The sequence below is a fragment of the Paenibacillus sp. FSL L8-0494 genome, assembly GCF_038003695.1.
In the GTDB taxonomy this organism is placed as follows: Bacteria; Bacillota; Bacilli; order Paenibacillales; family Paenibacillaceae; genus Paenibacillus_AQ; species Paenibacillus_AQ odorifer.
This window is the reverse complement of record NZ_JBBOPQ010000001.1, coordinates 4841579-4899249: the sequence shown is the minus strand read 5'-3', so window position 1 is coordinate 4899249 and position 57671 is coordinate 4841579. Positions and strand designations below refer to the sequence as shown.

The 57671-nt window shown below is 43.8% G+C and carries 53 protein-coding genes (2 of these 53 running past the window's edge); 41 read left to right on the top strand and 12 right to left on the bottom strand.

What is annotated here, in order from left to right; genetic code table 11:
• Window positions 1–1120, bottom strand: the 5' portion of a protein-coding gene (locus tag NYE35_RS22260) for an ABC-F family ATP-binding cassette domain-containing protein (protein WP_076302720.1). Its footprint begins 623 nt before the window's first position; 1120 of the gene's 1743 nt are visible here — the first part of the coding sequence; its start codon is at window positions 1118–1120; its stop codon lies beyond the left edge, outside the window.
• Window positions 1121–1494: 374 nt separating this feature from the next.
• On the opposite strand from NYE35_RS22260, the gene NYE35_RS22255 reads away from it, so the two are divergent.
• The 8 genes from NYE35_RS22255 (at window position 1495) to NYE35_RS22220 (ending at window position 8942) form a co-directional block, all read left to right on the top strand.
• Window positions 1495–1968: a hypothetical protein gene (locus tag NYE35_RS22255; protein ID WP_076278393.1), complete on the top strand. Its 474-nt coding sequence runs from the start codon at window positions 1495–1497 to the stop codon at window positions 1966–1968.
• 322 nt (window positions 1969–2290) lie between these two features.
• Window positions 2291–3067: an RNA ligase family protein gene (locus NYE35_RS22250; RefSeq protein ID WP_341122064.1), complete on the top strand. Its 777-nt coding sequence runs from the start codon at window positions 2291–2293 to the stop codon at window positions 3065–3067.
• A 408-nt stretch (window positions 3068–3475) separates the two neighbouring features.
• Window positions 3476–4252, top strand: a complete 777-nt coding sequence (locus tag NYE35_RS22245) for an ABC transporter ATP-binding protein (protein ID WP_076129471.1) — start codon at window positions 3476–3478, stop codon at window positions 4250–4252.
• 42 nt (window positions 4253–4294) lie between these two features.
• Window positions 4295–5305 carry an aliphatic sulfonate ABC transporter substrate-binding protein gene (locus NYE35_RS22240; RefSeq protein WP_340397013.1) on the top strand — a complete coding sequence of 337 codons (1011 nt, stop codon included), beginning with the start codon at window positions 4295–4297 and terminating at the stop codon, window positions 5303–5305.
• A gap of 37 nt (window positions 5306–5342) precedes the next feature.
• Window positions 5343–6194, top strand: coding sequence for an ABC transporter permease (locus NYE35_RS22235; RefSeq protein WP_076129473.1), 852 nt, complete (start codon window positions 5343–5345; stop codon window positions 6192–6194).
• Window positions 6191–7003 carry an ABC transporter permease gene (locus NYE35_RS22230; protein ID WP_076129474.1) on the top strand — a complete coding sequence of 271 codons (813 nt, stop codon included), beginning with the start codon at window positions 6191–6193 and terminating at the stop codon, window positions 7001–7003. The genes NYE35_RS22235 and NYE35_RS22230 overlap by 4 nt, the downstream gene beginning before the upstream one ends.
• A 31-nt stretch (window positions 7004–7034) precedes the next feature.
• On the top strand, window positions 7035–8393 hold the full coding sequence (locus tag NYE35_RS22225) for an LLM class flavin-dependent oxidoreductase (protein WP_341122063.1): 1359 nt from the start codon (window positions 7035–7037) through the stop codon (window positions 8391–8393).
• A gap of 258 nt (window positions 8394–8651) precedes the next feature.
• A complete protein-coding gene (locus NYE35_RS22220) occupies window positions 8652–8942 on the top strand; it encodes a MazG nucleotide pyrophosphohydrolase domain-containing protein (protein WP_036676004.1) in 291 nt (96 codons plus the stop codon).
• A gap of 78 nt (window positions 8943–9020) precedes the next feature.
• Here the strand turns inward: NYE35_RS22220 and NYE35_RS22215 are convergent, their stop codons facing one another.
• Entirely contained in the window at window positions 9021–9770 is a 750-nt protein-coding gene (locus tag NYE35_RS22215; RefSeq protein ID WP_341122061.1) for an SDR family NAD(P)-dependent oxidoreductase, read from the bottom strand.
• A gap of 164 nt (window positions 9771–9934) precedes the next feature.
• Here NYE35_RS22215 and NYE35_RS22210 point away from each other — a divergent pair, with 164 nt between their 5' ends.
• The 4 genes from NYE35_RS22210 to NYE35_RS22195 all read left to right on the top strand — a co-directional run bounded on the left by NYE35_RS22210 (window position 9935) and on the right by NYE35_RS22195 (window position 19495).
• Window positions 9935–10852, top strand: coding sequence for a LysR family transcriptional regulator (locus NYE35_RS22210; RefSeq protein WP_341122059.1), 918 nt, complete (start codon window positions 9935–9937; stop codon window positions 10850–10852).
• A 117-nt stretch (window positions 10853–10969) separates the two neighbouring features.
• Window positions 10970–17467: a phosphodiester glycosidase family protein gene (locus NYE35_RS22205; protein ID WP_341122058.1), complete on the top strand. Its 6498-nt coding sequence runs from the start codon at window positions 10970–10972 to the stop codon at window positions 17465–17467.
• 937 nt (window positions 17468–18404) lie between these two features.
• The gene (locus NYE35_RS22200; RefSeq protein WP_036676012.1) at window positions 18405–19064 is read left to right on the top strand and encodes a helix-turn-helix domain-containing protein; all 660 of its coding nucleotides are present in this window, start codon (window positions 18405–18407) and stop codon (window positions 19062–19064) included.
• 122 nt (window positions 19065–19186) lie between these two features.
• Window positions 19187–19495 carry a hypothetical protein gene (locus NYE35_RS22195; RefSeq protein ID WP_036676014.1) on the top strand — a complete coding sequence of 103 codons (309 nt, stop codon included), beginning with the start codon at window positions 19187–19189 and terminating at the stop codon, window positions 19493–19495.
• Window positions 19496–19676: 181 nt separating this feature from the next.
• On the opposite strand, the gene sda is transcribed toward NYE35_RS22195, so the two are convergent.
• From sda to NYE35_RS22180, 5 genes are all read right to left on the bottom strand, one after another.
• Entirely contained in the window at window positions 19677–19850 is a 174-nt protein-coding gene (gene sda / locus NYE35_RS31490; RefSeq protein WP_081383395.1) for a sporulation histidine kinase inhibitor Sda, read from the bottom strand.
• Between the two features lie 222 nt (window positions 19851–20072).
• Window positions 20073–20408, bottom strand: a complete 336-nt coding sequence (locus tag NYE35_RS22190; protein WP_036676016.1) for a LytTR family DNA-binding domain-containing protein — start codon at window positions 20406–20408, stop codon at window positions 20073–20075.
• 21 nt (window positions 20409–20429) lie between these two features.
• Complete coding sequence (locus NYE35_RS22185) at window positions 20430–20549, bottom strand: cyclic lactone autoinducer peptide (protein WP_139329854.1); 120 nt, start codon at window positions 20547–20549, stop codon at window positions 20430–20432.
• Window positions 20546–21073: an accessory gene regulator ArgB-like protein gene (locus NYE35_RS31485; RefSeq protein ID WP_175617304.1), complete on the bottom strand. Its 528-nt coding sequence runs from the start codon at window positions 21071–21073 to the stop codon at window positions 20546–20548. The genes NYE35_RS22185 and NYE35_RS31485 overlap by 4 nt, the downstream gene beginning before the upstream one ends.
• The gene (locus tag NYE35_RS22180; RefSeq protein ID WP_139332061.1) at window positions 21054–21719 is read right to left on the bottom strand and encodes a hypothetical protein; all 666 of its coding nucleotides are present in this window, start codon (window positions 21717–21719) and stop codon (window positions 21054–21056) included. The genes NYE35_RS31485 and NYE35_RS22180 overlap by 20 nt, the downstream gene beginning before the upstream one ends.
• Before the next feature lie 137 nt (window positions 21720–21856).
• Here NYE35_RS22180 and NYE35_RS22175 point away from each other — a divergent pair, with 137 nt between their 5' ends.
• Window positions 21857–22375 (top strand): DinB family protein, encoded by a 519-nt coding sequence (locus NYE35_RS22175; RefSeq protein ID WP_076184145.1) that lies wholly within the window; start codon window positions 21857–21859, stop codon window positions 22373–22375.
• 64 nt (window positions 22376–22439) lie between these two features.
• On the opposite strand, the gene NYE35_RS22170 is transcribed toward NYE35_RS22175, so the two are convergent.
• Complete coding sequence (locus NYE35_RS22170) at window positions 22440–23009, bottom strand: thymidine kinase (RefSeq protein WP_036676019.1); 570 nt, start codon at window positions 23007–23009, stop codon at window positions 22440–22442.
• A gap of 137 nt (window positions 23010–23146) precedes the next feature.
• Between NYE35_RS22170 and NYE35_RS22165 the strand changes: the two genes are divergently transcribed.
• Genes NYE35_RS22165 through NYE35_RS22155 form a run of 3 tightly spaced genes read left to right on the top strand, consistent with a single transcriptional unit; the run spans window position 23147 to window position 26968 of the window.
• Window positions 23147–23377, top strand: coding sequence for a hypothetical protein (locus NYE35_RS22165; protein ID WP_036676022.1), 231 nt, complete (start codon window positions 23147–23149; stop codon window positions 23375–23377).
• Between the two features lie 17 nt (window positions 23378–23394).
• Entirely contained in the window at window positions 23395–25128 is a 1734-nt protein-coding gene (locus NYE35_RS22160; RefSeq protein ID WP_312149845.1) for an ABC transporter ATP-binding protein, read from the top strand.
• Window positions 25109–26968, top strand: a complete 1860-nt coding sequence (locus NYE35_RS22155; protein WP_341122057.1) for an ABC transporter ATP-binding protein — start codon at window positions 25109–25111, stop codon at window positions 26966–26968. The genes NYE35_RS22160 and NYE35_RS22155 overlap by 20 nt, the downstream gene beginning before the upstream one ends.
• A gap of 241 nt (window positions 26969–27209) precedes the next feature.
• Here the strand turns inward: NYE35_RS22155 and NYE35_RS22150 are convergent, their stop codons facing one another.
• The gene (locus NYE35_RS22150) at window positions 27210–27515 is read right to left on the bottom strand and encodes a DUF2627 domain-containing protein (protein WP_076129486.1); all 306 of its coding nucleotides are present in this window, start codon (window positions 27513–27515) and stop codon (window positions 27210–27212) included.
• Window positions 27516–27682: 167 nt separating this feature from the next.
• Between NYE35_RS22150 and lpdA the strand changes: the two genes are divergently transcribed.
• The 5 genes from lpdA (at window position 27683) to lipB (ending at window position 33557) form a co-directional block, all read left to right on the top strand.
• Complete coding sequence (gene lpdA / locus NYE35_RS22145; protein ID WP_340392448.1) at window positions 27683–29104, top strand: dihydrolipoyl dehydrogenase; 1422 nt, start codon at window positions 27683–27685, stop codon at window positions 29102–29104.
• 141 nt (window positions 29105–29245) lie between these two features.
• A complete protein-coding gene (locus tag NYE35_RS22140; protein ID WP_036676031.1) occupies window positions 29246–30277 on the top strand; it encodes a thiamine pyrophosphate-dependent dehydrogenase E1 component subunit alpha in 1032 nt (343 codons plus the stop codon).
• Window positions 30278–30280: 3 nt separating this feature from the next.
• On the top strand, window positions 30281–31267 hold the full coding sequence (locus NYE35_RS22135) for an alpha-ketoacid dehydrogenase subunit beta (protein ID WP_036676034.1): 987 nt from the start codon (window positions 30281–30283) through the stop codon (window positions 31265–31267).
• A 145-nt stretch (window positions 31268–31412) separates the two neighbouring features.
• Complete coding sequence (locus NYE35_RS22130) at window positions 31413–32783, top strand: dihydrolipoamide acetyltransferase family protein (protein ID WP_341122056.1); 1371 nt, start codon at window positions 31413–31415, stop codon at window positions 32781–32783.
• Window positions 32784–32837: 54 nt separating this feature from the next.
• Window positions 32838–33557 carry a lipoyl(octanoyl) transferase LipB gene (gene lipB / locus NYE35_RS22125; RefSeq protein ID WP_036676046.1) on the top strand — a complete coding sequence of 240 codons (720 nt, stop codon included), beginning with the start codon at window positions 32838–32840 and terminating at the stop codon, window positions 33555–33557.
• A gap of 70 nt (window positions 33558–33627) precedes the next feature.
• On the opposite strand, the gene prli42 is transcribed toward lipB, so the two are convergent.
• The gene (prli42, locus tag NYE35_RS22120; protein ID WP_094872112.1) at window positions 33628–33729 is read right to left on the bottom strand and encodes a stressosome-associated protein Prli42; all 102 of its coding nucleotides are present in this window, start codon (window positions 33727–33729) and stop codon (window positions 33628–33630) included.
• Window positions 33730–33823: 94 nt separating this feature from the next.
• On the opposite strand from prli42, the gene NYE35_RS22115 reads away from it, so the two are divergent.
• Window positions 33824–34951, top strand: coding sequence for a tripeptidase T (locus tag NYE35_RS22115; RefSeq protein ID WP_341122055.1), 1128 nt, complete (start codon window positions 33824–33826; stop codon window positions 34949–34951).
• A gap of 899 nt (window positions 34952–35850) precedes the next feature.
• Here the strand turns inward: NYE35_RS22115 and NYE35_RS22110 are convergent.
• Window positions 35851–36024: a hypothetical protein gene (locus tag NYE35_RS22110; protein ID WP_155288161.1), complete on the bottom strand. Its 174-nt coding sequence runs from the start codon at window positions 36022–36024 to the stop codon at window positions 35851–35853.
• A 77-nt stretch (window positions 36025–36101) separates the two neighbouring features.
• Here NYE35_RS22110 and NYE35_RS22105 point away from each other — a divergent pair, with 77 nt between their 5' ends.
• From NYE35_RS22105 to NYE35_RS22065, 9 genes are all read left to right on the top strand, one after another.
• Window positions 36102–36674 carry an NUDIX hydrolase gene (locus NYE35_RS22105; RefSeq protein WP_036676048.1) on the top strand — a complete coding sequence of 191 codons (573 nt, stop codon included), beginning with the start codon at window positions 36102–36104 and terminating at the stop codon, window positions 36672–36674.
• Window positions 36665–37864 (top strand): endonuclease Q family protein, encoded by a 1200-nt coding sequence (locus tag NYE35_RS22100; RefSeq protein ID WP_038572481.1) that lies wholly within the window; start codon window positions 36665–36667, stop codon window positions 37862–37864. The genes NYE35_RS22105 and NYE35_RS22100 overlap by 10 nt, the downstream gene beginning before the upstream one ends.
• 82 nt (window positions 37865–37946) lie before the next feature.
• Window positions 37947–38597 carry a stage II sporulation protein M gene (gene spoIIM / locus NYE35_RS22095; RefSeq protein ID WP_036676050.1) on the top strand — a complete coding sequence of 217 codons (651 nt, stop codon included), beginning with the start codon at window positions 37947–37949 and terminating at the stop codon, window positions 38595–38597.
• 90 nt (window positions 38598–38687) lie between these two features.
• On the top strand, window positions 38688–39152 hold the full coding sequence (gene fur, locus NYE35_RS22090; RefSeq protein ID WP_036676051.1) for a ferric iron uptake transcriptional regulator: 465 nt from the start codon (window positions 38688–38690) through the stop codon (window positions 39150–39152).
• Between the two features lie 162 nt (window positions 39153–39314).
• The gene (locus tag NYE35_RS22085) at window positions 39315–39548 is read left to right on the top strand and encodes a DUF4227 family protein (RefSeq protein WP_036676052.1); all 234 of its coding nucleotides are present in this window, start codon (window positions 39315–39317) and stop codon (window positions 39546–39548) included.
• A 159-nt stretch (window positions 39549–39707) separates the two neighbouring features.
• Window positions 39708–40601, top strand: coding sequence for a site-specific tyrosine recombinase XerD (gene xerD / locus NYE35_RS22080; RefSeq protein WP_341122054.1), 894 nt, complete (start codon window positions 39708–39710; stop codon window positions 40599–40601).
• A gap of 242 nt (window positions 40602–40843) precedes the next feature.
• Window positions 40844–42022 carry a phosphopentomutase gene (deoB, locus tag NYE35_RS22075; RefSeq protein WP_036676054.1) on the top strand — a complete coding sequence of 393 codons (1179 nt, stop codon included), beginning with the start codon at window positions 40844–40846 and terminating at the stop codon, window positions 42020–42022.
• A 49-nt stretch (window positions 42023–42071) separates the two neighbouring features.
• Window positions 42072–42890, top strand: a complete 819-nt coding sequence (locus tag NYE35_RS22070; protein WP_036676055.1) for a purine-nucleoside phosphorylase — start codon at window positions 42072–42074, stop codon at window positions 42888–42890.
• 161 nt (window positions 42891–43051) lie between these two features.
• On the top strand, window positions 43052–44383 hold the full coding sequence (locus NYE35_RS22065) for a pyrimidine-nucleoside phosphorylase (RefSeq protein ID WP_036676056.1): 1332 nt from the start codon (window positions 43052–43054) through the stop codon (window positions 44381–44383).
• Between the two features lie 110 nt (window positions 44384–44493).
• On the opposite strand, the gene NYE35_RS22060 is transcribed toward NYE35_RS22065, so the two are convergent.
• Window positions 44494–45507, bottom strand: a complete 1014-nt coding sequence (locus tag NYE35_RS22060; protein ID WP_341122053.1) for a serine hydrolase domain-containing protein — start codon at window positions 45505–45507, stop codon at window positions 44494–44496.
• Window positions 45508–45871: 364 nt separating this feature from the next.
• On the opposite strand from NYE35_RS22060, the gene NYE35_RS22055 reads away from it, so the two are divergent.
• From NYE35_RS22055 to NYE35_RS22010, 10 genes are all read left to right on the top strand, one after another.
• Entirely contained in the window at window positions 45872–47008 is a 1137-nt protein-coding gene (locus NYE35_RS22055; protein ID WP_235219379.1) for a D-alanyl-D-alanine carboxypeptidase family protein, read from the top strand.
• 175 nt (window positions 47009–47183) lie between these two features.
• Window positions 47184–47537 carry an anti-sigma F factor antagonist gene (spoIIAA, locus tag NYE35_RS22050; RefSeq protein WP_036676057.1) on the top strand — a complete coding sequence of 118 codons (354 nt, stop codon included), beginning with the start codon at window positions 47184–47186 and terminating at the stop codon, window positions 47535–47537.
• Window positions 47534–47989: an anti-sigma F factor gene (gene spoIIAB, locus NYE35_RS22045; protein WP_036676058.1), complete on the top strand. Its 456-nt coding sequence runs from the start codon at window positions 47534–47536 to the stop codon at window positions 47987–47989. The genes spoIIAA and spoIIAB overlap by 4 nt, the downstream gene beginning before the upstream one ends.
• An 11-nt stretch (window positions 47990–48000) precedes the next feature.
• Window positions 48001–48756 (top strand): RNA polymerase sporulation sigma factor SigF, encoded by a 756-nt coding sequence (gene sigF / locus NYE35_RS22040; protein WP_036676059.1) that lies wholly within the window; start codon window positions 48001–48003, stop codon window positions 48754–48756.
• 96 nt (window positions 48757–48852) lie between these two features.
• Entirely contained in the window at window positions 48853–51783 is a 2931-nt protein-coding gene (locus NYE35_RS22035; protein WP_076274162.1) for a sensor histidine kinase, read from the top strand.
• A gap of 37 nt (window positions 51784–51820) precedes the next feature.
• Window positions 51821–52483 (top strand): response regulator transcription factor, encoded by a 663-nt coding sequence (locus NYE35_RS22030; RefSeq protein ID WP_341122051.1) that lies wholly within the window; start codon window positions 51821–51823, stop codon window positions 52481–52483.
• 208 nt (window positions 52484–52691) lie between these two features.
• The gene (locus NYE35_RS22025) at window positions 52692–54290 is read left to right on the top strand and encodes a methyl-accepting chemotaxis protein (RefSeq protein WP_038572471.1); all 1599 of its coding nucleotides are present in this window, start codon (window positions 52692–52694) and stop codon (window positions 54288–54290) included.
• Between the two features lie 41 nt (window positions 54291–54331).
• Complete coding sequence (cheB, locus tag NYE35_RS22020; protein WP_038572469.1) at window positions 54332–55435, top strand: chemotaxis-specific protein-glutamate methyltransferase CheB; 1104 nt, start codon at window positions 54332–54334, stop codon at window positions 55433–55435.
• 165 nt (window positions 55436–55600) lie between these two features.
• Window positions 55601–56605, top strand: coding sequence for an AraC family transcriptional regulator (locus NYE35_RS22015; RefSeq protein ID WP_076129500.1), 1005 nt, complete (start codon window positions 55601–55603; stop codon window positions 56603–56605).
• Between the two features lie 199 nt (window positions 56606–56804).
• Window positions 56805–57671, top strand: partial view of an MFS transporter gene (locus NYE35_RS22010; RefSeq protein ID WP_341122049.1) — the 5' portion only. 549 nt of this gene lie beyond the right edge of the window; 867 of the gene's 1416 nt are visible here — the first part of the coding sequence; the start codon lies at window positions 56805–56807; its stop codon lies off the right edge, out of view.

The following is a 57671-nucleotide window of genomic DNA, read 5'->3' as shown; positions in this document are numbered from 1 at the left end:
GGAGTAAAGTCGTTTTCCCGGTACCGTTTGGACCGATAAGGGCTACTTTATCTGTAGGTTTCATCTCAAAGTTAACATTTTCTAAAATCAACTCATCAAAGGAAACACTATAATTATTCACATTTAAAACAGTGATGTCTTCTTCAATTTCATTGTCCACACCAAAACTGATTTTTGGTTGCTTAATATCAACGAATGGCGCTTTAATTTTTCGCGCTTCCAATCTTTCTTGAAACTTAACCCGAGCTTTTAACGCTCTCCCTCTAGATGCTTCTGAATTATAGGTTGCGATCGCTCTAAGATTATCAATAATGTTATCGTATCTCTCTATTTCTTCTTGTTCAGCGACTGCGATTTCTTGTAACTCAATTTTCGTCTGAAGTAATGAGAAGTTATACTCAATATATCGCCCATCGAACTCTTGGATCTCCATGTTTTCAAGGTGTATGATTTTGTTAAAACAATGATTTAATAGATAACGGTTATGCGTAACAACTAGCAATATTCCTTTGTGAGCATTAATCAGATTTTTAAGTGCATTTAGGTTTTCAAAATCTAAAAATACATCGGGCTCATCCATAATCATTAAGTCTGGACTAGTCAGCATTTCCTTCATCACTTGAATAAGCTTGAATTCCCCACCACTTAGATCGGATACCCTAACATCTTTTAGCTTCAAGAGGTTGGCTAAATTTAGTTTCTTATTAATATTGCTTTCAAAATCATTTCCATCCATTAAATCAAAGGCATCTAGAGCTAATTGATACTTTTCGAGTAATGAATCAATATCTGATGATGTTTCCATTTCAGTGAGAATCGCTGTTATTTCATTTTGTATCTTAATAAATTCTTCTCCTATATATTCAAAAACGGTTGTTTCTTTAGATTTGTCTAGTTGCGAAAACTGACTTACATATCCAATTTTGCAGGTGGGGTCCATCTCTAGCTTGCCTTCGAACAAATATTTTTCTGGATCCATCAGTATATCGATCAGTGTACTTTTACCACTGCCGCTTGTTCCTATAAAAGCGCAATGTTGTGCTTCTTCAAGCGTAAATGAAATGTTTTTATATAGTTCTTTTTGCGGGAATGCGAAGGATAAGTTATCAACTTTTATCATAGTGTTACCTTTCTTAACTAAAAATAGTGACTATTATAAGATGTATTGAAGAGTACAGATTTTGAGTTTACCGTTGATAGAGTAACACTGTTTACAAGCAACTTCAATCATTTCGCATTAAAGGTATCAAAATCATCTGATAATACAATCTTACAGACTAATAAATTATGGTCATAAAACCTATAAATACCTAATGGCTACAACTCGGAATTGATTGCCTTGGTAGAAGATAAGCATATTCCATTTAATGTTATAGTGGAGTTAGTAGGGTAAATCCTTTGTTATTTTAGATACGTACATGCTTGAATTTATTAAGGAGAATCATAGCTACAGATGTAAATAATCTAAGTGTAATATTTAATTATGGAGGGAATATGAAATTTTATTTGAGATATGTAATACTATCTTTTTGTGTATTCTTCTTTTTGTCAGGATGTAGCTGGAATGCAATCAATGAAAAAGAATTAGATCAATTTATCGAAAGTGAAAATTTGGATTATGTATCTATACAAAAGCTAAACGACGAGGAATATTACATTTTTAGCTTGCCCTATATTTATATTTATCGTAGTGCTTCTGACTATACTAAATCTACGGCTATGATACGAGATGAGATAGCTATGGGTGGTTTAGAGAAAGGTTCAATTGGCCTTGTAATTAATAATACGCCAGTTTTAAAAGATGCTAAAACATTTTCAGTGGTGATTGACAGTAAGACTCGTGAGTATGAATATACAGGTGGAAAATATCTAATTATAAAAGATAGTAGGATTTGGAATCCGACTGCTCAATTAAAAATTATTTTCTCAAATGATAAAAACGAAACAATATTTGAATCAGATTATTAAAGAAGATTTATTGGTGTTTACTACTATTTACATATTCTTATTTTGCTGATTTTCTATTACATGAGTATCACTTGAAAATACATATAAGAACCTTCTTTGCGTATAACCTTCATGCGTACTCAACAAAGTAATTACGTAGATTATGATGATACTTATCTTCAAAGTTAAATTGGTAAACAAATAAGGAGAACTCTTTATGACAATCCCATCAGGAATAACACGTGAACACGTAATCAGTGGTAAAATATTCCTTGGCTATCTTTGTTTATGTTTATAAGAACAAGAGTCATATAAAGTGAATTTGAAAGTGGGAGAATAGTTTATGGATTTAAAGAAAATTAATTCTTTAACAAAGTACCCAAGCATTCTTACATATCATCAATTAGGTGAACGAGGTCGGTTAAATGATGTTTTAACGGAGTCAAGAGGCTTCGCAGAATTAGACGATGTTTTTGTTTACGAAAAAGTAGATGGTGAAAATTCAAGGATCATTTTATTAAAAAATGATGATAACGAAGTTGATTATCTAATTGGTTCCAGAGAAGAATTGTTATATGCAAAAGGAGATAGAATCGGTAATCCTTATGGGAACATTGCGGAATTTCTTAAGCCGTTAGCAGAAAAAGTAATTGCAGATATCCTTCCTGAGGGTGACTGGGCATTAACCGTAATTTATCAGGAATCTTATGGAGGGAAAACTAAAGCATCCAAGAACTATTCTGACAGAAAAACTCAAGGGTATCGTGTATTTGATGTGTTCTCCTTGAATAAGGATGAATTATATAGACTTCTTGAGTTATCGCAGGAGAAAATTGCGATGTGGCGTGATCACGGAAATCAACCATTTTATGATGAAATTGAGAAGAAGAGATTTATTGAAAGTATTGATTTGCAGTCTGCACCACTTCTTGAAACCATAAAGGGTTCCGAGTTTCCAACTTCTCTTGAGAGTACATATTCTTATTTAAAAAGATTCGAAAACACGCAAGTAGGCATCGACGCATCAGGCAAATCAGAAGGAATCATTGTTAGAACAACGGATCGTAAACAAATTAGAAAAATACGGTTTGAAGATTATGAAAGAACGTTTAGAAAGTAATAGTTGGAATTATTATCAATGCTGATATTTTCAGAATTTAGCATAAGGTTCCTTAAGAGATGGCGGTTGTGAACAGCCCTCAAAATACTGCTTATTCATTGGTCCAAAACCAATAAATATGCGGTATTTTTTTGTGCCAGTTTTGAACTCCAATTAGATAAATCCCTATCGACTATAACTAATACCATGTCCTTGCCATTTGCAAAACCTCCCCACTTCACAAAACATACACCCATTTGGAAAATAATGTTTGACATGTGAGGAATGTCACTGATAAGATGATGTAAATTAAACCTAGTTGAATAATCGGATAAGGTTCTTTAGAAGCTCTCATTATTTTTTTGCTCTTAATACCTATTAAATACATAAGTATAGTTTAGTTTAAATTTATCGGAAAGGGTGAATGGTGTGTCGGAGGAAACACTGGTTATCGAACATTTGAATAAAGTATTCGCCGCACCTGCAGGTGATGTTATCGCATTAAGCAATATTCAGCTGAAGGTGAAAAAAGGCGAGTTGATTACGATTATAGGTCCCAGCGGCTGCGGAAAAAGTACCTTGCTAAAAATTGTGGCAGGATTGGATACGAGCTATAGCGGCACGGTTCTACTGAATGGCAAACAGATCGACGGACCAAGTATTGAGAAGGGATTTATTTTTCAAGAACCAAGACTTTTTCCGTGGTTGACGGTGGAGCATAATATTGCAGCAAATTTATCGCTTAAAAATCCAGAGGTTCGCAAAAAAGTAGATGAATTGATTGAACTTGTACGATTAAAGGGTTTTGAGAAATCCTATCCACGTGAGCTGTCAGGCGGGATGGCCCAACGAGTATCTATTGCTAGGGCGTTGCTCCGTAATCCGGATGTATTATTGCTCGATGAACCTTTTGGCGCACTAGACGCTTTTACTAGATCACATCTGCAAGAGGTACTTCTTGATATTTGGCAGAGCAATAAGACGACTATGTTATTTGTGACTCATGATCTGGATGAAGCTGTATTCCTGGGTGAGCGGGTAGTCATTATGAATCCCCGACCTGGGCATATTCGCAATATTCTTCCCATCGATTTACCGTTTCCGCGAAAAAGATCCAGTACTTCTTTCCAAGAATTACGTCGACTGGTGCTGAGTGAGTTTGAGAAGGTTGAAGAACCGGCAATCGATGTTGGTGCTGGTATCTAGATAAAGAGAGTCCATTTTTTATAAAAAGGGGAGAAATGATCCATGAAATTATTTCGTAATTCACTACTTGTTATGCTTGTTTTGACTGTATTTGCAACGGGTTGTGCATCGAATGAAAAGAGTGCGGGAAAGAACGACGCCAACAAATATGAAGGTGTGACCATTAAGATTGGCGTGCAGGGCAGCGGGGGGATGTTTGGTAAAGCCCGTGAGGAAAAATGGTATGAGCAAGAATTTGATAAGCTGGGCGTAAAAGTAGAATGGACGGAATTTCAAAGTGGACCCCCAATGACAGAGGCGATCGCTTCTAATAAGTTGGACATAGCGACTCTTGGTAACATGCCGGTGATCGCAGCCCAAGCTGCGGGCATTCCTATTAAGATTATCTCACAAGTATTAGAAGGTACGAATAACGTTGCTCTTCTTGTACCTGGTAGTAGTACTGCTCAGAAACTGGAGGATCTGAAAGGCAAGAAGATAGCTGTTACAAAAGGCAGCAATGCTTACAACTTCCTTTATCGCGGTATTGAGGAATCAGGTCTTAAAGAAGCAGATTTTGAGATTATCCAGCTACAGCCTGATGAAGCACAACCTGCATTTGAAACCGGTGGCGTTGATGCATGGGCTACATGGGATCCGTATATTACTCTTAACGCATTGACCGGTAAAGGGAAGGTTTTGACGGATGGTGAGCAATTGGGTGTCTTATCTCCTTCTTTTGTGATCTCCCGTTCAGCGTTCGCAGAGAAATATCCAGAACTAGTTACGCTTTATTTAAAAGTAACCAACAAAGCTATAGCTTGGGAGACAGATAATCGCGCTGAAGCGACTGAAAGATATGCAGCTGAGCGGAACATTCCGGCAGCGGTAATCGAAGGTACGTTTGAACGTTCCCAGATGATCAACATTCCAATTAGCGATGCTGTTGTTGAAGAATTGCAGAAGACAGCCGATTTTCAATTTAATATTAAGAACATCCGTAAAGAGATTGAAGTTTCTAAAATAACAGACAATCAATATATTGAAGCAGCACTGAAGGAACCTTTGAAGTAACGGATGAAACCACAGATGTAGAAAAGAGGTTGTTTACATGCAATTCAGTGCTGAAAAAGCTGTGATCTCGCCACTAATTCATAAGAAGAATCCAGTAAAGAAGCGCGGACTTTCCATCCAAACGACGAATGTATTGCTTGGACTTATCTTACCAATTGCTTTACTCCTGATTTGGGAGATAGCCGGAGCGATGGGAAAGTTAAATCCTATATTGCTGCCAAGGCCAAGTGAAATATGGCGGGAACTGGTTAGCTTGACCGCGTCCGGTGAGCTGGCGAAACATTTAGGCATATCTGCTTGGCGGGCACTGCTTGGTTTCTTAATTGGGGGAGGGCTTGGCTTAGCGGCTGGTTTGTGGGTAGGCTTTTCATACAAAACAGAACGTTTGCTGGATCCGTCGCTGCAAATGCTGCGCACGCTACCCCATTTAGCAATCGCTCCACTATTTATTTTGTGGTTCGGATTCGGTGAAACCTCAAAAATATTGTTGATTGCCAAAGGTTCATTTTTCCCATTATACGTGAACACATTTCTAGGGATCCGTTCGGTGGACAACAAGTTGTTTGATGTTGGGAGAGTACTGCAATTCAGTAAATGGCAGATGGTGAGTAAGTTAATTATTCCAGCCTCACTGCCCAACATCTTTTTAGGTATCCGTTTGTCTGTGGGCATAGCTTGGCTTGGACTTGTCGTAGCGGAGATGATGGGCTCTAGCTCAGGTGTTGGCTATCTAATCAATGACGCGCGATCGTTTTCTTTGACCACAGTGGTATTTGTTGGGATCATCGTGTTTGCTGTAGTAGGTAAACTGTCAGATTCATTAGTGAAGCTGTTGGAATCGAGATTGCTAAGATGGCAGGACAGTTATAGAGGAGATAAAGGATCATGAGCAATCACCTATCCAGTAATAAAATAGAGCGTCACGACGATGGTTTAAGCTGGATTCCAAAAAAACTGCATGGTTGGATTGTACCTCTAGCTCTAGTGGTGATTTGGGAAGTGGCAGCTGCGCTCCATCTAGTCTCTGCGACGACATTGCCTGCTCCATCTACGATTATTGCGCAGTTCTTTTCTTTAATAGCTAGCGGTGAGCTGTTTCGACATCTGGGGATTAGCGCCTATCGGGCAGGGCTTGGCTTTTTATTGGGATCTGCTACTGGACTGCTGCTTGGCTTATCTACAGGACTTGGGAAGTTGGTAGAGCGTACACTGGATCCATCTTTACAGATGCTTCGAACGATTCCATTACTTGCCCTTATTCCGTTATTCATTTTGTGGTTTGGTGTAGGTGAATTTTCTAAAATACTAATGATTTCATTAGGTGCTTTTTTTCCAGTTTATCTGAACACTTTCCTAGGAATTCGTAATGTTGATATCAAGCTTGTTGAAGTATCCCGTATTTTCCAATATACAAGATGGCAGCTGCTTAGCAAAATGATTATTCCGGCTGCAATGCCTAATATTCTACTTGGTATTCGCTTATCACTTGGTGCATCGTGGCTTGTACTCGTCGTAGCGGAGATGATGGGAACAAGTGCGGGGATAGGCTATATGATTCAGGATGCCAGAGCTTATTCGCAAACAGATATAGTATTCGTTGGAATTTCAATCTTTGCAGTGATAGGAAAACTTTCGGATTCCGCAATTCGATTGCTGGAGAGAAGATGGCTGCATTGGCGTGATACATTCAAAGGTTAACGAACTCTAGAATTCGAAAGGCAGGGTCATTATGGGAACCAGAAAAGATCAGCTACATTTAGGTGCATTTATTTATTATTCAGGACATCATCATTATGGCTGGCGTCATCCGGAATCGGGAGCGGATAAGATCTTCAATTATAAATTTTATCGCGAATTGGCAAAAACCGCCGAGCGTGGGAAGTTCGATATGATGTTTTTGGCGGATTTGTTGTATGTGATGGGTGCAGATCAAGCAGCTTCGGGTATGCTGGACCCATTGACGCTGTTGTCAGCCCTTTCGACAGAAACAGAAAAACTCGGATTAACGGCTACCGTATCGACCACGTATAACGAACCTTATAATGTGGCTCGCAAATTTGCTTCTTTAGATCATATTAGTGAAGGCCGAGCGGGTTGGAATATTGTTACCTCCCAGCTTGATGTGGAAGCTTATAACTATGGGAAGCCGGAGCATCCAGAGCACGGACTTCGGTATAAAATGGCACATGAATTTGTTGAGGTGGCAACGCTTCTCTGGGACAGCTGGGAGGATGACTCTTTAATCGTCAACCGCGAAGAGGGACAATTTGCTGACGCGAAGAAGATCAAAGAAGTGGAATACAAAGGGGAGTGGTATTCTACAAAAGGAACCCTCAATGTTCCTCGCTCACCTCAAGGGTATCCTGTACTTATTCAAGCCGGATCTTCTGGTCCAGGACAAGATTTTGCAGCTAGTTTTGGAGAGGTGATCTTTACGGCACAGCAGTCGCTTGAAGCGGCTAAGGCCTTCTATGAAAGCGTCAATTCCAAATTAGCAGATTATGGCCGTGAACGTGGTAGCTTAAAAATTATGCCGGGCTTATCTCCGATCATTGGAGCGACCGAAGAGGAAGCCCAAAGTAAATATAAAGAACTGCAGGAGTTGATTCCTCCTGCCGCTGTTGTTGGTATGTTGTCTGGCATGTTGAGGTTTGACCTGTCCGAATACCCAGTAGATGGACAGCTGCCTGAGATTCCTGATCCAGTAGAAGCATCAAATGGAATGAAAAGCCGGGTTCAGCTGATTATGGATATGGCTCGTAAGGACAAATTATCGATATTAGAATTAGGCCGCCGTTTGCTTGGTGCACGCGGACATATGCAGTTTGTTGGAACCTATGAACAATTGGCAGATTTAATGCAATTGTGGTTCGAAGAGTACGGCTGCGATGGATTTAATATTATGCCACCAGTACTGCCGGGCAACTTGGATGAATTCGTGGATCATGTTGTGCCCATCTTGCAAGCACGCGGCTTGTTCCGTACTGAGTATACGGGGAGTACCCTTCGTGAACATCTAGGATTGGAGCGTCCAGGTATCCGTCATTTTCAGAATCGTAGAGTGGCTGAAGTAGGGGCTGGTAAATAAGGTGATCATCGGAGTGGCTTTATTCAGATTGTAACGAGTTGGCTATTGAGGTATCACTATAGTGAGCAAAATGCAAAGAAGCGATTCTTCGATAAATGAGGAATCGCTTCTTTTTTATCGCATTGTGAGAGCGTTCTTGTCTAATAAACAGCAAAGTCTTGGAGAGTTTGTATTCTTAGATCAAAAGGATGATAATTGGTAAATACGCAGGAATAATTACTTTACATAACTTTATACCAAAAAGCGAGGCGTAAGGAAATGAATGCAGCAGAGTTTCAACAGTATGTTAAGGAGTTCAGTGAAATCAAAGGGTTTGATACCAGCACCATTGAGCAGAGAATGCTGTACTTAATGACTGAGGTTGGGGAGTTGTCCAAAGAGGTTTTGTCGGTATCTTTTCATCCAGATGCAGAGCGGAAAGAAAACTTGGGATACGAGATGTACGATGTGGTGTGGAATATTTTTGATCTGGCCAATAAACTTGGTATTGATCTGGAGCAGGCGTTTAAACGTAAGCTGGAGATTAATGAACAGAGGACTTGGGAGTAGGGTGTATCTATTGAATACTTTTAAAAAAATCCAAGGACCTCCCTCGAGGGAAGCCTTGGATTTTTTTCACCCTAAACTTTATTTAAATGAAGCATAACCTTCATCAGCCATTACAACACTACCGTTAATTGCACTAGCTTCTGGTAAGGAGAGCAAGTATACAGTGTCTGCAACTTGTTCAGGTAATGTTAGTTTGTTACCCATTACTTTGCTCTTCATTTGGTCAACCATTCCTTGATCTTTATATCCTTGGATAATTGGCGTATCTACAGCGCCTGGAGCAACGGCAAGCACGCGGATGCCATGAACCGAAAGTTCAAGTGCTGCGGATTTAGTCATCATAATGACCGCACCTTTGGAAGCGTGATATGCGAATGTACCTGGGGAAGCTAGGAATCCAAATACAGAAGCTGTATTGATGATCACACCTTTGATGCCGAGCTCACGCATTTTTTTACCAGCAGCGATAATCCCATGGGCTACACCATGCTGATTGACATTAATGACACTGTGATAATCCTTAAGGTCTTGGTCTAGTACAGGAGTGACGCGGCCGATTCCGGCATTGTTGAACATAACGTCAATTCTTCCATAAGTATCTACAGTTTTTTGAACCAGCGCTTCGACATCTTCATATTTGGAAACATCTGTTTTGACGAAAATTGCTTCGCCACCCTCTTTAATAATTTGTGCTACCGTTTCTTCACCTAATTGTTGATTGAAATCGGCAACGACAACTTGATCACCTTTACTTGCAAATTTAATGGCGGTTTGTTTCCCGATTCCACTGGCTCCACCTGTTATTACGGTTACTCTTTTGTCTGTCATTTGAGTTTCCTCCTCAAGAAATATAGTTATACTAGAAATGAAAGTTGATATAGTAAAAATGGTTACTTACTAACTTATTTACATTGTAACACTTGTCTAAATTAATTAAAATTTAAGTAAATTTAATAGTTATTAAGTAAAGATTAACTTAAGGGGTGATTCAAATGAATTTGGAGCAATGCGAGAATATTGTAGAAGTCGCAAAGATTGGTTCTTTAACCAAAGCAGCTCAGAATCGTCATATCACTCTATCCGCAATGAGTCAGTCCATTACCATGCTGGAGGCTGAGCTGGGAGTTACTTTGTTCATCCGTTCGCGCGGGCAAAAGGCGGTTCCCACAGCAGAAGGAAATGCCATTATTAGCAAAGCAAATGAAGTCCTGATGAAAGTAAATGAATTAAAAGAAGAAGCACAGATTTACAGCGATACGTTAAGTGGTCATTTGAAAATTGCTACGATACCTGGACCCATGCATCTGATGGTGAAGGTAATCTCCAGTTTTAAGGCAGATTTTCCAAATGTGAAAATAGAGATTTTTGAAAAAGGACCCAAAGAAATTCTGGATAATGTACTTCAGGATGAAATGGACATTGGACTTATGGTCTCACCGGAGGGAATGCCTGACACATATAAGGGGGTTAAGTTTGAAAGGTTAATGGAAGGAAAGATTGTAGTGGGTGTACATCCACACTCACCGCTAGCCCTGAATTCAATCCTTACACCGGATCAGTTAGTGGGGCAGACGTTGGTTTTATACGATGATCCTTACATTAAGGACTATGTAGAGCGATATTTATCTGGCTATGGGCCGATCAATTTGCTTTTTGTAAGTAACAACACACGGGCGATTGAGAATGCAGTTGCAGAAGGACTGGCCATCACAATTGGTCTGGATTATTCGTTTCTTAAAATATCAGAGATTACTTCTGCCTTCATGAAAACCATCGAGTTACGATCACCAGATACCCGTGCGAAATATTCAGGAGCTATTGTCTCTGCTTCAAAACAGACCTCCCAGACCGCCCGAAGATTTATCAACAGGCTAAAGCATGAATTTGATGAAATGATTAGACGAAGTTAACAGTATGCCTTGGTAAATTTAATCTAACCTTTACGCTTCCTAGTTAATATTAACCCTATGATGTTGTCCAAGCTCAGATCGATATTAGGACAGCCAAGTGGGGAGGATGTCAACACAGTGAGAAGGTATCTAAGGCAAATTAATGTTGTTGTTATCTTTGTTTTGTTGATTTCGTTGTTACAACCGGGGGCAATTGTTCGCGCTTCCATCTCTGATTTACCAGCAACAGACTACGGAACCGTTATTGATGTTCGCCAAACAGAGCTTGCACCTGGGGCGATGTATACCTGGATGGATCTCCAGAATGAACGTGGTTTACAAAAGATACATGCAGTGGAGTTCAACCCGCAACAAGGAAATTTGGAGCTGCGGGCAGGTACGAAGGATGGAAAGGTATACGGTATGAAGGGCATTACAGAAATGGCCACGTATGCGGATTCACCTGGAAACCGAGTGATCGCAGGGATCAATGGTGATTTCTATGAAATCTCCGGTTTTGCTACGGGTGTTCCTAATGGGTTATTTATGGATGAGGGTGTAATCCTGAACAGTTCGATTTCAGCTTTTACTTTCGGTTTAAAAGAAGATGGCAGCTCGATTTATGGGGTGCCGAAGCTGACCAAAAACGTAACGATTAATGGAAAAACAACCAATCTGACCAGCATCAACCGTTATCGAAATACGAATGAGCTGGTTCTTTATACGGAAGATTATAATACAACTACAAAGTCAACCAATGAGGGTGACGAGGTTGTTCTAGATATTGTCGAGGGAGAAGTGAAAAGCGGCCAGACCTTGAAGCTGAAGGTATCTGAAATCCGCAACAATCAAGGCAATACGCCGCTTTCCCAAGGAAAAGTGGTTTTATCTGCCCAGGGTACGTCCCGTGCTGTTCTGCAAGGGTTATCTGTTGGCGATAACGTTACTGCCAGCTTTGCGCTCAGCGGAGAATGGAATGATGTGAAGGTAGCTATTGGCGGCGAGGGGCCGCTGGTAAAAGACGGAGTAGTTCAACAAGGTGTAGGGCCTTTAGGCATTCATCCGCGGACAGCCATTGGGACAAAAGCGGATGGAAGTCTCGTTTTATTCGAAGTGGATGGAAGATCGCCAGGTTTTAGTGAGGGCGTAGATACCGATGAGCTTGGCAACATTCTGAAGGATATGGGCGTAGTGAACGCCATGAATCTGGATGGTGGCGGTTCTTCTACTTTTGTGGCCAGAATGCCGGGTACATCTGGTGTCCGAATGATGAATCAGGGCTCAGATGGTTACGAGCGTAAAACCGGTAACGGTTTATTGCTTGTCAATACAGCCCCTGAGCAACCTTCGGCTTCTAAGCTGGTTGTGCAGCCGAATACGGAACGTATTTTGCAGGGCTCCAGCTTTATATTCAAAGCGGCAGGAGTGGACGAGAACGGCCATCCGGCGCCTTATTCGGGTACGCTGAATTGGCAGGTGGACACTAACCTTGGTACTGTCGATGCGAACGGAGTCTTCACCGGAGGAATCACTGCCGGCACAGGAACTGTAATTGTAGAGGCTGGGGCAGTCAAAGGCAGTGCTGAAATTGAGGTTGTAGATAAGCTTACAGAGCTTAGGTTTCCTGATGAGATCAAAACTTATTCTTCAGGTGCTGCTGCACAATTAACTGTGAAGGCGCTACGTAATGGACAAGTGATTCAAACTGACAACCCTAGCTTCGAATGGCGGGTTGAGGGCGAGATCGGAACCGTGGACGAGAAGGGTCTGTTTCAGGCGACGAGTGAGAACGGGAAAAACGGAAAGATTTATGCTAAATACAGGGACGTTGAGACCTCTTTTGAAGTAAATGTGGGGTTACCGCCTGTAATGCTGGAGGATTTTGAGAATGGCATTGATAAATATATAGCCTCTAGTGCAGCAGCTAACAGCGTGGCGATTCAGGAAGTGTCGGATCTGGATTTTGTCCGCAACGGGGACAAAGCCTTGAAGCTGGAATATGATTTTGTTAATAAAACAGGCACATCCGGTGCTTATTTAGCCGCAAGCTCAACCGCCAATCGGATTCAGATTCCGGGGTATCCTGAGAAGATCAGTATGTGGATCTACGGAGATGGCAAAAAGCACTGGCTGCGGGGACAGATTCGGGATGGCAATAATGCGGCAGTGCCTGTGGATTTTACTGATCAGGTAAATGGTGTGAACTGGACGGGGTGGAAATACGTCGAAGTATCCGTTCCTAAGGGGAAAACCACCCCGTTAACGATGGATATGCCTGTCCGCTATATGGAGACAAGCAATCTTAACAAGAGTGCGGGAGCTATTTACGTTGATGATATCCGTGCCATTTATGGCCCGCTAGAGGAGGACAGAACACCTCCTATTCTTAAAGATGCATATCCCGGCGTGAACGAAATTGTCAAAACAGCTACACCGACCCTTTCCGTCAATGGTGAGGATGATGGTTATGATCCAGTAGTGCATCCGGGAACGACCTTAATCGATCCTGACAAAACACGAGTATATGTGGACGATCAATTAGTGGAGCATGGCTTTTATCCTCCAAAAGGTCAGATCACTTATAAACCAAAGGTTCCACTGACAGAAGGCCGTCATAAAGTAAAAGTTGCCATCCGCGATTTGAGCGGTAACCAGACGATAAAAGAATGGTATTTTACAGTAAATTTGGGCTCTCCGTTCTATGTGTACAAAACACCAGAAGTAGTATATGCCGGCAACACCTACACTTTGGACGTAACGGCAGAGAAAGCGAGCAAGCTGAAGGAAGGAAATCTTACGTTTGCTTTTAATCCGGCTGCAGTTAAAGATTTGCAGGTAATTCGGGGGAATAAGTTATCAGAAACACAAGTGGAGTCCATCATTGATCCGGCATTGGGCACTGTGCGTCTTAACTTAACGAATATCAATTCATCCAATCTGGGAGATACGGATCTCATCGGGCAAATTCAATATACAGTTCGAAATGATTTTGTGGGTCCCTACACTCAGGAGCAGTTGGCTGGAGATATTAGCAAAGCTTTTGTAATTGAAAATACATCCGGATCGGTAACTTCTACAGAGGGTACTGGAGTTCCTATTTCTTTTATTGGAGCAGCTGTTGAATCTGTTGTGAAGACACAGTTGATGCTCACTTGGAACCATTATGATCTTGCGAAGGGCTTTGATGCATCTTTTGCGGTAAAAGATCTGAATGGAAGTGTCGTTGAAGGAGCAAAGCTGCTGTTCGATGGAGTGGAGGTACAAGGTGTTGCTTCAGGGGCAAGTGGAACACTAACTACTGACTTTGTCACTTCAGCAGAAGGAACTTTTAAATTGCAGGCGGTAAAAGGAAATACCTATAGTCCTGTAATGACGTTCAAGGTTGCTCCATATGACGCTACTGCAGCTCCGCGTAATGTTAATGTTACGATGGGCCAAGATGCAGCAACTTCTCGCCAGTTCACTTGGCAGACAGAACCGTTGACCATGGATACTGTAGTAGAACTTGTGAAAAAAGCGGAGTTTACAAGCTTTCAAGCTGCGAATGTAATAAAAATTACCGGTAGCAGTTCAATTTACAACACCAACAATGACGGAACGATGCGAGTTCATAAAGCGGAGGCCACTGCGCTTACCCCCGGAACGGAATATGTATATTGTGTGGGTGATGGCGAGTCAAATGTAAGTGAGCAAGGAGCTTTTGTTACAAGTGGTGGTGAGGACACTTCTACAAAATTCCTGTTTATCGGAGATTCCCAAGCAGATTCTAAGGCTGGTTTTGGTCTTTGGGGAGATACGATTGAAGCGGCTTACGCGTATATGCCGGATGCGGAAATGCTGGTACATGCTGGAGATATGGTGGATAAGGGCTTTGAACAAGAGCAGTGGAACTGGTGGTTTGATGCAGCTCAAAAGCAGCTGATGAATACCACACTTGTTCCGATTATCGGGAACCATGAAGTGATGGGAACCAATGGAGATGGGGATTATCTGGCGCAATTCAATAACCCGCAAAACGGTGCGGCGAGCGTAAAAGGTACGAATTATTCTTTTGATATTAAGGATACGCACTTTGTGGTTATGAATACAGAGCATGCAGGTAGTCCGTTCACTGAACAGGCCGAGTGGTTGGATCAGGATCTTTCCGCTACAGATAAAAAGTGGAAGGTGATTTTTTTCCATCAAGGACCGTACGGCAGCATCTATTCGAATGAGCAGGTACAAGCGAAGTGGGTTCCGGTCTTTGATAAGCACAACGTAGATTTGGTGATGAACGGTCATGATCATATCTATTTGCGAACTTTTCCAATGAAGGAGGGTAAACAGGTTGCAGAAGACGAAGGCACTCGGTATGTTATCGGCGGTTCCTCGGGTCCTAAGTTCTATGCGCTGACACCACGTTTTTGGCAGGAAAAAATATATGACGAAGATGAGCAAATCTATACGGCTGTTGAGATTGAGAAGAACGAGATTACGGTTACCGCAAGAACAGTAGACGGGGTTGAGATTGACCGTTTAGTGATCGGCAAATTGGTTCCGGAATCCATTACGCTGGATCAAACTGCTGTAGAGCTTGAGCCTGGGGCTAGCCTGCAATTGCAAGCTAAGGTGGGGCCGGAAGAGGCTAATCATCTGACAAAGCTTTGGTCCATCGTTCCTGATCCGGCAGAATCAGTTGTTACTGTAAATGAAAATGGCTTGGTTACTGCATTGAAGCCAGGGACAGCTAAGATAAGAGTCACAGTGGCAGGTTACCCGAATATTTTTGCCGAAAGTACGATAACTGTAGATGCGCTGCAAGCAATTAAGCTTCAGGGAAAGAGACAGCTTAAACCGGAAGAAGTCGACCAATCTGTAACAGAAGCTGTCTACGCATCTGGAAAACGTACCGCAATATTAGATGGACTTCATTATTCCAGCTCGAATGAGCATATTGCTACGATCAATGAACAGGGTTTAGTTCAGGCTCATCAGAAAGGCTCCACTGTGATTTCAGTAACCTATAGGGAGTTCGCCTCGGAGTATAACCTTATAGTAACAAATGATGAAGCACCTATTCTTACAGAAATAACAATGGATGGGCCGGATTCGCTGGAACAAGGAAGTAAAGGCTCCGTTGTTGTTCAGGCGGTATACAGTGACGGCAGCAAGCAAGAATTGTTCGAGGAAGTAATCTTTGATACATCTGATCATTCCATTGCAATGATTAGTGAGGCTGGAGAACTTCATGCTCTGAGTGCTGGTACAACAAAAGTCAGCGCTGTTTATAACGGTTTGAGCACTGAATATATTCTGATAGTGACTGAGGGCTCGCCGGGTACGACACCAAGCCCAGAGCCGACACCAACACCAACACCAACACCGATACCAACACCAACACCGATACCAACACCAACACCAACACCGACACCAACACCAAGTCCAGAGCCAACATCAACGCCGGGTGCTAGGGTGCCGGGACCTGCGGTGACACCAACGCCAACCGCTACACCAACTCCGTCGGCATCAGCACAAACGGGCGTAGTCACCATAACGGCTTCTCAACTGTCAGAGAGCAAGAATGCTCAAGGTGAAGTTGTGGTTTCTGTTAATGGGGCGATTACGGAATTACTTTTGCCAGGCAATGCAGCAGAGCTGCTTGGACACGCACCGCTTAGAGTGGTTATGCAGGATTTATCCGTTACGATTCCTGCTACAGTACTGGCAGAACTAAGTAAGCTAATCTCAGCTGAGGCTCTTGCCAAGAGTACGATTTCGCTACGGCTGAAACCTGTAGCTGATAATACAGCAGTGGATCTGTTGGCTCGTGCAAGTGCACTTGCGGGTGCACAATTGCGGGCGAAAAGTGATCTGCGGGAATGGTCGCTTAGCATATTCACACAAAATGATCAGTCCTTCTCGTTAAGACAGTTTGCAGAGCCGATTATGATTTCATATAAGGTCGGTGCAGATGTAGATCGAAGCTTATTCGGTATTTATTTTATCGAAGACGTGGGTAAATTAGAGTATATGAGCAGTACATGGACGAATGGTTATCTATCTGCTGCCGTCAGTCATTTTAGTAAATACATTGTTTTAGAAGTTGATAAAACATTCAAAGATTTGAAGTCCGATCACTGGGCTTACCTTGCTGTGAAGCAGCTTGCGGCAAAACAATTTGTACAAGGTGTTGCTGCGGACCAATTTGATCCGAACCGTGCGGTTACACGGGCGGAGTTCACAGCGATGTTAGTTCGTGCGCTTGGCTTGAAAGGTCAAGCGGAACCTGCTTTCGCTGATGTACCTGCAGATAAATGGTATGCAGAAGCAGTAGGGTTAGCCAAACAAGCTGGAGTGATTAACGGCCAGACTGCTTCACAGTTTGAACCGGAGGCGAAAATCTCCCGCCAGGAGATGGCTGCAATGCTGGCTCGTGCATATGCTTACGCGAAGAGTAATGTATCTGTAGCTAGCCGTAACATTTCGGCATTCAACGATATTGGTTATGCTCCACAGTGGGCTCAAGAGGCAATCAGCGAAGTGTACAGACTTGGTTTGATGCAAGGACGGGCTGAAGGACAATTTGCACCGAACCAAAACGGAACACGTGCTGAAAGTGCACAGATGATCCTCAACCTGCTGAGTGTTATGGAGTAATGATTGTGGCCAGTCTCAGGTTGATGGGGACTGGCTGTTTTTTTGATAATTCGATTAGGTGGATATGTGCAGGGTACGCACGTATGTACACAGAGGGGGAAAGCGAATTAAAAGTAAAAACAGGTGGTGAGACACAAAGGATTGGAGAAGGGAAAATGGAGAACGGAAAGTTAAGGCACGCTCGCTGAGGCAGGCTAAAGTACGCTTGCTGAGGTACGCTAAAGCTAAAGTACGCTCGCTGAGGTGTGCTAAAGCTAAAGTACGCCAACAGCGATGCACACTTGGTAAGTTCGGCTCGGACGAGCTACTTTTATCAAGAAAGTTTGTTTTAACAGATAGCCTCGATGGTTTGGGATCGTAACGGACTGTATTGCCGCTATTTTAACTTTTTGGTCCATTTTTCCAAATTTTCGGACTCCATAGCTCTTATTGTCATACTTTTGCCCGGAATCGTAATATATTTTAATGAATAGCTGCATCTGAGTCCGATAGATGAGCAGAATGGCTGAAATCAGCTTAATAAGGTCTCCTCGGTCCGATGAGGTAGAATTGAGTGAGCTAGGTGAGTTAGTTGAGTCAGGTGAGCCAAGTGGAGCTAGGTGAGTCAGGTGAGCCAAGGGGAGCAAGGTGAGTAAGGTGAGCTAGTTGAGCCAAGTGTGCCAAGTGAGCCAGGTGAGTAAAGTGAGCAGAAAGCGGAAGGTAAGACCAAGAAGATGGATGGGGCTTAAGCAGAAAGTAAAACTGAGGCGAGTAACGAGCATATTCCAAATCCTTACAGACGAGCGCTGAGTCTTTTTCCGGTATTTTGTAAAAATAGGGTTATATTGGGCGTGGAATACTGGGAATTACTCTTCAGAGGCAAGTAAAAACAAGGAATAATTGTTATTAGCCAACACAAATTGTTATGTTGTGTTATGATAGTAGGGAGGTGACTCCCATGAATGATTTTGAGAACTATCCCGATGAGCTGGGTAATTTCATTCGGCACATCAGAAAGACGAGAGGGTTAACCTTAAGAGGACTGGAAGAAAAGAGCGGTATAAGTTACTCACAGCTTAGCAAAATCGAACGTGGAGAGAGCATTCCGCTTAAAGACAATCTGGACAAGATCATTGAAGCGCTTGGAACGGATCTGAAGAATCGGATGTACCATTTGGCAGATTATATGCCAGATATTGAATATATTAAGACCTTGAAGCAAGGATATGAGCTGCCACAGCTCAAACAGTCTCAAGATTACATCTACGAGACAGCCTTTAACAAGCTTAAGGAATTCAGAGCGAAGGAAGGGAAAGAAACATCGTACGTTTCCTTTGATTCGAATGAAGTTATAGTTTACGAAACGGAATATGGGGCAGGAATGGTAATAGAGAAGATTGAGAAATACAATCTGACCGATGTCCTGAACGATAAGTTTGAGGGTAACCTCGACTCCTTAAGAAAGAGCCCCCGTAAAGGGCGTCAAGCCTTTCTATTTGGCGAGTGGCTACGGGAGTGCGTTTATGAACTGAAGGAAGAGGAACAGGATCAGGTCATACAAGCACTTAAAGAATTTACTCAGTTTAAAGTACAACAAATAAAGGGTGCTTATAAATAATGTATGCCTTTTGCTAATGATCTCAAAAATGAATGAATGTTGCCCTTTCTTGCAGCCATCTATTCATCTTGATCCATAAACTAACAACTAAAAATGGTTTGACAGAAAAGGGGATATTAATAATGAAAATTAACATGAAGTTTACCAGCAAGGGCAAAGTCGCTATAGAGAATTTTAATAACGAGGAATTGCTGGAGATCTTCGCACGTTACATCAAGACATTATCCAAAAAGTATGACATCGAAGTTGATGTTCCTCTTGAAGCGAATCAAAACATTGTTGGTGATGGTGCGGTAATCGCAACTGCAAAAAATGTGAAATGTGATGTTGAAACTTTCTTTAAAGAATTGGGCAGAGATATTAAAGTTCCCTTGAAGAAAAGACTAGGCGGCAAATTGGAAAATGTTTTCAAAACAGAAATTACAGAATAGAGCATTATTTTTATCTCAGATTAACCATCATATGTGCATATAAAAAAGGTAGGGCCGCGGAGGCTCTACCTTTTTTATGTTAATGTAGTTGACTTAAGGCGACCTAAGGAGCTTATTGTTGGTTGAAGCTGAAGAAAAATGTCTACCATGCGTCAGTGTGAATTTAATGGGGAAGGGGATGTTATATATTTTCAGAATCTATGAGATTTCTACTTCTCATGATCTCTTTAATAATTTCAATGAAATCCGGTAACGCATGGGCATCAATCGCTAGCTCATAGATTCTTAGTAAATCCTCGTCAGATATAGATTCCAGAGATGAGGGCCGTGGAGAGGGATGAAAATAGTAATTCATTATGATCCTCCATCATTAATTGTTTTTTTATTATAGGTTTATCTATATGGTATCATTTGGAATAGGATCCGTCTCCTGTCATTCATCCTACGAATTTATCTTTACATTTGAGGATTATTATGGCATAATGTGCGATTTTGAGGAAATTACTAAAAAGTTTCAATTTTTAATAAAATAATCCCGGCATGCGTGAACATGCCGGGATTATTAAAAAACTGAATTTTATTCTGACGGTTTTTTCTTTTGTGAAGCAAGATACTTCTTAAGGCGAGGTTCATTGGATTCCGAAACAGTAGTGAACTGCGTACCTTGATTAAAGCATACAATCTTCCGCCCGGGATCATAGCCTTCTATGTTGTTGATATTGACGACATTGCTGCGGTCAAGGCGTTCGAATCCCTTACCCTCATACGCTACGGAAAGATCGGAAAGCGTGGTGGGGAGAATAAATTCGCCTTCTTTCGTATGGACGAATATTGTATTTTTATAATTCGAGAAATACAATATATCTTCCTCTAGAATATCACTAGAGGAACCGTCTTTCTGTAAGACACGCATCTTTTCCCCATCCTTGTTTAATTACTTGCGCAGTTCTTTTGGAATTTCAGGGCTGTAAGCTGCTGGTTTTAAAATTTTTGTAAAAACTTGAGCAGAAGTACCCAGTAGGTTAGAAGCATAACGAGCTAAGGTTTTTTTCATCTGATTGACCTCCTTTGTAATGGGATTATAACTGTAAAGGATTGAACTAAAAATGCCAATCCAATGACAGACGAATGGATCCAAAAATTCAAAGAAACCAGAATTATGGAAATGATCTTTAAACCCAAATACCATTCTTTGGGGATTTGAGCATTAGCATCAGGATTCGGAGCACATAAGATCATTACAAGTAAAGAAAAAAGATTAATCCAAATCAAATGGTTATGTATTAGATAGGTAATATGAGGGATAAGTGAACAGATAAAGATAGATACAATATTGCAGGCTCTTGCGGATTTTAAATGCACACCACCAGATGACATTCTTAGGAGTATGAAGCTGAATAAGGCTAAGAATGTTTCCTTAAGCTGTCCAGTGAGCCCGCCAATGCATAACGAAGTCATAATAATTAATAAAGTATTCATAATAATGCTAAGGGCATAATGCATGATTTCAATAGAATGCGTTTGCTCTGGATTACTTTTCTTAATGAACTCAACAATTTTAAGAGATAAATGATTCATAATTATTTCTGTCCTTTTTGTATGAGAAATATAGATATCCCCATAATAGTATTCCATAGAGAAATGGGATTATGAAAAAGAAACGAGATTCAAAAAAGTAGTTGAGTGAAGTAACGACAATTATTGTAGGAAGATTAAGAGCGAATAATATTTTTTCATTAGTCGTTGGTTTAATTTTTACATCGGGTTTATCAGGTACAAAGTCATATCCAATACGTTTATGACCTACATACATACCAATGAGAATCGCGGTTAATGCTGATAAAACCTGCATTGTAATCATGTTTTTGGTAATCGGATTCAAGATATTTAGAGGCATGATGATTACAGAGTTTAATAGATACATAAGACTGGTCTGAATCACCAAGTATGCTTGATAGGTCATCCCGGTTAATATAGAAGCGTAGAAGGGATGAATCCGGAATAACATCCACATAAAACAAAACATTAGTGCATATTGTGAGAAAATATCTAATGGAAACATCCCATAGTTGATCCTAATTGTATAAGAAGAAAAGCCCATAATAAAACTAGCAAACACCATCTCTTTATGATATAAATCAATTTTGAAGATTTTGAAAGCCAGAAAAAACATTGCATAAGTCTCTAGTATTGAAAATATCATAAAAAGAATAAAATCTAGCATGCCGACACTCCCGATGACTTCTAGTTTAACCAACCCTATTATTGCAAGTATCGTATAAAATGAGCTAAAATACAACAACTACAGTATAATTTTCCTCCTATTTTTTCAAAAAAATTCAAAATGAGAGGGGTTTAGACATGGATCGACGTCCAGAAAGCAGTGAGTATCTCAAAGAATTATCAAAATATGTCGATTTAGTGCCAGCTGAAGGAGACATGATTACTATTTTTAGAGAGCAGACGGATGAGATTTGCACTTTTATTTCGAATCTTACGGAAGAACAAGGGGACTATCGTTACGCTCCGGAGAAATGGAGTATCAAGGAAATGGTCGGACATCTGGCTGATACCGGAAGAATCATGTCCTACCGTTTATTGTGCATCGCCAGAGGGGATACGACTCCACTACCGGGTTTTGAAGAGAAAGACTATGTACTTACCGCCAATTTCGAAGCGCACACTTTAAAAGCATTGCTGGCCCACTACAAGCTTGTTCGAGAATCGACATTACTCCTAATGGAAACTCTGCCGGAGGAAGCATGGATCCGGAAGGGAATAGTTAACGAGGCTACTCTTTCTGCGAGAGCTCAGGCCTGCATTATGATTGGACATGACCATCATCATTTGAATATTCTTAAAGAAAGATATTTAGGGTAATATCTTCTTAATCAAAAAAGCATTCCAATAGCCTTTATGGCTTTGGGATGCTTTTTATACACGGCTATAGCGGTGGATTCTTGTGACATTTGCGGCATACCGGATAGTAAGCTTCATTGCCACCAATCTGGATTTGCTTGCCGCTATATACGGGCTTGCCGTTTTCTACTCGTAGAGCCATAGTAGCTTTGCGCTCGCAGAACCAGCAGATCGTCTTCATTTCCTCAATTTTATCAGCGTAGATCAGCATATATTTGCTGCCTTCAAATAACTGATTCTGAAAATCATTTTTAAGTCCGAAGGCCATTACCGGAATGCCCAGCTCATCAACGATACGCACTAGCTGGAGAATACATTCCTTGCTTAGAAATTGACATTCATCAATAAGTACACAGTGTGGTTTAGGTTGGTTGCTGCTGACGATATTATAAATATCTGTGTTCTCATCGATGGGGATTGCTTGTTTCCGAAGCCCAATACGAGAAGAAATAAAACCAACCTCGTCCCGGTCGTCTATGGATGGAGTGAAAATGAGCACCGATTTCCCCTGCTCTTCATAATTATGTGCAACCTTGAGTATCTCAATAGATTTACCACTGTTCATTGCTCCGTATTTGAAAAACAATTGTGCCACTTCCATCTATCCTTTCGTAAAAAAACATTGATTATATCTTAAAAATGCGACCATATTAGAGTATCATATTCGGATCAGATGTATCCAGTGAAAACATTGCGATTGATTGGATGTGGTATGATAAGAGGTAATAAGAGATGGGAAAGGAAGTAATAAGTGTGACTGAAAGATTAGACGAATATAAGGAACGGTTAGCTCTTTTGCAGCAGAATGGAGATTTATCCAGTGACACTGAAAGCTTGCTGGAAGAAATGATGGCGGATTTGGTGGAATTGAATCGGAGTAATAAAGCACTGCGTCGAGCAATACTGAAAACTGGACAGGCTTCCACGATGTCAACTCGGTTAAGGGATGCACTGTACGAATAGAAAAAGAGGGTATGCGAATGGCTTTGATTTTCTCTTTTCTCAAAAAATATAAGGTAGCTGCAATAGCTGCCCTTGTAATGATGCTCATTGAATTGACGGTAGAATTATCACAGCCTTTGATCATTTCCAAAATCATTGACTTGGGGATCCGAGAAAAAGATACCTCTGTAGTATGGCTGTGGGGCAGTGTATTGATCGGCAGCGCGGTAGTTGCGTTTACAGCCGGGGTACTCAGTTCTTTTTTTGCTGCCCATGCAAGTCAGAGCTTTGCGTTCGATCTTAGGGACAAATTGTACGAAAAGGTACAGTCTTTTACGTATGAAGTATTTAATCGTTTTGCTACTTCGTCACTGATTACCCGTCTGACTGGCGATGTATCACAGCTGCAGGATACTATTTTTATGAGCTTGCGCTTTATGACACGGGTGCCACTTGTTGTGGTAGGCAGTGTGATTATGGCGTTAGTTGTTCATGTGAAGCTGGGATTACTGCTGACGGTGGCGTTACCTTTGTTGATTTTTTTCCTCTACTGGATTATGAGAAAAGCTTCCTTGTTATTTCGTACGGTCCAGCAGCGTTTAGACGGAGTTAATGGCGTGATTCAGGAGAATCTTACGGGTATTCGCTTGATCCGCGTATTTGTGCGTATGGGGTATGAGATTGAACGTTTCACGGTATTTAGCGGGAATTTGATGAGATCAACAGTGTCTGCCTTGCGTTTGACTGAGACGACGATGCCTTTTGTTATGCTTATTGTGAATGCGGCGATTTTGGCGATTTTATGGTTTGGACGGATAGCCATTTCCAACGGGGATGCTACTTTGGGTCAGACTGTTGCTGTTATTAATTACTCCTTGCGAACAATTGGGGCGTTATCAGCTATCTCTGGTCTTGTTGTAACGTTTTCCCGCGCTCGTGCCTCCTCTCAGCGTGTTTCAGAAGTTATGGAAGCGGGAGCTGGAGTTCGTGAAGGCGGGACTTTGCAAGGCGAGCCGATTCAGGGCCACGTTAAATTTGAAGGCGTTTGCTTTAAGTATCCTAATAGTGATATCTCTGTCCTGGAGGACATTCATTTTGAAGTAGCTGCTGGTGAGCGAGTAGCGATTATGGGGGCGACCGGATCAGGAAAATCCTCACTCGTGAGTTTGATTCCGCGCTTGTATGAAGAGACAGACGGCACCATTTGGATTGACGGTGAAAAAAGTGCTGATATCGATATTTCCAGACTGCGGAAATCGATAGGTTATGTGCCTCAGGAATTGCAGCTTTTCAGCGGATCAATTCGCGATAATATTGCATGGGGCAATGAACACGCCACACTGGAACAAATCCAACAAGCAGCGGGAGCTGCACAAATTCACGAGACGGTAAAAGGGTTGCCAGATGGTTATGACACGATGCTTGGTCAACGAGGGGTTAATCTCTCCGGCGGACAAAAGCAGCGGTTAACGATTGCCCGTGCACTTGTTAGAAAACCGGCTATGTTGATCCTTGATGACAGCACCAGTGCCCTTGATGCGGTTACGGAAGGGCTATTGCTGGAGGCGCTAAAGGATATCTCCTGTACAACCTTTTTGATTACTCAGAAAATCAGTTCAACGGCATCAGCCGATTTGATCCTGTTGCTGGATGAGGGACGATTAATTGGCAAAGGCTCGCATAAGGAGCTTATGGCAAGCTCCGAGCTGTACCGCAAGATTTATGAATCACAGGTAGAGGAGGCGAAGCAGCATGTTCAAAGCATTAATTGAACCTTTTCGTCATCCTAAACCGAATTTTGAACTTGGCGTGGGACGAAGTCTAGGGACAGCATCTGGCGGCAAACCCAAAGCAAAGGCGAAGGATTGGTCAGGGACGCTGATCCGGATCTGGAGTTATCTAGCTGAGCGTAAAGCCAAGCTTATTCTTGTACTGATCATGGTTGTCTTCAGCTCAGCGCTAGCGCTGCTGGGGCCATACATGATTGGCAGAGCGGTGGATAATTATCTGGAAGGTACCGGCGGGCGATCATGGGTTGTTTTTCTGACAAGCCTTGCTTGTGTGTACATTTTTTATTCTCTGACTTCTTGGCTGCAAAACATATGGATGATCGAAATTGCTCAAGAAACTGTATTACGGATGCGTACGGAGCTATTCTCCCATTTACACCGTCTGCCTATTTCCTTTTTTAATCGGAGACAGCAGGGGGAAATTATGAGCCGTCTTACCAATGATATCGAGAACGTCAGCTCTACGTTGAATAGCTCGGCTATTCAGATATTTTCAAGTGTCTTAACCTTGCTAGGAACCGTAGGGGTTATGCTGTGGCTTAGTCCCTTGTTGACGCTGCTCACATTCCTCGTAGTGCCTTTGATGTTGTTAGGCATGCGCTGGATTACACGCCGTACAGGCCCATTATTTAAAGAACGTCAGCGCAATGTAGGGGAGCTTAACGGTTATATTGAGGAGACCTTATCCGGACAACGGATTATCAAGGCTTTTTCACAAGAGGAACGCGTCATCTCTGGTTTTCATGAACGCAACAAGCGAATTATGCTGTCAGGCTACTGGGCGCAGTCCATTTCTGGTTTCATCCCCAAGCTTATGAATGGTCTTAATAATCTCAGCTTCGCCATAGTTGCAGGAATTGGTGGTCTGCTTGCGATCCGTGGGTCGATTACAGTGGGTGTGATCATCGTATTCGTGGAATATACCCGCCAGTTTACTCGTCCGCTTAATGATTTAGCGAATCAGTGGAATACCTTGCTCTCAGCGGTGGCAGGGGCCGAGCGGGTGTTTGAAGTGCTGGACGAAGAGACCGAGGCTAAAGATGAAGGTGCAGCCAAATCACTTGAAACTGTACAGGGTGCGGTGAAGTTTGAAAATGTAGATTTTTCTTATGATGGAGGTTCTAACACGCTGCAGGATATCAGCTTTGTAGCGAAGCCTGGCGAGATGATCGCTTTAGTTGGACCTACCGGTGCAGGCAAAACAACGCTAATTGGGCTGTTATCCCGTTTCTATGATCCTAATCAGGGGAAAATCACGCTGGATGGCTTAGATATCACTTCGATTCGGCGGGAAAGCTTGAGAAGTCATATGGCCTTTGTATTGCAGGATTCCTTTTTGTTCAAAGGGAGTATCCGCGATAACATCCGATACGGGAGGCTGGATGCGTCCGATGAAGAGGTTGAAGAGGCGGCTAAGCTGGCCAATGCCCATTCTTTTATTATGCGAATGCCCGAAGGTTATGAACGGATGCTCTCGGCGGATGGCAGCGGTATAAGCCAAGGGCAGAAGCAGCTGCTCTCCATTGCGAGAGCGATTCTTGCTAACCCCTCTATGCTTGTGCTTGATGAAGCAACCAGCAGTATTGATACAGTGACCGAGATCAAGATTCAGGAAGGGCTGCAGGCGCTGATGAAAGGGCGAACGAGCTTCGTCATTGCTCATAGACTTGGCACGATACGTGCAGCTGATCGAATTCTTGTGCTTCAGGGCGGCAGATTATTGCAGCAAGGCTCTCATGAAGAGCTGCTGAAGCAAGGCGGACTGTACAGCGAGTTGGTACAGGGGCGGCGGAAAGAGGCGCTTGATAAGGCGGGTATTTAAGAAAAAGGTGAGAATTTTCAGGGAGCGCAGATTGCGTCCATGAAGTTCTCGCCTTTATGTTATTTGTGATAGATAACGAGCACCAGATCGGGTGACCTGGGAGGCTTTGAATGTGGGGAAATCTATTGTACAAATTACAATCAGCAGGGTAATAAGGCTTGATTGTGTGCGATTCGAGATTCAGATGATTAGGTGAATAAATGATGAGATGAAAAAGCTGATCCTAAGTTTAGCATAGCTCTTAAGAGATCGTTTCCTGCGTTCCGGCTTGTTTCGCCTTTTGCTTCTCCTTGAACCTTGGACCTACGTAATTCTTCTTACGGTCCCTAGCCAGAATCCAGCCACCAAGGAAAGTCATGCCAGCTGCGAAGAGCAGCAATCCACCACCGAAATGCAGCCAAGCAAAGTGGGGCACTACAGAATCATCACCATGCATGGATATGTAATCAAAAATATCATCCTTCATCATGAGGAAGCCCTTCATTGCTATTAAGCCCGGAAACACAAGAATAAGGATGGCAATGAAGCGTGAAATTAACAGTTTCATAAGTGTCTCCTACCCCTCTTAGCCCTTTAGATTCACCCATATGATAACGCTTTAGCAAGAAAAAGTCCATTTGCATATGACGTTTATAAGTTTTGTAATAGAGCAAAAAGAGAGTACAATATACTAAGTAAAATGAACTTACGTGTAATGACTGGAGGATACATATCATGACAATTTCATGTGACGTGGCCATACTTGGCGGAGGTACTGGAGGGTATGTGGCGGCTATTCGCGCTGCACAGCTTGGAAAGTCCGTTGTCGTCATCGAAATGGACAAACTGGGAGGAACCTGTCTGCATCGGGGCTGCATTCCTAGTAAATCGCTGCTCCGTAGTGCAGAGGTATATGCTGAAATCAATGAGAGCGAGAGCTATGGCATTGAGACAAGCGGTGTACAGCTGGTATTCCCAAAGGTACAGAAACGCAAAGAAGCTGTAGTTGAGCAACTTCATCAAGGCGTACAATATTTGATGCGCAAAAATAAAATACAAGTTGTCAAAGGTAAAGGGCGCGTAACGGGTCCTTCTATTTTTTCTCCGCGCAGCGGTGCTGTAGCTGTGGAACTGGAAGATGGGGAGATGGAAACAGTAGTTTCCAGCCATCTTATTATCGCTACGGGCTCACGCCCACGAGTATTGCCTGGTCTCGAACCAGACGGGAAAGTGATTCTTAGCAGTGATGAAGCGCTCATGCTCGAAGAGCTGCCATCCTCTATCATCATTGTGGGCGGTGGTGTAATTGGGGTCGAATGGGCTTCAATGCTGGCTGATTTTGGAGTGCAGGTGACTGTGGTTGAAGCGGCAGGTCAGTTACTGCCTCAAGAGGATGAAGAGATAGCTAAGGAACTGCAACGTTTGTTGAAAAAGCGTGGGGTTAAGGTACTGACTGAAACTACAGTGGATGCTGCAACCTGCCAGGTAACGGAGGATGGAATTTCGATCGAAGCCCGTAAGGGAGAGCAAAGTCAAAGCCTAACGGCAGAAAAATTGCTTGTATCCGTAGGCAGAGTGGCCAACATCGAGAATATTGGTCTGGAAAACACAGACATTCGCTTTGACAAAGGGATTATTGCTGTAAACGCTAGTATGCAGACGGCAGAGCCGCATATTTATGCCATTGGCGACTGCATCGGTGGGCTTCAATTGGCTCATGCAGCCAGTCATGAAGGGATAATGGCGGTTAATCATCTATCTGGTGAGAAGCTACATCCTTATCATACACATTTAGTACCACGTTGTGTCTATACTCGACCTGAGGTAGCAAGTGTGGGTTACACCGAGAAGGAAGCTAAACAGCTTGGACATGATGTAGTGATTGGGAAGTTCCCATTCTCGGCCATTGGTAAGGCAATTGTATATGGCCAGAAGGACGGATTTGTCAAAGTTGTAGCCGATCGTAGCAGTGGAGATATTCTTGGTGTGCAGATGATTGGTCCTCATGTGACGGATCTAATTGGAGAAGCGGCCTTGGCACAGCTTCTGGATGCAACACCTTGGGAGATTGGTGAAGCTATACATGCTCACCCTACCCTTTCGGAGATTATCGGAGAAGCAATGTTAGCTGTGGATGGAAGATCTATTGGATTTTAGTTTTTCTTAGCTTTTCTTTTTGGGTAGAAAGGGATTATAATATACTCAAGTCAAGTCTTAGTACCAGGTTTTAAGATCAGGGCACAATTGGTCTTAATTCCTGTAAGACTTCAGGCTTTATGAATAAGGAGGTATCTCTTTATGGAATCCCAAGGTACTGTAGAAACGATTAACAGACATAAGCAGCTTGGACTTAGTGACGGCCAGGTCATCGATATGTACAGATATATGTCGCTCGCTCGTAAATACGATGAGCGCAGTCTGCTGCTTCAGCGCGCTGGCAAGATCAACTTTCATGTCTCCGGTATAGGCCAGGAGGCGGGTCAGGTGGCGGCGGCGTTCGCGCTGGACCGGCAAAATGATTATTTTTTACCTTATTACCGCGATTATGCTTTCGTGCTCTCAGTGGGTATGACTACACGCGAACTTATGTTGTCCGTATTCGCTAAGGCAGAAGATCCAAACAGTGGTGGGCGGCAAATGCCGGGTCACTTTGGCAGCAAACGTCTGCGTATTGTGACAGGGTCAAGCCCTGTAACCACTCAGGTCCCTCATGCGGTTGGCTTTGCTCTGGCGGCCAAAATGCAGAAGAAGAAATTCGTCTCCTTTGTAACCTTCGGTGAAGGTTCCAGCAATCAGGGGGATTTTCATGAAGCTTGTAACTTTGCCGGAGTGAATAAGCTGCCGGTTATTATCATGTGCCAGAACAATCAGTACGCAATCTCTGTTCCTGTTCATAAACAGTTAGGCGGCAAGGTTAGCGACCGTGCGCTGGGTTATGGATTTCCTGGTGTGCGTGTAGACGGAAACGATCCGCTTGAGGTTTATCGTGTCGTTAAGGAAGCGCGGGAAAGAGCCCTCGCGGGTGAAGGTCCTACGCTGATTGAAGCGATGATGTACCGTTTGTCTCCACACTCCACCTCAGATAATGATCTGGCTTACCGGACCAAAGAAGAGGTTGATGAGAACTGGAAGAAGGACGGCGTAGCAGGATTCCGTAATTACTTGATCGGTCTGGGATTGTGGAGTGACGAGCAAGAACAAGATCTTGCTGCTGAATGCAATCTTGAGCTTAAAGCGGCTATCGAGTATGCCGATAATGCTCCGTTCCCGAAACCGGAAGACACACTGCTGCATGTATACAGTGATTCCGACCTCAAAGGAGGGGCATAAACCATGGCTATAATGGAATATATCGATGCCATCAGGCTCGCGATGAAGGAAGAAATGGAGCGCGATGATTCCGTGTTCGTGCTTGGTGAGGACGTTGGTCTCAAAGGCGGCGTATTTACCACAACTAAAGGTCTACAGGAACAGTTTGGCGAAGAGCGGGTTATGGATACACCCCTCGCTGAATCAGCGATTGCTGGTGTAGCCATCGGAGCAGCTATGTACGGAATGAAACCAATAGCTGAAATGCAATACTCCGACTTTATGCTTCCGGCGACGAATCAAATTATCAGTGAAGCGGCTAAAATCCGCTATCGTTCAAATAACGATTGGAGTTGCCCGGTTGTCATTCGTGCCCCTATTGGTGGCGGGGTGTTCGGCGGTTTGTATCATTCACAGTGTCCAGAATCGATTTTCTTTGGAACACCTGGATTGAAGATTGTAGCGCCTTACTCCGCTTATGATGCTAAAGGATTGTTGAAAGCAGCTGTTCGTGATCCTGATCCGGTTCTTTTCTTTGAGAACAAAAAGTGTTACAAGCTGATCAAGGAAGAAGTGCCGGAAGGAGATTACACCGTTCCAATTGGCGAAGCTAATCTGCTGCGTGAGGGAACGGATATTACGGTGATTGGCTACAGTCTCCCGCTGCATTTTGCTATGCAGGCTGCGGAAGAATTGGAACGCGAGGAAGGAATTACAGCACATATTCTTGATCTGCGTACCTTGCAACCGCTGGATCGTGATGCGATCATAGCTGCTGCCCGTCAGACCGGTAAGGTATTGATTGTGCATGAAGATAATAAAACAGGCGGAATTGGCGGCGAAGTGGCGGCCATTATCGCTGAGCATTGTCTGTTCGAGCTGGATGCACCAATCTTCCGTCTTTGTGGTCCCGATGTTCCGGCGATGCCAATCAGCCCGCCAATGGAGAAGTTTTTCATGCTAAGTAAAGAAAAAGTGAAGGCGGAAATGCTCCGGCTGGCACAATATTAATTTGTTGAGTAGATGCGAAGCTTCCTAAAACTCAGGTGATGCTGACGAAGCTTCGTAAAACTTTAAGAATATGCTTACGAAGCAAGTTTTACTATGTAGTCTTTCTAAGAGTCAATGCTTCGTAAAACTTTTAAGGAGTGAAAAGATGTCTGACAACCAAAAGTTGACTGACGTGATCATGCCGCAGCTGGCGGAATCGCTAGTATCGGCGACGATCGGCAAATGGCTGAAGAAACCGGGCGATCCGGTAGAGCAATACGAACCAATATGTGAGCTTATTACAGATAAAGTAAATGCGGAATTACCTTCAACGATAGATGGAGTTATGGGTGAACTATTGGCGGAAGAAGGCCAGGTTGTCAATGTCGGCGAAGTCATTTGTCGTATAGCCGTGCCTGTGACTGCATCTGCTGCTGCAAACGTGACTAACACTAACACAGTTGCAGCTAATTCCTCTAATAATGTTGCAGGACAAAGTGCGACTTCAACTGCTGGCGATATGATGCGTGCACGCTATTCTCCTGCGGTACAGACTTTGGCTGCTGAACATAACATCGATCTGACTTTAGTTGCTGGTACTGGTATGGGTGGTCGGATTACCCGTAAGGATGTGCTGACCTTCCTCGAAAGCGGCGGAGCTAGATCTGCAGCTTCGATTTCTGCTAGCCAGCCTGCCCCAATGGCGTCACAACCGCCTGCTCCACAGTTCGTTCAAGCCCAAGAGAAGAAGGCAGAAGAGCCACTTCGCCATTCGGGTCTACACTTGAGCGAATCTCCTCGTATTCCAACAATTGAAGTTGAGGGTGGCAGAGGCAGCAGTTCTGAATACCTGATTGATGTAACGCCAATCCGGAATACAATTGCTACAAGAATGCGTCAAAGTGTCTCTGAGATTCCGCATGCTTGGACAATGATTGAGGTAGACGTGACTAATCTGGTCGCACTGCGCAATAAACATAAGGAAGAATTCAAGCGCGAGGAAGGCATCAATCTAACCTATCTGGCTTTCATGATGAAGGCTGTTGTGAGTGCGATTAAGGATTACCCGATTATGAACTCTGTCTGGGCTGTAGACAAAATTATTGTCAAACGTGATATCAATATCTCGTTAGCGGTAGGTACAGAAGATTCGGTTATCACTCCTGTGATTAAGAAGGCTGATCAGAAAAATGTCGCTGGGTTGGCTCGTGAGATTGATGAATTGGCACAAAAAACACGCGAAGGCAAACTTAGTCTGGAAGATTTGCAGGGAGGGACTTTCACTGTAAATAATACAGGCTCGTTTGGCTCCATTCTTTCTTATCCAATCATTAACTATCCACAAGCAGCGATTCTGACCTTTGAATCGATTGTGAAAAAGCCTGTGGTCATCAATGATATGATTGCTGTTCGCTCAATGGCTAATATTTGTCTGTCCCTGGATCACCGGATTCTGGACGGAGTCATTTGTGGCCGTTTCTTGCAACGCGTCAAGGATAATATAGAAGGATATACACCGGACACTAAGCTCTATTAATGAATAACTAGCCAAACTGTGCAGGCAGGAGACTGGAAAAGGGGACCTGACGGTATGAAAAATACGGATTTTCGTAAGCTGCAGATTTCATATGACCCCATTATGGAGTATGGGACGGCCTGGGAGCTGCAAAAAGAAAGTGTGCATGCCATTGATTCTGGCGAGCAGCCGGAGCGACTTATTCTTTTGCAGCATCCGCCTACCTATACTATCGGTTCACAAAATCATCCTGAACATCTTCTCTTGGATCAAGAGCAGCTCGAAGAAAAAGGAATCGCGCTGTTTGAAATCGATCGCGGAGGAGATATTACATATCACGGACCAGGTCAGCTTGTAGGTTATCCGATCCTTAAGCTCGGAGAGGATGGCAAAGTGGATTTGCATGGGTACTTGCGCAGTCTGGAGGCTGTTATTATTGATTATTTGGCATCCTACGGAATTGTCGGAGATCGTAAACCGGAGTATACCGGAGTCTGGGTTGGCGATGAGAAGATCTGTGCTATTGGTGTGAAGTTTAATAAGAGTAAATTTCGAAGAGGTTTTATTACCAGTCACGGTTTTGCTTTTAACATTTCTGAGGGGATTGCGGCGCGCGGGTTTCAAGGGATTATTCCATGCGGGATCACCGATTTTGGAATAACTTCTCTAGAGGAATGTGCAGGTCGTCGATTTGAGCTTCAAGAGGTGGCTAGAGAGCTGGTCCCATATTTCTTGAAACATTTTCCATATGAAGAGCTGATGGATACTTTCTGTGATATGGCAAAGGCTGATTAAGAACAAACGTGCAGGCCAAATAGCGGCAAGGTGTTCCTAGCCGCTATTATTAATGCTTCCTGAGCAATGTTTAACCTGCAAGGAACGGCTCGATAACCATAAATAGCGTAGAGGCAATCATGGCAAACAACATGACGTAGATGAAGATCTTGAACCATTTATTACGTTGCATGGGTAACTCCTTTAGATTTAGTTTAAGTTATTAACATGAAGATGGTAATGCCGTACAACCATTGTACCGTATTCACGAAAGAGAGGGAAGTCCAGTGATTTCACAAGACCGATTGATTCAGGAGTTTATGGAACTTGTCCAAGTTGATAGCGAAACAAGAAATGAACGGCAGATTGCCGATGTCCTTAAGAGTAAGTTTAACGCACTGGGTTTAGAAGTGCTCGAAGACGATTCCCAGGAAAGAACCGGACATGGAGCAGGTAATCTATTCATTACCTGGCCAGCTGAGAATGGAGGAGCTGCTCCAAAGCTTCTGTTCACTTGCCATATGGATACGGTTGTTCCCGGACAAAATATCAAGCCTACACTTGGTTCAGATGGATGGATTACAAGTGATGGCACTACGATTCTTGGAGCCGATGACAAAGCAGGGCTTGCTGCGTTGTTCGAAGCCATTCGTGTTATCCAAGAGCAAAAGCTTCCGCATGGTCAGATTCAATTCGTGATTACAGCGGGTGAAGAATCTGGATTGCTGGGCGCACGTTCGATGGATCCAAGTAACTTGGATGCTGACTTCGGCTTTGCACTTGATTCCAATGGTGAAGTTGGAGCGATTGCGGTGGCAGCACCGACACAGGCTAAAATCACGATGCAAATCTTTGGGAAATCGGCTCATGCTGGCGTGAACCCTGAGGACGGCATCAGCGCAATTCAAGTCGCTAGCAAAGCGATTGCAGCCATGAAGCTGGGTCGTATTGATAATGAAACCACAGCGAATATTGGAAAGTTCGCTGGCGGCGGCCCAACGAATGTAGTGTGTGATCACGTTCAGTTGGATGCAGAAGCACGCAGTATTGTGCAGGAGAAGGTAGGCGATCAAATCGCTTCGATGCGCGAAGCACTCGAGACAACTGTGCGGGAATACGGCGCAGAATGCGAATTCCGCAGTGAAATCATCTACCCTGCTTTTAGCTTTAATGAGCATGATGCAGTAGTGCAGCTTGCACAGCGGGCCATTACTTCTATGGGGCTTACTCCACGTCTGTTCCACTCTGGCGGAGGTAGTGACGCTAATGTATTCAACGGTCTAGATGTTCCGACTGTTAACCTTGCAGTGGGTTATGAACATATCCATACTACCAAGGAACGGATTAAAGCCGAAGATATCGTTAAAGTGGCTGAACTCGTTGTGAATATTATAAAAGAGAGCGCAAAGGGCTAATTGCCTTATAAAACAGCAGAGCAGCGATCTTACCGTAACGGAGGATTGCTGCTCTGCATTTTTTTATGGGGAGTTTAGTGTAGCAATATCAAGGTAAATCCAAAAAAAGTCATGCGACCTCTAACGCCGCTTTTGGCGAGTCTCGAAGTAGAAATTTTCGGAATGCTCCGATGAAGTCTTCATGCCAGTAGCTACACTGGGATCCATAGGCATATCGATGTACAGAGAGCGATAGTGCCAAGTCCGCCCCCTCTCTTGAGACTAAAGGACCCAGATGACGCTATAAGCAATATTATCGCCATTTGAGCAGAATTTCGGACACCAGTGCAGCTATTCCTTAGGAAGAGGAGCATATAGTGTGTTTTTCATGCTGATAGCGGCAATGGAGTCCGATAGCATCGCAAAAGTGCGAGAAAGGTGTGTTTAAGGGCAGCTGTGTCCGATAGCGTCAAGTCCGCCCCCTCTCTTGAGGCTAAAGGACCCAGATGACGCTATAAGCAATATTATCGCCATTTGAGCAGAGTTTCGGACACCAGCGCAGCTATTCCTTAAGAAGAGGTGCACATAGTGTGTTTTTCATGCTGATAGCGTCACTGGGGTCCGACAGCATAGCAAAAGTGGGGAAAACGTGTGTTTAAGGTCAACTGAGTCCGATAGCGTACAAAGATAGGCGCAATAGCGATCTAATCAAACAAGTTGTGCTAGATATCAACATCGTAAGCGCGATAGTCGCTTAATCAAACAACTTGTGCCCAATACCAGCATCGTAAGCACAAAAGTCCCTCTAATCGGGGAGGACGCAAAAAGACTGGGGTGCCCCAGCAGCCATTTCATGGCTTTTGAGACACCCCTATAGTTGTGTGAACATGTATGGCTAAGTCCCAAAGGAGAGGATGAATTCATCCTGCCTTGGACGGAAGGATTGTAGATTGATCGTGCAGGGAAAGAATGTATGCCAGGGGCATATCGCGCCCATACTGCTGGATCCATCCAGCCAAGATGGCCTTTATTTCCTCCGGCTTACCTACCATCATAACTGCGGATGAGCTTGTACGGCTGAAGATTTCGTTCATCTGAAATTCCTTCTTTCCCTTTAAGTTTGCTATAATACACCGTATGCACAATAGAGAAAAAGGAGACCAGAAACTTTATGGGAGAACAACATTTGCACAGCAAACCCGAGCTTGATGAAGTGACATTGTCTACACAGCCTGTTTTTGATGGGAAGATTATATCTTTGCAGGTGGACACAGTGAGACTGCCTGATGGAAATACTGCGACACGTGAAGTTGTGAAGCATCCCGGTGCTGTAGCGGTGCTTGCTTTAAACAACAACAAAATGCTTGTTGTAGAGCAATACCGTCAGCCCATGCAACGCACTGAGGTAGAAATTCCGGCTGGGAAGCTAGATAAAGGTGAAGATCCATTAGTTGCGGCTGGTCGTGAACTTCAGGAAGAGACTGGATTTCACAGTGGAGATCTGAAATTGCTTAAATCCTTCTATACTTCTCCCGGCTTCGCCGATGAGATTATTCATTTGTATGTGACTACTAACGCTCAACCAGGGGATATGTCACTGGACGAGGATGAATTTCTAGAGGTTTCGGAGCTTACCCTGGAGGAAGCGTATCAATATATGGCTGACGGGCGCATCGCGGATGCAAAAACGATGATGGCAGTGTACGCTTGGCATCTATACACGCTGACAGGCCAATGGAATTAACAACTGAACTGAAGAGTTTCTATTGCGATTTGCATGTTCATATTGGACGAACGTCGGAAGGTCAGGCTGTCAAAATTAGCGGCAGCCGCGAGCTTACCTTTGCGGGCATTGCCAAAGAAGCTGCAGAGCGCAAGGGACTAGAAATGATCGGTATTATAGACAGTCATTCACCTGGCGTACTGCGGGATATTCAGCGCTCTTTGGAATCTGGAGAGATGACGTTAGCTGAAGGTGGAGGGATTGCTTACCGAGGGACTACGATCATTCTGGGGACAGAGATTGAAATCCGCGAGCCTGGGCGAAAAGAGTGCCATGTGCTCGCTTACATGCCGGACGTGGAACGCATGACCGACTTTAGTGCGTGGATGAGCCGCTATATGCGGAATGTGAATCTAAGTTCCCAGCGCCTGTATGCTCCGGCTAGGGAGCTTCAGGATGAGATTTACGGGCGGGGAGGCATTCTTATTCCTGCACATATTTTCACGCCTCACAAGGGCTTGTACGGCTGTGCTGCAGAGCGTATGGCGGACATCTTTGATCTGGACCGCATAGCTGCGGTTGAACTTGGGCTGAGTGCAGATTCCGAAATGGCTGGATATCTCTCTGAACTGGATGATTTCACGTTTCTAACCAACTCAGATGCGCATTCACTGGGTAAGTTAGGGCGTGAGTATAATGTGATGGAGCTGGCACAGCCTTCGTTCGCTGAACTGCGGCTTGCACTGGAACATAAAGATGGGCGGAAGGTAAGTGCTAATTTCGGACTTAATCCGCGGCTTGGCAAATACCACCGGAGCTATTGCGGGGGCTGCGGCAGTATTATTGATGAGGCTTATGTCAACGCGGATCGTTGCCAATATTGCGGCAGTCTTAAGCTGGTTAGAGGTGTCTTCGACCGGATCCTAGATATTGCTGACCGCAAGACGCCGTTAGTGCCTGCTGACCGTCCACCCTATCATTATCAGGTTCCGCTTGAATTTATCCCGGGGTTAGGGAAGGCGAAGATGAACGCGTTACTGCAAGCATTTGGAACTGAGATGAACATTTTACATGGTTGTGGTGAAGCGGAAATTGCCAGCGTTGTAGGTGCGGATCTGGCGTCGATGATCGTCCAGGCCCGCTCTGGCATTTTGGAGCTATCAGCAGGCGGTGGCGGGACGTACGGTAAAGTGGTACAGCCCAGAAAGTAGAGTCATTACCTAAAGGACAAGTCATATCGCGGGACGTTTTCTCATATGGTGTAACATGTAACCGGAAAGGGGAACGTCCCAAATGCGTAATTTACGGCTGATGATGAAGGAACAGACGCCTCTGTATATTTTTGTCGGCGTATTATTTCTGGTAGGTGTTGTATTTGGAGCTCTTATCGTTAGTGCGCTTACGATGGATCAGCAGCAGGAGCTGGGGGATTATCTGGGGAATTTCTTTGTTACGGTTGATCAGCAAGGTCTGCCAGCCGCACCTGATTCGTACTGGAGTATAGCAGCCTTGAATCTGAAATGGATCGGACTGATCTGGATTCTTGGGTTGTCGGTCATTGGGCTGCCGGGAATTTTGATTCTTGATTTTTTAAAAGGGGTACTGATCGGTTTTACGGTTGGCTGTCTGGTCAGTCAATATTCTTGGCATGGGATGTTGTTCGCGTTAGTTTCTGTGGCCCCACATAATCTGGTGCTGATCCCTGTGCTGCTGGTTAGCAGTGCAGCTGCGATAGCTTTTTCCTTGCAGATGATCCGCAGCCGGGTGATGGGACAACGCCGGACGCCAGTGACTCGTCCTTTTACCATGTACACTATATTGTCATTTGTGATGGCGCTTTTGATCCTGGGTATTTCATGTTTTGAGACCTGGGTTACACCAACCATGATGCGTTGGGTCACGCCTTCACTTGTACAAGCGGTGACGACCTTGACTGTGCAGTAAAAGCGTTTGACTTCTGAAAGCGACACCCCCTATAATGGAAGAAGTGGTTTGAAGACCGGTGCGGTAATTATCCAAGGGGGAGGGAGACAGGTGGAAGCACGGATAGACAAGATTAAGCAACAGTTACAATCCCAAGGATACAAGCTTACACCCCAACGGGAAGCGACCTTAAGAGTGCTGCTGGAGAATGAGGAAGATCATCTTAGCGCGGAAGACGTATTTATGCTCGTGAAGGAGAAAGCTCCCGAGATCGGTCTTGCGACTGTGTATCGTACCCTCGAACTTCTCAGTGAGCTACATGTCGTAGAAAAGATCAATTTCGGCGACGGTGTAGCCCGGTATGATTTGCGAACAGATACTGCGAAGCATCATCATCATCACTTAATTTGTGTGCAATGCGGCAGTATGGATGAGATTCGCGAGGATTGGCTCGGTCCGCTGGAAGAGCGACTGGAGAAAGAGTTTAATTTCACAGTGCTTGATCATAGACTTGATTTCCATGGGATTTGCTACCGCTGTACTGATAAGAACAATACAGACGGAAATCCATCCTAAGTTATCTTATATTAAGAATTAACTTCACAAGTCCTCCCCGGTTCCTATACCGGAGGGGGCTTTTTAAATGATTAGTCTATTAGAGCCATACATATCAGCCTTTTTTGGAGCATAAAATGAAGGACGAGCAGAATTCATTTATATGTAATAGGAGGCGTCCTTATGATTGTTTCTGTGCCCAAAACAGTGCGCAAGCTGTATTTTATGATCATGTTTGTGGCTCTAAGCTATTTACTCTACTATGCTATGAGCTGGCTAGGGGAATGGCTTAGTCCGATAGAGAACTATGGAATTCCTGAAGGCACTGCTGTTCGGGCATTTGATCACGCCGAGGTTGGTGATGATGGTCTGGATGCAAGGCAGCGCTTACGTTTCTATTACTGGTTCGGAGAATGAAAGCTCCGCAGGAAGCAGGAACAAGCGAGAAGAATGTCGAAGAAAGCTAGGGTGGATTTATGCAGAGTAAGAGTTGTGTACACATCTGCTGAAGCCTCATGCTGAATGTGCTGCAGGAAGACACTAAGAGTAGCTGCGCCAGGACAGGAGCGTGAAATAATGAAGTCACACTTGCAGCCTTTTTTACATTATTTGTCCGGAGATAAAGGCTTGTCCCCGAATACACTGGAATCTTACGGTAGGGATGTATCGCAGTTTCTAGAGTTTGCTGAAGAGCGGGGGGCTGAACAGCCTGAAGAAATCCGAAGATCTCATGTGATGTTATATCTTGGCTCCTTACGCGGAGCGGGAAGAGCCACTGCAACGCTCAACAGAAACGCGGTGTCCCTGCGGGCCTTTTTTCATTATTTGTTGAAGGAACGTTTAATTGAGCAGGATCCAACACTGGACATGGAAACCATGAAGCCTGATAAGAAGCCCCCTATGGTGCTTGCGGTTTCGGAGGTTGAGCGGCTGCTGGCTGCTCCAGATGTGAGTACAGCACAAGGGATGCGCGATAAGGCAATGCTGGAATTGCTCTACGCAACGGGAATAAAGGTTTCTGAATTGATTTCTCTTAACGTAGACGATGTGCATACGGACATGAAGTTTGCGCGCTGTACAGGGACTTCGGGCAAGGAACGAGTGGTTCCCATTGGAACCATTGCTGCTGAGAGTGTAGCAGCTTACACTTCTCTTATGCGGGACAAGCTGCTTCGTGATCATCAGGAGGAGCCGGCCATGTTCCTGAATAGCCTAGGTGGGCGATTAACCCGCCAGGGGTTCTGGAAAATCATAAAAAAATACTCACGGGAAGCAAACATTGAGCAGGATATTACACCGCATACGCTTAGGCATTCCTTCGCCGCCCATTTACTGGAAGGTGGAGCAGATTTGCGTTCCGTACAACAAATGCTGGGTCATGCTGATATTTCGACGACTCAGATTTATAACGGTATCGCCCGTAAGAATATGAAGGAAGTATATGAGAGCCATCATCCCAGAGCTCGCTGATCATGCTTCAAAGATGCTTTTTGTGAGTAAGATAGTTATGATGGAATCATACTTATAGGATAGACTGGGGAATGGGTAATTTTCCACAGGTTATCCTTTGGCAGAAACGGATACCTGACAGGCGATACATTGTATCGCTAGCTACGGAAGCATCTGACTTCCGGGAGAAGGTACAGCCGTTTCTTCTTGTTGGTGCAAACGAATGAACTAACGATCTATATTAAAAAAGGAGTGAAGACAATATGTCCTCATTTAAACGAATTGGTTTTATTGTTCTGGATAGTGTAGGTATCGGAGAAGCTCCAGATGCTGCGAATTTTGGTGATGCGGGTTCACATACGCTTGGTCATATTTTGAACCGTGTTCCCGGATTGAAACTCCCTAACCTACAGCAGTTAGGATTAGCTAATATTGCTCCGCTGCCGCCGCTTGAACCTGTAGCTTCACCAACAGGATATTATGGCAAGATGCAGGAAGTATCTGTCGGTAAGGATACGATGACCGGGCACTGGGAGCTGATGGGGCTGAAGATCGAGGTTCCATTCAATACGTATCCGGATGGATTTCCGGCAGAATTGATTGAGAAATTCGAAGCAGCAACTGGTCGGAAAGTGATCGGTAATAAACCAGCTTCCGGTACGGAAATTCTAGTTGAATATGGCGAAGAGCAGATGAAGACCGGAGCTTGGATTGTCTACACCTCTGCGGACAGTGTATTCCAGCTTGCGGCACATGAAGATATCATTCCACTGGAAGAGCTATACAGCGCATGTAAAATCGCCCGTGAGCTAACTATGGCTCCAGAATTCTCCGTAGGGCGTGTTATTGCTCGTCCATATGTTGGCGAACCAGGAAAGTTCGTACGGACCTCAAATCGCCATGATTATGCCGTGAAACCACCGGAACCAACGGTAATGAACGCGCTGGCTGATATCGGAAAAGATGTTATCGCGGTAGGAAAGATCAACGATATTTTCACAGGTGAAGGGGTTACAGCTTCTTACCCTACGAAGAGCAATGAACATGGTATCGAAGTCACCATTGAGCAACTTCGCCAACCGTTCAATGGCTTGCTGTTCACGAATCTGGTGGATTTTGACTCTTTATATGGACACCGTCGCGATCCGGAAGGATATGGTCATGCACTGGAAGTATTCGATCAGGCGCTGCCTGAAATTCTATCCACGCTTGGTGAAGATGACCTGTTGATTATTTCAGCAGATCATGGGAATGATCCAATCCATAGCGGAACAGATCATACTCGTGAATATGTGCCGCTGCTTATTTACAGCCCACGCCTTAAGCATCCAGATAGCTTAGGTATTCGTGAGACCTTCTCGGATGTTGCCGCAACCATTGCTGATAATTTCGGTGCGAAGGCGCCGCAGTATGGGACAAGCTTTTTAGCGAAACTGCAATAAAAGGATGTGGGTTGCGCCACAACATTCATTAAGGAGGATCATCCATAGCATGTTAACTCAAAAAGAAATTCAAGAAGCAGCCATTTATATAAAAGACAAATGTCCGGTGGCTCCGGAAATTGGATTGATCCTTGGTTCAGGACTCGGTGTGCTGGCAGACCTGATCACCGATGGAATCAGCATTCCATATGATGAGATTCCTCACTTCCCTGTGTCCACTGTAGAAGGGCATGAGGGAGAACTGCTGATCGGTATGATTGAAGGACGCCGTGTCGTGATGATGAAGGGCCGCTTTCATATGTATGAAGGATATGGACCGGAGGTAACGGCATTCCCTGTTCGGGTTATGAAAGAACTTGGTATAGCCAGCCTATTAGTAACTAATGCTGCTGGTGGAGTGAACACAGATTTCACGCCGGGCGATCTTATGCTCCTTACGGATCATCTTAATATGACGGGGCGGAACCCGTTAATAGGACCTAATGATCCTGCACTGGGCGTGCGCTTCCCGGATATGTCAACCGCTTATAGTCGCCGCCTAATCAAGGTAGCGAAGGAAACGGCAGCGCAGCAGAATTTCGAATTCAAAGAAGGCGTATATGCAGGTCTGCTGGGACCTTGCTACGAAACACCTGCTGAAATCGTAATGCTTCGTCATCTAGGGGCTGACGCTGTGGGCATGTCTACTGTGTCGGAAACCATTGTTGCCCGTCATGCAGGTATCGAGGTATTGGGTATCTCCTGTATTACTAACATGGCTGCGGGAATTCTGGATCAACCTCTCAACCATGAAGAGGTTATGGAAACTGCAGACCGTGTGCGTGAGCGTTTCCTGAAGCTAGTGTTGGGCTTTATTCCGAAAATGTAATTTCGGGTACTGCATTTTGAATTTTTGGGAGGTCCAATCTATGACACAAGTGAATAAACTTGAGCCATTGACGTTTGAACAGATAATGAAGGTAACTAATTTGACTAGACCAAAATTTATCGGACTTGCTCGCGCAATTGTCCGTGAAGTGCAGGTGTAATATGAGAGCTGTCGATATTATTCAGAAAAAAAGAGATGGCGGAGAGCTGAGTCGTGAGGAAATTTCCTTTCTAATTCAGGGCTACAGTAAAGGTGAAGTGCCTGATTATCAGCTCTCTGCTTGGGCAATGGCTGTTTATTTTCAAGGCATGAACGCGCGGGAAACCGGCGATCTAACGATGGAAATGGCGATGTCCGGCGATCAAGTAGATCTTAGCCCAATCGCAGGTATTAAAGTCGATAAACACTCCACAGGCGGAGTGGGCGATAAAACAACTGTAGTATTGGCACCCTTGGTAGCTTCTGCTGGAGTACCGGTAGCGAAGATGTCCGGTCGTGGACTTGGGCACACTGGAGGCACGCTCGATAAGCTGGAGTCAATCAGTGGTTTCTCTATCGAGATGGCTCGTGAGCGTTTCTTTGACCAAGTAGGAGAGATCGGGGCTGCCGTGATCGGTCAGTCGGGCAACATTACACCCGCAGACAAAAAGCTGTATGCCCTTCGGGATGTAACTGCAACAGTTGAATCCATTCCCCTTATTGCAAGCTCTGTGATGAGCAAGAAGATTGCAGCAGGTGCGGATGCGATCGTGTTGGATGTCAAAACAGGCAGCGGTGCTTTTATGAAGACGCTGGATGATTCTATAGCACTCGCTCAGGCGATGGTTGACATTGGAACGCATCTGGGTCGCAATACCGTTGCGATCATCAGTGATATGGACCAGCCGCTTGGTTACGGGATCGGAAATGCGTTGGAAATTAAGGAAGGAATCGAGACCTTGAAGGGTCATGGTCCGAAGGATCTACAGGAGGTCTGTCTTATTCTGGGCAGCCAGATGCTTGTTCTTGGCGGCAAAGCCAAGGATGAAGCGGAGGCACGTTCGATTCTTATGACGCATATTGAAGATGGCAGTGCGCTAGAGAAGTTCAAACAAATCGTGAAGGCACAAGGTGGAGATGTATCGCAAATTGATTCTCCGGAGAAGCTCCCTACTGCTAAGCGATTCATTGAAGTGAAAGCGAAAACGAAGGGGTTCATAGAAGGTATTCAGGCCGAGGAAATTGGCGTTGCGGCTATGCTGCTTGGAGCTGGACGTGAAACTAAGGAATCTGTAATCGATCTGGCTGTGGGGATTCAACTCTCCAAAAAGGTTGGAGATGCTGTAGAGATTGGCGAGACGCTTGCAGTCTTGCATATCAACGATGCCAGTGAGAAGAAAGTTGAGGAAGCTGAAGGTAAGGTGTTAGAAGCCTACCGTATCACTTCTGAACCTGTTCCTGCCCAACCTTTGGTATTTGCACTTGTTACTAAAGATGGGGTAACACGGTACTAGTCAAGGTAATATAAATATTGTCATGGCTATGGCCGTAAACAGACAACAAAGCAGCGATCCTCCCATAACGGAAAGGTCGCTGCTTTGCGTTTTGCTCAATGGTGCAATATTTATAACTGGTTATTGATCTTATTGAAAATCTGCGAAGCCCCGCTGCTTGTATTACATAATACGACCACAGTCTCGCCACTAGCTGGATAGATAGCCGACCGGAAGGAAACACCGGGATCATAGCCCATAATGTGAAATTTGAACACTTTTTCTTCGTGGAGGGTAATCCATACACCATAACCATAATAGCCTTCGCCATCCACATGTACATGGGGAGTAAGCAATAATGAAGTGAGTACTGGACTCAATAATGTATGGTTCATTAACCCGCTCCAGAATAGCTGCAGGTCGGGGGCAGTGACAAAAGCTCCACCGTCAGCGCCTCCTTTTACCGGGATTGAATAGATGTTGGTTCTCCAGTTACCGTTCTCTTCCTCTATGTATCCTAGTGCACAGTTGGCAGGTAAGGCATCTAACGTGAAGTAACCGGATTGCTCCATTCCGCAAGGCTTAAAGATGTGATGCTCTACATAATCGGAAAAAGACATTTCACTCAGTTCCTCCACCAGAAGGCCTAGCACGATATAGCCGGCATTGTTGTAGTGGAAACGTTCGCCCGGGGTCCACATCATGGGAAGGGTTCGGAACATCGGCACAAAATCCTCAAGCTGTCGCAAGGTGTACATAGGCCGTGCCTTCCACAGGTCCTCGAAATCATCCATAATTGTTTCATCAAAATAATCCGGAATACCAGAGCTATGCGTAAGTAGCTGATGAATGGTGATGTCAGGACTAAAGAGAGGGAACTCTACCTTTTTAAGATAATCTATTAGTCTACTTTCAAAAGAAATCAATCCCTGATCGACCAGCTGGCAGACAGCAATCGCGGTAAATATTTTACATCCGGAAGCAATGCCGAACCGGGTATGAATATTGTTTTCGCGCTTATCCGACTTATTGGCATAACCGTAACAGCTGCTGCTGACTTCTTTATCATGTTGTTGTACCAGCACTACACCAGAGAAATTGTTCTGTGTAGCTTCTGCTTCAATACAATCTGCAAGGTGGTCCATCTGTATATTCACTCCTCTATAAGCAGTTAAGTTCTTAAATAGCATTCGTTAAAATATTCCATTTTCCTTTAAAGTGAATACGAAAAAATTGGAAATACTTAAAATTTGAAATAATTTTTGATCTCCCCTATAATAAAAATGCTCTGCAACTACTGCTGGGCTTTTTTTAATTGACAACAACATTACTTCTTGGGATAAATTATTATAGTTATTTACTTAGAAATGGAATAATTTCCACCCTTTCTGACGAAACTGGAACACAGTACCTGTGATATGAAGGTTAACGTTCAGGAGGGGAACCATTGTGAGAAAAATGCGTTTTGCTGTGCTTGTGCTCTGTATCGTTGTGTCGGTTCTAGGACCGATGTCAGGTGCTTATGCTGAGGAAAAAAGCAAGGATTCTGGCAGTAATGCTGCCGCTGTAGATCTTGCGCCTGGTGCGCGTTCTGCGATTTTGATGGATGCAGGCACCGGCACTATTATTTATGAAAAGAACAGCCATGATAAGCTGCCTCCCGCAAGTATTACGAAGATTATGACGATGCTGCTTACGGTGGAAGCACTGGATGAAGGAAGACTGCAACTGACGGATAAGGTGCGCACGAGTGAATATGCCGCGTCGATGGGCGGATCGCAAATTTTCCTGGAGCCTGGTGAAGAAATGTCGGTGGATGAGATGCTCAAAGGCATCGCTATGGCCTCCGGTAATGATGCATCTGTGGCGATGGCAGAGAAAATAGCGGGTTCGGAGAGCGCTTTTGTCGATCTGATGAATAAAAGAGCGGAAGAGCTGGGTCTGAAAGATACCCACTTTGCCAATTGCAACGGTCTTCCAGCTGCTAATCACTATTCCTCAGCCTACGATATTGCGGTAATTAGCCGGGAGCTTTTAAAGCATGATAGAATTATCAAATATACCGGTTCCTATCAGGATTATCTGCGTAAGGATTCCACCAAACCATTCTGGTTGGTAAACACGAACAAGCTTGTACGTTTCTATACAGGCGCTGATGGACTGAAAACAGGATATACCGCTGAAGCAAAATTCTGCTTATCCGCTACGGCTGCAAGAGACGGTCTGCGTGCTGTTGCTGTTGTGCTGGGTGAGCCGAACACGAAGACACGTAACAGTGAAGTGTCGGGCATGTTTGACTATCTCTTTTCGCAATATAAGATCCACACTATTCACAAAGAAGGGGACGCTATTGGTACCCTTAAGATTGAGAAGGGTGTGAAGTCCGAGCTGCCGATTACGGCGAAAGAGACGTATAGTGTTCTTTTGAAAAAAGGTGTGACGCAAGAAGGCATTCGTCACGAACTAGTACTTCCAGAAAGCGTGAAGGCACCAGTGGCTGAAGGCCAGTCCATAGGCAAGCTGGTTGTCTACCAAGGAACCCAAGTGATTAAAGAGTATGAACTTAAAGCAGGGGAAGCTGTGGCAAAAGCAGGCTGGTGGAAGCTCTTTAAACGTACAACAGGCTCGATGTTCGGCATGGATTAAAAAGAGCTTTTTTGTAGATTGCGCCCATGTGCTTTGTAGATTCATAGGGGTTTTCTTCTAGTTTTGTCGTGAGGCAGGATTCCTGATTTGCCACGTAGAAACCTTGTCCTTGAAGAGAATGGGTACTGTCTCTTAAGGCCAAGTTTTCAAAGCAACGAAGAGGAGAGTGGCAAGCATGAATTCTAATGTGGAAATGGAGCATCACAGGGGTGTGCTGATTGTCCGTTTATCTGGGGAACTCGATCATCATGCCGCCGATTTTGTAAGAATGGATATGGATGAAGCGATTATGCGGGGTCAGGTATCGCATTTGATCCTTAGTCTTAAGCATCTGCAGTTTATGGACAGTTCGGGTCTCGGCGTAATTCTGGGAAGGTATAAACTGATCCATAGTAAAGGCGGCAAAATGGTGGTGTGTGATGCAACGGCACCTGTGAAGCGACTTCTGGAAATGTCAGGCCTGTTCAAGATCATGCCCCTATATGACGACGAGAGCACTGCACTCTCGGATTTGGAGGTTGCGTTATGACAAATGGTAAGGCTGGTAACTTCATGAACGTGCAGTTCGCTGCACTCTCGGAGAACGAATCATTCGCGCGTGTAGTTGTAGCGGCGTTCGTTTCTAGGCTTGATCCTACAATGGACGAGCTGAATGATCTGAAGACAGTCGTGTCGGAGGCGGTCACCAATTGTATTATTCATGGGTATGATAGTGATCCGGAAGGTATTGTGACTATTTCAGCTTCGCTGGACAACGAAACGGTACATTTAACCATTGAGGATCAGGGACGGGGCATTGAGGATTTGGAGCTGGCACAACAGCCGCTATATACCTCAAAGCCAGAGCTGGAGCGGTCGGGCATGGGCTTTACCATTATGGAGAATTTCATGGATGAATTTGAAGTCACTAGTGAACCGGGACACGGCACTTCGATCTCAATGAAGAAAACCATCGTTTCGAAAAAAGCTTTATACAATTAGGGGTTGGAGCCATGGATGCAGAGTCAAAAAAAGCTCCGCCGACCTATTTGGACGATGCGGAGGTCAAACGTCTTATCGCGCTCAGTCAGGCCGGAGATAATCTTGCCCGGGACACACTAGTTAGCTGCAATATCCGGTTGGTCTGGTCGGTAGTGCAGCGGTTTATGAACCGCGGGTATGAACCTGACGATTTGTTCCAGATCGGTTGCATCGGGCTCTTGAAGTCCGTTGATAAGTTCGACCTCAGCTATGAGGTCAAATTCTCCACTTATGCCGTGCCGATGATCATTGGCGAGATTCAGCGTTTCCTTCGCGACGATGGAACCTTGAAAGTTAGCCGTTCTCTTAAGGAGATGGCTAATAAGGTCCGCAAGATGAAGGATGAAATGTCTAAGACGCTGGACCGTCTGCCTACCATCGGTGAAGTTGCTGAGGCACTGGGAGTTACGCCTGAAGAAGTGGTATTTGCTCAGGAAGCTAACAAGCCACCGACCTCGATTCATGAGACTGTGTTCGAGAATGATGGCGACCCGATCACGCTGATTGATCAAATCGCTGACGAATCACAGGAACGCTGGTTTGATAAGCTGGCACTGAATGAGGCTATCGGAGGTCTCAGCGAGCGTGAACGGCTGATTGTTTATCTTCGATATTACCGTGACCAAACGCAGTCAGAGGTTGCTAGTCGCCTTGGGATTTCTCAAGTGCAGGTATCCCGGCTGGAGAAGAAAATATTGCAGAATATCCGCGAGCAGATTGCTCAGTAGATAATGGCTAAAATGTAAAGACGCTTGCGAAATAGCGAATAGGAAGAAAAAGCCGCCCCGAAAAGGGGGGGCTTTTTATGTGGAGGGAATCTCAATATGCATTCACTTGGCGACAAGGATATGACCTCATGGTCTATTGACATGGAAGCAAATTTGCTGACAATGTCGAATGTTTTGGAGAATTGGGTGGACTGTTCAGATCATGCTTTACCGCATAACCCCAATTTTTTACGTGAATATGTGTACAGTGAGGATCTTGAACGGTTTGATGCGTATATAGATAAATTATACTCTGGTCACCTATGTAATCTTGAGTATCGTATGCAGTTACCTGCAAAAGCGCTGAAGTGGGTTCAAAGTATAGGCACGCCCGTTTTTAATCAAGAGCATAAGGTTTGTAGAATAGATGGCGTAATCATAGATATCACGGAACAAAAAAATGCTCAAGCCCAGTTAGAGAGTAGCTTTTCTCTGTATCAGCAGATGTTTGCTACGATCGATGTGGCGATTTGGTCTTACGATTACGTATCACGGAAAATGTTATTCATATCGGATGCCATTTTCAATATCACGGGATATTCACCAGAACAGGCGAAGGAAGATGACTTTTGGCTAAGAATTGCTCCTAAAGAAGAGCGGCCTTTAATTCAGAAGATTATAACTACAGTGGGGCAAGGAATAAGCAATCTTAGTGAATATCGGATCATCCATGCCAGCGGTGAACTCCGATGGGTCCAAGTCAGGATCATTCCCAGTATGGATGAGACAGGGGCAGTGGTACGGCTCAATGGGATCTTAATCGACCATACGGAAAAAAAGCAGATGCAAGAGGTTCTATTAAAAAGCGAGCAGCGCTACAAATCCCTGTTTGACCATAACCCAGATATCGTGTGTGAATTGGATCTGCAGGGCAGCATTGTAGCTATCAATCCAGCGGCAGATCAAATTACTGGAGAAGCTTTTAATAGATTCGGAGAAAACTTATCCATTGTGAATTTATTTGGTGCAGAGAATTCGCATATGATGTCTGATTATTTTGAGAAAACGGTTGGCGGAGTTCTGCAGCATTACACGGTTACTTCTGTCCGCGAGAATGGATTAGTTAACCATTGGTCGATGAAAAACATCCCTGTACATGAAAACAATCAAATTGTGGGTACCTTTGTTATCGCAAGAGATATCACTGCATCTGTGGAGGTGGAAAAGCGGCTGGCTCAGCGGGAGGCGGAGTACAGGCTTATTACAGAGAATATGGAGGATATGATTGGGGTTCTGGATCAGCAAGGGAACTTCATTATTGCTTCGTCCTCTTGTGAGAAAATTATTGGTCTTCCTGTTGGTTCAATAAAGAACACAACCATTTTGGAGTATATTCATCCTGATGAACAAGAAGTGTTGCGGGAACAGATCTTGGATATTTTTCGGACAAAAGTATGTAAGATGTTTTACAATCGGTTTATTCACATCAAAGGTCACATTATAGATCTGGAATGCTTGGGTACACCTGTTCTTGGTGAGGATGGAGAAGTAGTTAGTATTGTGATTGTAGCGAGAGACATTACAAAAAGGGTCCAGATGGAGAGTGAACTTAGAGAAAGCGAGGAACTCAATCGGCTGCTTATTGATATGTCACCTGAAGCGGTAGTACTCCATAGTGAATATAAATTTCTTTATGTGAATTTTTCCTGTTTAGGATTGTTTGGAGTTTGCAGTGAGGATCAATTGATTGGCACCTCTATTTTTAATTGGGCCCACCCAGACTATATAACGCTGGCTAGAGATCGGATGCGTGAAATCTATTATGGACCCAATCGGATATTAGCTCCTATTGAACAAAAGGTCGTGCGGTCAGATGGATCTATTATCGATGTAGAAGTAACAGCTAGCTCAATTCTATATAAGGGTAAGGTTGCATGTATCTCTATCTTTAGGGATATCAGTGATCGGAAAAAAATTGAGGTGGAAAGACAGCTTACAGAGCAGATCATTCGGAACAGCGAGGAAAGGTATTTCAACTTACAGATGAGTCTTGATCAATTCTCGCAAGATTTGTTTGGTGCGATGAAGATCAGTCACATGGAACAACGATTACTAAAAGAAGTTAGAGAAGTCTTGCGGGTTACCAATATTTGTATGGTTGAAGTTGAAGATAACCATGATAAAATATGCGAGATTATTGAGACCGAGCGGGGCTATTCACTTAAGATCGGAGAGTTCCGAAGAAAAAGCTATATTCTATCCATTAATGAGAAGTCTATTTTATTAGAAATAAGTTCTGTTCGAGTGTGGCTGAAGACGATTACCCGTTATGTTAGTGTGTTATTTGATAATTTTTTGCTCATAGAAGATCTAACTAAGGACCTTGAGTTAGCGGCTTCCGAGCAAGCTCCGACATGGTTACTACGCTTTATGTTTAATTTATCCGAGAATGAACGCAAACGGCTTGCTCAAGATTTACATGATTCAGCACTTCAAGAACAGATCATCTGGTATCGTAAGCTTGATAATTTTTTAAGTGATAAATCCGTTACGGGGGAACTAAAGGAGCAGTTAGAACAGATCACAGAAGGTTTACTCGATGTTATCTATGAACTGCGGATTATCTGCAATGAGCTTAGGCCACCAGCATTAATCAATGAGGGGCTTGCTTCCTCACTTGAGACATTGTTTGAATTTGCTCAGTTGCGGAACGACTATCAGATATATTTTGAGTCAAACGCTTTCAGGCATAAGTTAAAAGACGAGATTCTAATAGGTCTGTACCGTATTGTGCAGGAACTTTTGGCTAATGCAGCTAAACATTCCTGTGCCACAGAAGTACGTATCTCCTTAGCTAGTGAAGGGCAACAGGTGCTTTTGGATTATGAAGATAACGGAATTGGAATGAGCCTTTTAGGAGAGGATTCTATTAAGAGTATGGGGATTTATGGGATGAAAGAAAGGGTTCGCAGTATGGATGGGACCATACGATTTCTTTCGCCAGAGAATAAGGGATTAGCTGTCTTTATATCCATACCTGCAGATTAATCATGGGGCATAATAAGGGGATAGGGGTGTATTAGGCATGATTCAAATTTTGTTAGTGGACGACCATCCCTCTGTCATGGAAGGGACTAAGATGATACTGGAACAAGAGGGAGATATGAAGGTTACCCTAGCCAATTCAGCCTATGAGGCGCTTAACATGGTGGGTAGCCATACGTTTGACGTGATGTTGTTTGATCTTCATATCGCTGATGGGAATGGGATTGATTTGGCGAAGGAAGTCTTAAAAATAAACGCAGACGCGATTATCTTAATCTATACCGGATACGAAATTACTAACAAATTTAACTTGATGATCGAATCGGGTCTGTTTGGGTTTATTTCAAAAACGACCAATAGAGAGCAGTTGGTTGCAGCAGTGCGTTGTGCTTTAAGGGGAGATGTCATTTTGCCTCATACCCTAGTTAAACAGTTAAGAAAAGTATCATCTAAAGGAATGGAGATTAATGTTGACCAAGCAAACCCGAAGATAAGCAAAAAAGAGCATGAAATGCTGACAGAGATTGCAAAAGGAAAAAGCAACAAGGAAATAGCAGAGATTGTACTTATGAGTCAACGATCGCTGGAATACAGTTTAACGAGTCTGTTCCAGAAGCTAAATGTGAAATCAAGAATTGAAGCGGCAATAAAAGCTAAACGACTGGGCATATTGAAGGAGTCCGATTTCAACAATTCACTATGAAAATTCGTAACAAACAAATAGATCAAAATCCCGTTCACGGTTCTGTGAGGCGGGATTTTTTGGTCTGCGCTTTTTTTGCGGGATGACGCAATATTTTTGCGTGGTCGCGCTATTTTTTTTCGGTTACCTTAATCTGCTTACCGTATATGATGAAATAGTTCCTAAGAATTACTAAAAAATGACTAACGCCAATGAGGGGCTGAGGAAAATGAAGTGGTTTTATAATTTAAGAACAGCAGTGAAGTTAATCTCCGCATTTCTGTTAGTATCCGCAATATTGTGCTTTGTAGGATTCTATGGAATTACGAATTTGAGTAAGATGGACCGCTCTATCGTGGACATGTATGAAAACCGCTTAACACCTATAGCTTATCTGGGAGAAGCGAATGAACTATTTTTAACAAATAGAATCAATATCCGTGATATAAACACGATGGCTAAAACAGTGGCAGAAAAGAAAGAATACGAAGATAAAATACATAAAAACGTTCAAAGTATTGAAGAGATCATGGGAAAATATAGCAAGACTGCGTTGAGAGCTGAAGAATTAGCCATAATGAAGGATTATCCTGAGATCTGGAAACGGTATATCACAAGCCTGGATGAGGCTATTGAATTGAATAATACAAATATTAGTAATGAGAAATATACAAATTTTTTGCTTGTAAGTGATTTGCAAACAGCTACAACAGAGCTGACTGACTTTCTGCAAAATTTAATAGACATCAATATGAAGCAGGCTCAAGGTTCGATTGTTAATGCCAATGACCTTTATCAGTCCTCTCGTTTGATTACGTTTAGCGTTACTATTGTTGCGCTGCTCATCAGTATTGGTCTGGGTCTTCTAATATCGCAGATCATAGCACGGCCTCTAAATCAAGTAATGCGCCTGCTAGGTAAAGTGGCTAATGGTGATTTAAGCGAAACGTCGAATCTGGAATCTAAGGACGAGATTGGAATGCTAGCTTATTCTGTTAATGAAATGGTTCTGAACCTAAGACGAACTGTGAGCGGCATTTCTTCTTCTGCGGAAAGTGTCTCAGCTGCTGCACAGCAAATCTCAGCAAGTACAGAGGAAGTAGCTAGTGGAAGTATGAGTCAAGCTAGTGCAGCGCAAACGATGAATGAGTTGTTCCGAGAATTATCTGCGGCGATTAATTCAGTAGCCCAGAGTGCTGAACAGGCCTCTGAGCTTTCAGATCAAACGATGCGTATAGCTCAAGATGGAGGGATCGTGGTTAAGAACTCCGTACAAGGAATGGCAGTACTGGATACTCAAATGTCTAGACTTGCGGAAGATTCTGATAAGATTGGTGAGATTATTGCGGTGATTGAAGATATTGCCCAACAGACAAATCTGCTAGCCCTGAACGCAGCGATAGAAGCGGCCCGCGCAGGTGAACAAGGTCGAGGTTTTGCCGTTGTTGCGAATGAAGTAAGAAAGTTAGCTGAGCGGAGCAGTGGGGCTACGAAACAAATCACGGGCATTATCAAAGAAATGCAGAAGAATACGCAGCATAGTGTAAATGCCGTAGTAGAAGGAGTAGCTTTTTCACAAAAAAATGGAGAAGCCTTTGAACATATCCTTACGATGGTGAACGATACCGCTCATAAAGTAACAGAAATTGCGGCTGCCAGTGAAGAACAGGCTGCACAATCGTCTGAGGTAATGTTCTCAATTGAGAGCATATCCGCCGCAACTGAAGAAATGGCGGCAAGCAGCAGTGAAACGGCAACGACGGCCAATGCTTTGGCTCAGCTAGCAGAAGAGTTAAATAGTCTGGTATCAATTTTTAAAGTTAAATAAACAGTGTCAGGGGTATTATCATTGATAGGAGAGGAGTAGTAGTGCAAAAAATAAAGGTGCTCGTTGTAGCTGCTTCAGTAACCATGCGTAAACAGATCTCGAACCTAATTTCGGAGGACTCAACCCTCGAGGTCATTGGAGTAGCTCGAAATGCATCCGAAGCGATCAGCATGGTTCAAAAACTCAGGCCCGATGTCGTGGCTATAGATATAGAAATGCCGGAATTGAACGGTTTGGTAGCACTCACAAGCATAATGTCACAGCGGCCAACACCTATACTTATCCTGAGCTCAGCTACAAAGGAAGGTATAACTGCAACCATTACTGCTCTACAAAATGGTGCAGTGGATTTCATCTCCAAGCCAGCTCAATCTTATGGACCTGGTCTATACAGCATAAAAGATGAGTTATTATTCAAAATTAAGAAAGCCGCTGAAATTCCTTTAAGAACTCTTATTCTTAACAATATAAACATCTCCAAAGTGAAAGCTCGACAAGAGAAACAAAAAAACGATAAGAGTGGATGTACAGAAGTCATTGAGCAGATCGTGGGAATTGGATGTGGAGTAGGAGGGCCGAAGGCATTAGAAATCTTAATTACCTCACTTCCAGCGAGCTTCCCGTATCCCCTGCTAATTGTGCAACATATGCCGCCTAAGTACACAAAAGCATTGGCGGAACGACTGAATCGGTTCTCAAGTGTACGGGTGGTGGAAGCCAAGGACAAGCAATCGGTGCTCGGGGGAACCGTCTATATCGCTCCAGGTAATTTTCATATGACCATCATTCAGGAGGGGCAAGATCTCAGAATAAAACTTATGAAAAAGCCTGCAGTGAATGGGCACTGTCCTTCGGTCGATGTCTTGTTTGGGTCTATATCTGCATTAACTGGTCTACAGCAGCATTTAATCCTAATGACCGGAATGGGAAATGATGGCGCTAAAGGGATGCTAGCTGCCAAACATGCTGGTGCCCAATCAACGCTTGTAGAATCGCAAGAAACTTCTATTGAAAGTGAAATGCCTGAAGCAGCGGCGAAGCTGGGTTGTGTGGATTACGAGCTGCCCTCGCATTTGTTAGCCTCGAAGATTATGGAGGTTACGGGGGAGCTGAGATACCGAAGGGACACATTTCCATCAGTTTGAACGGTCTTATTTTACTTCTGAAAAAGCGTTGGCAGGATAAAATCCGCCAATGCTTTTTTGTATTTCAGGTTGACACTTTCAAGTGATAACAATTATCATTTACGGAGCTAGAGTAGAGATTATGTAACTCATCGTATACAAGGAGCGAAGAAGGAGAGGTTTGCGATGACTTTAAATATATTGAATATGGAAATTCATGATCTTTTTGATCAATTTACAGAACGGATAGAGGGGCATGTTGAGCATAACCAATGGGAACAACGGCTTACTATCCCTTCACATATTGGCAAGGGAAGTGTCACCCGTACACGGATTCGTCCAGGTATGGAGATTATGTATACGGACATAACTTACGAACAGGATATGAAGCTCCACATTCAAGAAGCTTGTCCGTTGTTTGAACTAAGCTATAATCTAAGCGGAGAAATCTATTGCGAATGGAACGGCAAGGAAAGTTACACGGATAAACAAATGGGCAATGTCCTTTTTCTAGAGGATGTTCAGGTGTATGAAGAGAAAAAAGCAGGTGTCCCCAATCAATTGCTGGAAATACGGTTTGCTCCTAGTGAACTGCTGAATTACGCCGGAGATTTATCGGAGACACAGCAAATGGAAACCTGGCTTAGACATCATCGTGGCAATATTGATCGTTATCCAGATACTGCGGCAATCCGAAAATGTGTCTCCGAAATGATCCACTGTACCTATCATGGAACATTGAGACGTTTATATATGGAGAGCAAAGCCCTTGAATTTATTGCTTTGTTTGGTGAGTCTGATGGTTACGGTTCTATTAGCGATAGTATGACGCTGCGGCACGATGATATTACCAATCTGAAGCGGGTACATGAATTGGTGCAAATCCATTTCGAACAACCGTTATCTATACGTGAGTTGGCTAAGCGGGTAGGTATCAACGAATTCAAGCTAAAAAAAGGCTTCCGCGAATTATTTGGCATGACGATCTTCGAGCTAGTACGTATAAAAAGGATGGAGAAAGCGCTCTGGTATATGGAGGTTGAAGGTTTGAATATAGGGAAAACAGCTGTTTCGGTCGGATATAGCAATGTCAGCAATTTCACGACGACCTTTCGTAAGCATTATGGCTGCAATCCAAGCGAATACTTAAAACGTATCGAACAACAGAGTTTGGAACGAAACAGGCTGTAGGAAGATTTGTAAATGCAGAAAGCTTAAAGCTTCAAGTGTTAGAACATAGGGTTCGGAATCGAACGTTATATTCTGTCTGCTTGAGGTTTTTTTGTGTTTGCTCCCTTATCAAGGAGTGCACCTCCCTTAACAGGTAGAGAAAAAGACCACTCTAAATGATAATAATTACATAGATTGCAGATAAAAAGGTGGTTATACAATGGAACAACAACAAGTAGATTCGCGCCGGTGGTATGCGCTGGGGGTTATTTTACTGCCAACATTACTTATTTCATTAAATACTTATATGATTCAAGTTGCGCTTCCATCTATGCAATATAGCTTGAACGCAAGCTTTTCGGAAGCACAGCTTATCGTTACCGGATTTTCGCTAGGATTAGCTGTGGCGTTGATTATTAGTGGAAAGCTTGGAGATATATACGGCAGAAAACGGATGTTGATGATCGGGGTGAGCGGGTTTACGGTCATGGCAGTGTTAGGCGGATTGACCTCAGATCCGGAACTTCTGATTATTATTCGGATTGTGCAGGGTTTGGCTGCGGCGTTTATTCAACCTCAGGTTCTATCTACGCTGCAGGTCAGCTTTCTGCCAAAGGAAAAAGGGCTTGTTTTCGGCATTTACGGCGCCATGATTGGTTTTGGATTTGCATTCGGATTCATCCTCGGAGGCACTATTGTGAATTGGAATCCGTTCGATCTCGGTTGGCGGACGGTGTTTTTTTTCAATGTGCCATTTGGACTTCTCGTCCTGCTGTTAATGCCGATTGTACCTGAAACACGGGCTGAGCAGGCGCACAGTATTGATTGGACTGGAAGCTTCCTTCTGCTGATCGGTTTGTTCCTGCTGATCTATCCGTTGTCAGAGGGACAAAAACAAGGGTGGCCGTTGTGGATTTTTGGCTGTCTAATTTTAGCTCTTTTCGTGTTGTTTACTTTTATCTGGGTTGAAAATCGAAAGGGAAAGCAGGGGGCGTTACCGTTAGTCGATCTGTCTATTTTCAGAGATCGAACATTTAGCGCTGGTCTGGCAACCGTTCTTGTCCTTTATCTAAGTATGTTCTCTTTC

Coding starts and splice junctions, on each gene's coding strand:
- NYE35_RS22255 (WP_076278393.1), top strand. CDS start 1,495: ATGAAATTTTATTTGAGATATGTAATACTATCTTTTTGTGTATTCTTC.
- NYE35_RS22250 (WP_341122064.1), top strand. CDS start 2,291: ATGGATTTAAAGAAAATTAATTCTTTAACAAAGTACCCAAGCATTCTT.
- NYE35_RS22240 (WP_340397013.1), top strand. CDS start 4,295: ATGAAATTATTTCGTAATTCACTACTTGTTATGCTTGTTTTGACTGTA.
- NYE35_RS22235 (WP_076129473.1), top strand. CDS start 5,343: ATGCAATTCAGTGCTGAAAAAGCTGTGATCTCGCCACTAATTCATAAG.
- NYE35_RS22230 (WP_076129474.1), top strand. CDS start 6,191: ATGAGCAATCACCTATCCAGTAATAAAATAGAGCGTCACGACGATGGT.
- NYE35_RS22225 (WP_341122063.1), top strand. CDS start 7,035: ATGGGAACCAGAAAAGATCAGCTACATTTAGGTGCATTTATTTATTAT.
- NYE35_RS22220 (WP_036676004.1), top strand. CDS start 8,652: ATGAATGCAGCAGAGTTTCAACAGTATGTTAAGGAGTTCAGTGAAATC.
- NYE35_RS22215 (WP_341122061.1), bottom strand. CDS start 9,770: ATGACAGACAAAAGAGTAACCGTAATAACAGGTGGAGCCAGTGGAATC.
- NYE35_RS22210 (WP_341122059.1), top strand. CDS start 9,935: ATGAATTTGGAGCAATGCGAGAATATTGTAGAAGTCGCAAAGATTGGT.
- NYE35_RS22200 (WP_036676012.1), top strand. CDS start 18,405: ATGAATGATTTTGAGAACTATCCCGATGAGCTGGGTAATTTCATTCGG.
- NYE35_RS22195 (WP_036676014.1), top strand. CDS start 19,187: ATGAAAATTAACATGAAGTTTACCAGCAAGGGCAAAGTCGCTATAGAG.
- sda (WP_081383395.1), bottom strand. CDS start 19,850: ATGAATTACTATTTTCATCCCTCTCCACGGCCCTCATCTCTGGAATCT.
- NYE35_RS22190 (WP_036676016.1), bottom strand. CDS start 20,408: ATGCGTGTCTTACAGAAAGACGGTTCCTCTAGTGATATTCTAGAGGAA.
- NYE35_RS22185 (WP_139329854.1), bottom strand. CDS start 20,549: ATGAAAAAAACCTTAGCTCGTTATGCTTCTAACCTACTGGGTACTTCT.
- NYE35_RS31485 (WP_175617304.1), bottom strand. CDS start 21,073: ATGAATCATTTATCTCTTAAAATTGTTGAGTTCATTAAGAAAAGTAAT.
- NYE35_RS22180 (WP_139332061.1), bottom strand. CDS start 21,719: ATGCTAGATTTTATTCTTTTTATGATATTTTCAATACTAGAGACTTAT.
- NYE35_RS22175 (WP_076184145.1), top strand. CDS start 21,857: ATGGATCGACGTCCAGAAAGCAGTGAGTATCTCAAAGAATTATCAAAA.
- NYE35_RS22165 (WP_036676022.1), top strand. CDS start 23,147: ATGGGAAAGGAAGTAATAAGTGTGACTGAAAGATTAGACGAATATAAG.
- NYE35_RS22160 (WP_312149845.1), top strand. CDS start 23,395: ATGGCTTTGATTTTCTCTTTTCTCAAAAAATATAAGGTAGCTGCAATA.
- NYE35_RS22155 (WP_341122057.1), top strand. CDS start 25,109: ATGTTCAAAGCATTAATTGAACCTTTTCGTCATCCTAAACCGAATTTT.
- NYE35_RS22150 (WP_076129486.1), bottom strand. CDS start 27,515: ATGAAACTGTTAATTTCACGCTTCATTGCCATCCTTATTCTTGTGTTT.
- lpdA (WP_340392448.1), top strand. CDS start 27,683: ATGACAATTTCATGTGACGTGGCCATACTTGGCGGAGGTACTGGAGGG.
- NYE35_RS22140 (WP_036676031.1), top strand. CDS start 29,246: ATGGAATCCCAAGGTACTGTAGAAACGATTAACAGACATAAGCAGCTT.
- NYE35_RS22135 (WP_036676034.1), top strand. CDS start 30,281: ATGGCTATAATGGAATATATCGATGCCATCAGGCTCGCGATGAAGGAA.
- NYE35_RS22130 (WP_341122056.1), top strand. CDS start 31,413: ATGTCTGACAACCAAAAGTTGACTGACGTGATCATGCCGCAGCTGGCG.
- lipB (WP_036676046.1), top strand. CDS start 32,838: ATGAAAAATACGGATTTTCGTAAGCTGCAGATTTCATATGACCCCATT.
- prli42 (WP_094872112.1), bottom strand. CDS start 33,729: ATGCAACGTAATAAATGGTTCAAGATCTTCATCTACGTCATGTTGTTT.
- NYE35_RS22110 (WP_155288161.1), bottom strand. CDS start 36,024: ATGAACGAAATCTTCAGCCGTACAAGCTCATCCGCAGTTATGATGGTA.
- NYE35_RS22105 (WP_036676048.1), top strand. CDS start 36,102: ATGGGAGAACAACATTTGCACAGCAAACCCGAGCTTGATGAAGTGACA.
- NYE35_RS22100 (WP_038572481.1), top strand. CDS start 36,665: ATGGAATTAACAACTGAACTGAAGAGTTTCTATTGCGATTTGCATGTT.
- spoIIM (WP_036676050.1), top strand. CDS start 37,947: ATGCGTAATTTACGGCTGATGATGAAGGAACAGACGCCTCTGTATATT.
- NYE35_RS22085 (WP_036676052.1), top strand. CDS start 39,315: ATGATTGTTTCTGTGCCCAAAACAGTGCGCAAGCTGTATTTTATGATC.
- xerD (WP_341122054.1), top strand. CDS start 39,708: ATGAAGTCACACTTGCAGCCTTTTTTACATTATTTGTCCGGAGATAAA.
- deoB (WP_036676054.1), top strand. CDS start 40,844: ATGTCCTCATTTAAACGAATTGGTTTTATTGTTCTGGATAGTGTAGGT.
- NYE35_RS22070 (WP_036676055.1), top strand. CDS start 42,072: ATGTTAACTCAAAAAGAAATTCAAGAAGCAGCCATTTATATAAAAGAC.
- NYE35_RS22065 (WP_036676056.1), top strand. CDS start 43,052: ATGAGAGCTGTCGATATTATTCAGAAAAAAAGAGATGGCGGAGAGCTG.
- NYE35_RS22060 (WP_341122053.1), bottom strand. CDS start 45,507: ATGGACCACCTTGCAGATTGTATTGAAGCAGAAGCTACACAGAACAAT.
- NYE35_RS22055 (WP_235219379.1), top strand. CDS start 45,872: ATGTCAGGTGCTTATGCTGAGGAAAAAAGCAAGGATTCTGGCAGTAAT.
- spoIIAA (WP_036676057.1), top strand. CDS start 47,184: ATGAATTCTAATGTGGAAATGGAGCATCACAGGGGTGTGCTGATTGTC.
- spoIIAB (WP_036676058.1), top strand. CDS start 47,534: ATGACAAATGGTAAGGCTGGTAACTTCATGAACGTGCAGTTCGCTGCA.
- sigF (WP_036676059.1), top strand. CDS start 48,001: ATGGATGCAGAGTCAAAAAAAGCTCCGCCGACCTATTTGGACGATGCG.
- NYE35_RS22035 (WP_076274162.1), top strand. CDS start 48,853: ATGCATTCACTTGGCGACAAGGATATGACCTCATGGTCTATTGACATG.
- NYE35_RS22030 (WP_341122051.1), top strand. CDS start 51,821: ATGATTCAAATTTTGTTAGTGGACGACCATCCCTCTGTCATGGAAGGG.
- NYE35_RS22025 (WP_038572471.1), top strand. CDS start 52,692: ATGAAGTGGTTTTATAATTTAAGAACAGCAGTGAAGTTAATCTCCGCA.
- NYE35_RS22015 (WP_076129500.1), top strand. CDS start 55,601: ATGACTTTAAATATATTGAATATGGAAATTCATGATCTTTTTGATCAA.